Genomic DNA, 55,300 nt, shown 5'->3' with positions numbered 1-55,300 from the left:
GCCTGCCAGAGATCCGCCAGGGGCACCCAAGCCGACGGGTAGCGGTAGCGGGCCACATCCAGGACCAGCACCCGATCCGTGGCGGCGTTGTAGGCGGCCAGCGGGGAGATGTGGCCGCCGCCGGCCTGGCCCAGGGCCTTGCGGTCGTAGTTCACCAGTAGGCGATCACTGCTCTGGCTGAGGTTGCTGCGCACGAGCAGGCGGAACTGGGGCAGGCTCAGCCGATCACCGTGGATGGCCCGGGCCTGCACCCCGTGGCTGGCCAGCAGGGCCCCCAGCTCCTGCAGGGTCATGCCCTGGCGGGCCACCACCTCCGGGCTGAGCACCGCCCGGGTGGTGGCGGCCTCGAAGACGTTCTCCTGGGTCCAGAAGCGGTAGCTGCCGTAACCCGTCGCCGCCGGGGCCGGCACCGCCAGGCTGTTGAGCACCATCACCATGCTGGCCACGCCGCAGTAGGCGAGGTTGGCCTGGGTGAGGAACTGCTCCGCCAGGGGTCCGTAGTCGGCGCGATCGGCGCTCTGTAGCAGCAGGGTCTGGCCCTGGGGCTCCGGCAGGGGAATGGTGACCCCGCTCTGGGCCAGGGCACGGGGCAGCAGCGGCGGCAGGGCCACCAGCGCCAGACCCAGAACGGCCGGCAGGGCAAGGTAGCGGCGGGTGGCAGGCAGGGTCAGGGCGATCCATCTAGGGTTCGCGCCAGTGTGGCCCCGCCTGATGGCCTTTGAGGTGTCTGAGGCACGGATGCATGGCATCCGCTGGATTCTCACCAGTGCCTGGCTGCTGATCATCGCCTCGCTCTTCTACGACCCCTGGACGCCGCGCTTCACCGAGGCGGATCACCCCTGGAGCCCCCTGCGCCTGCCCGACGGCTGCGTGACGGTGCAGGGCGTCTGCCTCAGTGAGACCCCCTATCCCCTGGGCACCACCGCCTTCTGGGGGGTGGTGGTGCCGGCGGCGGTGCTGATCCTGCTGCTCTTCGGCCATGAGCTCTGGCGGCGCATCTGCCCCCTCTCCTTTCTCTCGCAGATCCCCCGGGCCCTGGGCTTGCAGCGTCAGCGCACCAAGGTCAACCCGCGCACCGGTGAGCGCCGCCAGCAGCTGGCCAAGGTGGCCGACGACTCCTGGCTGGCTCGTCACTACCCCCAACTCCAGTTCGGCTGGCTGTTCGTGGGTCTCTGCGGGCGCATCCTCTTCTTCAATGCCGATCGGCTGGTGCTGGCCGGCTGGCTGCTGTTCACAATCGCCGCCGCCATCAGCGTGGGCTGGCTCTATGGCGGCAAGGCCTGGTGCCAGTACTTCTGCCCGATGGCGCCGGTGCAGAGCGTCTACTCCACTCCGGCGGGCCTGCTCGGCAGCAAAGCCCACCTGAGCGAGAAACCGATCACCCAGTCGATGTGCCGCACCGTGCTAGCCGACGGCAGTGAACAGAGCGCCTGCGTGGCCTGCCAGCAACCCTGCATCGACATCGACGCCGAGAGGATGTACTGGACTCGGCTTGGCACCCGAGAGTTCAGCTTCGAGCGCTATGCCTACGTGGGCCTGGTGGTGGGCTATTTCCTCTATTACTACCTCTACGCCGGCACCTGGGACTACTACTTCTCGGGGGCCTGGCTGCGCCAGAGCGATCAGTTGTCGAGGCTGCTGCGGCCCGGACTGTTCCTCTTCGGCCAGAGCCTGAATGTGCCCCGGCTGGTGGCGGTTCCGCTGGTGCTCGGTTTGTTCACCTGGCTTGGTGTGCGAGTGGGCCGCTGGATTGAGCGCAGCGGCCGCTTCGGGCGGCATCAGATCTTCGTGCTGTCCACCTTTCTGGTGTTCAACTTCTTCTTTCTTTTCTCTGGCCGGCCCCTGCTGTTGTTGCTGCCTGCCTGGGTGCAGACCCTCTTCGATGCCGTAGTGGTGGCGGTGAGCAGCCTCTGGCTCTACCGCTCCTGGGAGCGCAGCGCCGATCTGCACCAGCGCGAGAACCTGGCCAGCCGCTTCCGCCGCCAGCTGGAGAAGCTCGATCTCGATGTGGGGCGCTACCTCGATGGCCGCCAGCTGGCCGACCTCAGCCCCCATGAGGTCTACGTGCTCGCCAAGGTGCTGCCGGCCTTCACCCGCGAGAAACGCCAGCAGGTGTACAAGGAGGTAGTGAGGGAGGCGCTCCAGGAGGGCTACGCCAACGCCTCCAGCAGTCTGGAGGTGCTGAGCCAGATGCGCCGGGAGATCGGCATCAGCGACGAGGAACACAGCCTGCTGCTCGAGTCGGTGGGTGTGGAGAACCCCGACCTGCTCGATCCCGACGGTCGCCGCAGCCTCGAGGATCAGGTGCGCCTCAGCGGCTACAGCAAATCCCTGGAACGGCTGATGCTGCTCAAGAGCCGTCAGGCCGATCCCGAGGTGATCCGAAGCCTGCGCAATCAGTATTCGATCAGCCCGGATGAAGCGGCCAGCGTGCTCGAGGGTCTGGACCCCAGCATCTCGGCCCTGCAGAAGCTGGAGGCGATGCTGTCGCGCTTCTCCGAGCTGAGACAGGTCCGCCTGAGCCTCTTGCAGCCGGTGCTGGCGGATCAGCCGCTGGTGCGTGATCTGCTCGCTGATTCCCTGTTGCAGCGAAAGGATCTGAGCGTGCGCGCCATGCTCAGCGTTCTGGCTGAGCTGAAGGAGCAGCCGGAAGCGCTGGAGTGGGCCTCCAGGCTTCACGCCCTGAGGCCGGTGAACCTGCCCGTGGTGCTGGCCGAGGGCGGCTGGGAGCGACAACTCTCAGCGCCCGTGCTGGCGCTCCTGCAACAGGAGCCGCCAGCTGCCGCGGAGGAGCCGCCGGCCTGTCCCCTCGCCGCCACCCTCTCCAGCCTGGAAGATCTGCTGCAGGAGCGCACACCGCTTCTGCGGGCCGCTGCACTATTCCTGTTGGCACGGCTTGATCCCAACCATGCCCGCCTGCTGGCCAGTGGCCTCGATCCCGCCACCGCGCCCGTGCCCCTGGCGGAGGTGCTCAAGGTTGTGGGCCCGCCCGAAGCGCCGCTGCCCGAGCTCGAGGATCTGCCGGAGCTGGAAATGCGGGCTCACCTGGCCGCCAGCGATTTCTTCAGCGGCACCAGCCACGCCAGCCTGGAGCAGCTGGCGGCGGTCTCGCAGCTGCGCCGCTTCGGCGCCGGGGAGCTGATCACTGAAACCGGTGACACCTGCCGCGAACTGCTGCTGCTGATCGCGGGGCGGGCGGCGGTTCGCTACCAGGAGGCCGATGGCCTTCGCCTGGAGCCGTTGCTCCCCGGCATGGTGCTCGATGAGCTGGAGGTGCTCAGCCACAGCGCCTCGGAGAACACGATCGTGGCCCAAGAGGAGGGGACACGGCTGCTGGCGGTGCCCGTGGATGGCTTCGATGCGGTGCTGGAGCGTGACCCCGATTTTGCCCGGCGGGTGCTGCAACTGGAGAGCCGCCACCTCCAGAGCCTGATGCGCTCGCTGCAGAGCTGAGGGATCAGCCCCGTCTGGCGTCCATGCCGGGCACCACATCCCAGTGATGGTCGGCCATCAGCGCCTTGGTCTGCTCCGGGTCGAGCAGCCTGGCGTTGTGGTACCCCCCGGTGACACGGCCCTGGCGGTTGCGCAGGACCAGGGCCCGGTCATGGCCGGGCGGGCGGCTCACGAGCCTGACCAACAAGGTTGGGAACTCCATCGAGGGGTGCGGTGCAGGGGACCTGCAGAGCTCAATCAACCGCAGATCCCCGCATCCGCCAGCCCCTCAGGCGCTGATGTGACGGATGAGGTCGAGGCACTTGCAGGAATAGCCCCACTCATTGTCATACCAGGCCACCACCTTGACGAAGGTCTCGGTGAGGGCGATGCCGGCGCCGGCATCGAACACCGAGGTGCAGGTTTCACCAAGGAAATCCGACGACACCACATCAGCTTCGGTGTAGCCCAGCACCCCGGCCATCGGCCCCGCGGCGGCCGCTTTCATCGCGTCCTTGATCGCTTCGTAGCTGGCGGGGCGCTCCAGATTCACGGTGAGATCCACCACTGACACATCGGGCGTGGGCACACGGAAGGCCATGCCGGTGAGCTTGCCGTTGAGGGAGGGGATCACCTTGCCCACGGCTTTGGCGGCGCCGGTGGAGGAGGGAATGATGTTCTGGCCGGCCCCGCGGCCACCGCGCCAGTCCTTGGCAGAGGGGCCATCCACCGTTTTCTGGGTGGCGGTCATGGCATGGACGGTGGTCATCAACCCGTCGCGGATGCCGAAGTTGTCGTGCAGCACCTTGGCGATCGGGGCCAGGCAGTTGGTGGTGCAGGAGGCATTCGAGACGATGTCCTGGCCGGCGTAGGTGTGGTGGTTCACCCCCATCACGAACATCGGCGTGTCGTCCTTGGAGGGGGCCGAGAGCACCACCTTGCTGGCGCCCGCCTGGATGTGGGCCCGCGCTGAGGCATCGGTGAGGAACAGACCGGTGGATTCGAGCACCACTTCGGCGCCCACGGCCCCCCAGTTCAGGTCCGCCGGATTCCGCTCGGCGCTGACGCGGATGGCCTTGCCATTGACGATCAGCTGACCATCGCGTGTGTCCACTTCGCCGCGGAAACGTCCGTGGGTGGAATCGTGGCGGAGCATGTAGGCGATGTAATCAAGCTCGATCAGATCGTTGATCGCCACCACATCGATCCCCTCGATCTCGAAGCTGCGGCGAAACACCAGCCGTCCGATCCGCCCGAACCCGTTGATTCCCAGTGCAATCGCCATCTCGGCTCCCCTGATCGGTTGTGCTGCAGCCGCTCACCCTACCGGCTGCCCCCAGATCCGTTACAGCCTCAGCCGAGCCAGTTGAGAAAGCGCTGGATCACCACCGCGTTGCTGATGTCCACGAAGAACCCTGATACCAGCGGCACGATGATGAACGCCTGGGGAGAGGGACCGTAGCGGTGGCTCACCGCCGCCATGTTGGCCATGGCCGTGGGGGTGGCCCCCAGGGAAATCCCACCGAAGCCGGAGCAGATCACCGCGGCGTCGTAGCTGCTGCCCATCGCCGGAAACACCACCACCACGGCGAAGACCAGAGCCACCAGGAACTGGGCCGCCAGGATGATCAGAATCGGACCCGCCAGGCCCGCGATCGTCCAGAGCTGAAGGCTCATCAGCGACATCGTCAGGAAGATGCCCAGGGAGATCTCCGACATCAGCGCCAGAGGACGGGATCCAGCCGGCCAGCGCATCCGGGGCAGCAGGCGCGGCACGAGGTTGGTGAGCAGGATCGCGCCGAACAGGGCACAGACGAACGGTGGCAGGTTGCTGCCGATGGTCTGCAGGCCGCTGTGCAGCACTTCACCCACCGCCAGGCTCATGTTCAGCCAGAAGAGCGTGCTCAGCAGACTGAAATAGGTCACCGGCCGCAGATCCGAGGGGGTGTCGGCCCGCTCTCCGGCGCCAGTGCTGGGGCCAGTGCTGGGGCCATCGGTGGGGCCGGAGCGCAGCCCATGGCGACGGATCAGAAAGCGGGCCACCGGCCCCCCCATCAGCGAGGCCAGCACCAGACCCAGGGTGGCGCAGGCGATGCCGATCTCAAGAGCGTTGTCGATGCCGTGGTCGCGCACGAAGCGGGGTGCCCAGGCGATTGCCGTGCCGTGCCCCCCCAGCAGCGACACCGAACCCCCCAGCAGCCCCTTGAGGGGATCAAGCCCCATCAGGCTGGCGACGCCGACACCGGTGAGGTTCTGCAGCACCATGTAGCCCAGGGTTAACCCCACCAGCACCAGCAGCGGCCGGCCGCCGGCGATCAGGGTGCGTACGTCGGCGCTGAGGCCGATCGCCGCGAAGAAATAGAGCAGCAGAAAGTCGCGGGTGGCCAGGTTGAAGCCCACCTCCAGCCCGCTGATGGCATGCACCAGCGCCAGCAGCACGCAGACCAGCAGACCACTGCTCACCGGCTCGGGAATGTTGAACTGGCGCAGCACGGCCACGCGCTGGTTGAGCCAACGCCCGATCGCCAGCACCACGATGGCGATATTGAATGTGGCGAAACTACCCACCTCCAAGCTATTCAGTCCTCTGTTGGCCGGCAGAGCCTACTGGCCTGGTTCGGCACAGAATGCCCCCAGCCAGATCGCTGCCGATGTTCACCCGACGGACCTTGCCACGGCTGGGCTGGTGTTGGTACCGCTCTCATGGGCGGCTGAGCGATTGCACTGGGGAGAAAGCGTGGTCTTCGCCTGCTCTGGGCTGGCGATCCTGATTCCCAGCATTGCCATGTTCTCCACAGGGGTGGCGCTGGAGCGCACCCAGGCCTTCTCGGGATTCGTGGCCTGGGTGCTGCTGCTGGTCTATGGACTGACCCTGATCTATTCGCTGCGCATCCACCGGGCCCTCTATGAGGTGGCGGAGGCGGAGTGCCGCGATGGGGAAGCAGCCGTCAGTCCGCTGCCCTTGCTGCTGGTGCTGATCGGGGCTACCACCGCCCTGGCGCTGGTGTCGGAGATCTTCGTTGGCGTGGTGGAATCCGTGACCAGCCAGCTCGTGCCCACGGCTCTGTTCACGGGGGTGGTGCTGTTGCCGCTGCTGGGCGGAGCGGCGGAATTCCTCACCGCGATCACCATGGCCCGCCGCAATCAGATGGACCTGGCGGTGTCTGTGGCGATGGGCTCCACCCTGCTAGTGGCCCTGCTGGCGGTGCCAGTGCTGGTGCTAGCGAGTCCCCTGCTGGGGCATCCCCTCGACCTCAGCTTCGAGATCTTTGAGCTGGTGGCGGTGATCACGGCGGTGCTGGTGAGCAATCTGGTGAGCCTCGATGGCCGCTCCGACTGGCTGGAGGGGGGGTGCTGCTGGCCGCCTACGTGATTATGGCGGCTAGTCTTTACTTTCAGGCCCTCTGATTTGGGGCCTTTGGACTATGTTGATTCCAGTTCAATTCAGTTGGTGAGTCGAGTCTTGCTGGTGAAACGTCTGCTCCCTCTGCTGCAACTCCTCGCCGCTCTGGCCCTGGCGGCACCGGCTTCCGCCACCTCCCTGCTGGAGTCGGTGGCGGCCTCGGGTGTCCTGGTGGGAGGCACCAGCCGGGATGCCTTCCCCTTCGCCTACCAGAACGAGCAGGGGCAGCTGGTGGGCTACTCGATCGACATGATGAACCTGATCCGGGAGGAGATCGAGCGTCAGACCGGCCGCCCGATCCAGCTGAAGTTGGTGCCCCTCGACACCGACCAGCGCCTCTCCAGCCTGGAATCGGGGGCGGTGAACCTGGTCTGCGATGCAAGCAGCTTCACCTGGAGCCGCGATGAGAAGGTGGATTTCTCAGTGAGTTACGGCATCACCGGCACCCAGTTGCTGGTGCCCAAGGGCTCTGGCCTCTCCTCTCCCGAATCGCTGGCGGGCAAGCGAGTGGGTGCCATGCCACGCACCACCAGTGCCCTGGCGGTGGCCAGCCGCCAGCCGGCCGCCTCGGTGGTGCTGCTCAAGAACAGGCAGGCGGGCTATGAGGCGCTTCAGCAGGGCCGCATCGATGCCTTCGCCGACGACGGCATGCTGCTCTACGCCTGGTTGCAGCGTCAGGGCGGCCAGTCTCCCTTCCAGGTGTCAGCGGACACCTACTCCCGGGAGGGCATCGCCTGCATGGTGCCCCAGAACAACTCCTCCTTCCAGCGGGTGGTAGACCTGGCCCTGATCCGTTATATGCAGGGGTTTTTACGTCAGCAGCCCAGGGAGCGGGGCATCTTCGACCGCTGGTTCGGCCCCCAGGGCAAAACTCCCCTCACCCAGGACGTCACTGGGCTGTTCACCGAAACCATGCAGTTGATGGTTGACTTCAAGGAAGAGGTGCCGACCAAACCCTGAGGCGGTCCCGATTCCACCCTCCTCATATCACATGACGGCAACCATGCTTCGGTCCCTCGGCGGCCTCGCGGCCGTCCTGCTGCTGGGAGCGCTTCCCGCCAGCGCCGGCTCCGTCACGGCCGATTCGATCATCGACCAGGACAGTGCCCTTCAAGCGGCCACCAGCCAGGTCCCCCAGGGCGCCACGGTGACCGGCAGCCGCTGCCAGCAGATCGTCACCCCCGGCGACAGCTTCCGCTACCGCTGCAGCGTTGAGTACACCACCAGCCCGCCTGCCGCCAAACCCACCCCTTAGGCCCCGCCGATCCACTGAATGCCCCAGAACCTCGACGATCTCGACGACCTCGAACTGGCCCATGCCCCCTCCCGCCCCCTGGGGCTGCGGGTTCTGGCTGGGGTGGGGGCCCTGGCCTTCGCCCTGATTGCCGTCAATCTGGCGGTAGTGATCGTGCGCATGCTGCTGGCGCCAGCAGCCCCTGATCCAAGACTCCGCCCGCAACCCCCGGCCGGCCCCACGGCCTCTGGGCTCCTGCCGGGGTGGATGCTGTCTCTGGTCCTGCCGGCCCAGCCGGCGATGGCGGCCGATTGGCGCGCCTATGGCCCGCTCTCGATCGACTCGTCCAGCTGGCAGCTGATGGACGGCAGCCTGGTGACCCGCAGCCGCAATGCCAAGGGCCAGATGATGTATCTCTCGGTCCATTGCAAGGCCGGCCAGATCAACGTCACCGGCGCAGCGATGGCCTGGAAGGGCTGGGAGAAGCCCCAGGCCGCCTTTGAGACCCAGTTGCTGAAGGAGGCCTGTCAAGGTCGTTCCTCCCCCTAGGGTCAACCCAGCTGTAGGAGATCCTCGTTGATCACTCCGCTGATCCGGCCGGCCAGGACCCCAGGATCCAGGCTGCTGCCCATTAGGAGAGCCTCAAGGCTGCCGCGGGCGTAGATCCCCAGGCCCTCGAGGCCGCGGCCTCCGGAGTCGGTGATGCGGGTGGGTGCCAGGGAAAGATCGGCTGAGTCCACCCCCAGGATCACGATCTGGTCAAGGTCGTCGATTGCTTCGATCACATCCACCTTCACTCCCAGCAGGTTGGTAGCTGCACCGCCATCGAACGGATTGGCGAAGAATCGATCACTGCTGATCACCAGGGTGTCAGCGTAGCCATCAACCGACGAGAGAACGATATTGGCCCCGAAGCCTCCGAAGAGGATGTCGGATCCGAGCCCGCCGCTGATCAGATCGCGCCCCCGGCCACCGCGGATCAGGTCATCGCCCTGGCCGCCCACCAGGTAGTCGTGGCCCTGATTGCCCAGGATCAGGTCATCGCCCTGGTTGCCGAAGAGGCGATCGTCCCCAGCCAGGCCCCGCATGCTGTCATTGCCGCCCAGACCCCTGAGTTGATCCAGGTCCGCGCTGCCCAGCAGCAGATCGTCGGCGACAGCATCGCCGTTGAGCTCGATACCGCTGATGGCTGCATCGCCAGGCACCACCGCCAGCTGCCCCGCCTCATTCACCTGGAGGCCATGAACCAACGGCATCAATATCGGGGTAGGGACTCGCTCTGCCGCGACCTGCTCAATGGCCATCGCCCAGGTGGCGGCCATGCGTTCAAAGGCCTGGCTCGACGGATGGAGGCCATCAATCAGATCGTTGCCGACGGTCTTGAACTGATCCACCACCCGCAGCCGCAGCTGGGAGAAACGCAGATCCGGCAGGGTGTCGCGGATGAAGTCGTTGTACTCGCGGAGTTCCTGGAGAATCACGGAACTGATGGGGTCCCTGAGTCGATCCTGGTTCCAGTCCTGGGTGATGGTGGGAATGGTGGCCACGATCAACTCCAGCTGGAGCGCATCCCTGGCTGCCAGGCGGTTCACCTCATCTAGGAAAGCCTTGAGGCGGTTGATAGTGGCTTCGGCAATCCTGTTCTGCTGCTCACCCTGGCCATCGTTGTTGCGGTCGCCGGCCGCGACAGCTCCATCCTGCCTTTCCACCACCTGGTGGACGATGTCGTTGCTGCCGACCATCAGCAACAGGATGTTGATCGACTCTTGCTCTCTGGAGAAGTAGCTGGTGCTGATGGCCTGATCCAGGTCCTGGAACAGCCCGTCACGAATCGCGCCCTGGGGTCCTTCATTGGCCTGCAGCGACACGTAACTCCTGCCGCCGATCGTGGCATCGGTACGGGAGATCCCCCATCCGGGCCGTCCCCAGTGATCGCGGTCGGATGCCGTATCGCCTGACTGGGAATAGCGACCGACGAAATTGGGGCTGAGGCCCAAGGAGATCAGGAGCTCGTCGAGCGGTTTGCGGTAGCCGCCTGGAACATTGAAACCATGGGTGATCGAATCACCCATGGGCATGATCGTCAGCATGGTGAGTGCATCGACAGCTCCCCTTGATCCTCTTCCAGATCCTCAGTGGCTGGGCTGCCAGTCGTCGGGAGGTTCGGGTTTGCTGGTTTCGGCCAGGGAGGGGAAGGTGCTGCGGGTAAGCGCCAGTACCTCCTGGCGCACCGTGGCGCGGAAGCTGGCGGCAGCTTCGGCATCGAGCACCGGATAACTCAGAGGATTCTCAGCGGCTTCGGAGCGCAGGGATTTCCAGCTGGGCGTGCCGCTCTGGCGGATGGCCTCAAGGGCGGCGGGGAAATCAAAGGACAGGGTTTCGCCGCTGACGGCGGCGGCTTCGATCCAGCGCTCCCGGGCGGGGATCAGGGCCTTGGCCTTGAGCGTGTCTGGCAGGCCCAGCACCGGTTGGTAGTAGGCCAGGGCACGCAGTTCTTCCTCCAGCACGATCGGCCAGGCACCGATGCGGCCGTTTTCCAGGCCCGTCTCGACGGGGCTGCTGCGCATGGCCTCCAGCTGGGCACTGAGCCAGCGGTAGTGGGATTTCTCCTGGATCGTCTTGCGCCCTCCACCCTTGCCATGGGCGGACCGTTTGGGCAGGGCCGCCTCGGCCTGACGCAGGAAGACGCGTTCCGCCAGCTCCAGGTTGATCGCACCCCAGCGCTGGCGGTACTCCCAGAGTTCCTCGTACTTGCTGAGGTCCTCGGCTGACCAGCCCAGAGCCTTCAGTTCCTCGACCCGGTTGTCACTGCCCTTCAGCACCCGCTGATCTGTCGCACTGGGGGAAGAGTACGTGCCGTGGGCTCAAGGCCTGAGCAGATCCAGGCTCTCCAGCAGCGCCCTGTGCCGGGAAACGGGAACAAAGCCATGGGCGGCCATCGCTCCGCTGACCGCCACCGGCGGCACGCCGATGCCGGGGAACACCCCCGCCCCACAGAGACTGAGCCCCTCAATCGGCGTGGATCCGGAGGGGAAGGTCCCCTGCCCTGCCCCCAGGGCCGGGCCGTAGCTGCCCTGATGCACCCGCAGGAAGCGTTGGTGGCTGCGGGGGGTGCCGTGGAGTTCGATCACCACGCGCTCCTCCAGATCGGGAATGATGTCGCCGAGCACCTGGCGGAAGAGTGCACAGCGTTCGCGCTTGAGCTGCTCGTAGGCCTCCGTTCCAGGCTCCAGGTCTTGCCACAGCTCCCAGGGTTCGTTGGCCGGGGTGTAGCCATGCAGCACGTGCTGACCCTGGGGGGCCAGGGAGGGATCCAGCAGCGATGGCATCGAGAGCACCAGCATGTTGCGCTCGGCGCCGATCCCCCGCTCCCAGTCGCCCACCCAGACGTGGTGGACCGGCAGATCCTGCAGTCCCTCGCCACGCAGGCCCATGTGCAGGTGCAGGAAGCTGGCGCAGGCCGGAGTGGCGGCTCGCTGCTGGCGCCAGCGGCTGTGGCCAGATCCAGGGGGCAGCAGGGCGAGGGTGTCCCAGGGGCTGGCGTTGCTCACCACCCCGCGCCGGGCGCGGATCAGCTGGCCATCACCCAGGCGCACCCCCCGGGCAGCACCCCCCTCCAGGATGACCTCGGCCACGGGGCAGCTGGTGTGCAGGGCTCCGCCGTGGCGCTCCAGGCCCCGCACCAGGGCGGCCACCACAGCGGGGCTGCCGCCGAAGGGGTACTCCAGGCAGGCGCCGGGGTCGAACCAGTCGGCGAACAGGGTCGCCATGGCGGCGGCGCTGGTCTGATCCATCGGCAAGCCCGAGATCAGGAAACAGAGCAGGTCCACCCAATGCAGCAGGAAGGGATCACGCAGGTGGCGGCGTGCCATCGGCCCGAAGGCGCCCCCCAGGGCGGCCAGCTGCGGGGCTAGCCGGGCCAGCCGGGCGGAGCGGCGCACTCCCAGCACGGCGGCCATGCCCAGACCCGGGCGCAGGGCCAGCAGTGGCAAGGCCAGGGCGGCTTGGCTGTAGGGCTGGAGCCAGGTCATGAAGGCGCTCCATTCCTCGGCTGCTGCCATCCCCCTCAGCTCACGGACCGCGGCGATGAAGGGCTCGGGCCCCACACCGATTCGCAGGGAACCCTCCGGCAGCAGCAGCCCCCAGTCGTGATACGTGGCGACGGGCACGCTCTCGCCGAGGGCGCGCAGCACCTGGGAGAGGGGGTTGCTGCTGGGCCAGCGGCCCAGACCGCTCCAGAGCGAAGGCCCCGATTCGAACTGGAAGCCGCGCCTCTCGAAACCATGGGCGGCCCCGCCGGCGCGGTCATGGGCTTCGAGCACCACCACATCGAGTCCGTGCAGGGCGGCCAGGCCGGCACAGCTGAGCCCGCCAAGGCCGCTGCCGATCACGACCAGATCACAGCTGGAGGAGGGGGCGGACACGTAAGAGCTGATGGGATCTGCTCTTGATGATGGCGAGCCCGCAGGCCCGGGGAGGCTTGCAATGATCCGCAACAATGTGTTACATTAGTTTCATCGAAACGGAGACCCCCATGGCTCAAGCCACCGCCACCGCTCCCAGCGCGGCTCCTGTGACCTCCAGCGAGCGCGCCACAATCCGCGGTGCCACCGTCACCACAGAAGATGGCGGCCGCCTCAATGCCTTCGCCACCGAGCCCCGCATGGAAGTGGTGAGCCCCGAGAGTGGCTGGGGTTTCCATGACCGCGCCGAGAAGCTGAACGGCCGCATGGCCATGCTTGGCTTCATTGCCCTCCTGGCCACTGAATTTGCCCTGGGCGGCGAGGCCTTCACCCGCGGCCTACTCGGCATCGGTTGATCTACGCCTGGCTCAGCGAATGCTGAGCCCCTCCGTTGCTATGCGCTTGTTTGCTGTTCTGCTGGCCGCCCTGCTTCTGGGCGGTTTTTTGGTGTCTCCCGCCTGGGCCGCTCCGCCGGAGCGTTACCTCTGCGCCGGAGATCCCATGCTGGCCGAAGTTCATGCCGGTGCCGTTGATGCGCCGGGCATCCCCAACACCAGTGCCGGCACTGCTCCGGGTGCTTTCTTAGTGCTGCGTTGGCGCGATCTGAGCTTGCAGCTGCCGCGCACCAACACCAATGGCGCTCCCAGCTACTCCGACGGCAAGTGGTACTGGTCTGCCGCCGATCCCGAGCGACCCCAGTTCAGCTTGCTGGTGGGCTCCCGGGATGAGTTTCCCTGCAGTCGCTGAGGTCCGTTGTTCAGCCCAGCCGCCAGTCCCCTAACTGGGACAGGGCAGCTTCTGCCGCATTGAGCTCCCGCTCCGTGTCGAGCCAGTCCTCGTTGCCCAGCGGCAGGTTCTGAATCTGGCCTTGCAGCCGCATTTGGAGGTCCAGAAGGCGGCTGCGCAGCGCCTGGATTCTGGAGCGCTTCAGCCAGATCGCCTGGCCAGTGAAGGAACAGTGCTCCATCGGTGCTGAGCGGTGGGTGAGTGGGAAACGGGGACCGCGGCCACGAGGGGCTTTGCCCCAGCCGGTCCAACGGGCCCTGTGACGGCACCAAGGTTGGCACAAGCACCACAGTCTGATCGAAGCTCCTTAAGATTTTCTTCACAGGAGAATCCCATGCCGATCGCCAACACCGATCTGCTCGACTCGTTGACGTGGCGCTATGCCACCAAGCAGTTCGACATTGAGCGCAAGATCCCCACCGAAACATGGGAGGCCCTTGAGCAGGCCCTGGTGCTGACCCCCTCGTCCTATGGCCTGCAGCCCTGGACATTCCTGGTCATCGACGATCCGGCACTGCGCAAGGAGTTGCGGCCGTTCTCCTGGAACCAGGCCCAGATCACTGAGGCTTCCCAACTGGTGGTGTTCCTGACACGGCGCCAGATCGAGGACAGTGATCTCGACCGCCTGATCACCGCCACCGCCGCCGCCCGCGCTCTTGAACCGGAGTCGTTGGCCGGCTACCGCGAGCTGATGCACAAGGACCTGGTGGTGGGTCACCGCAGCGCCCAGATCGATGCCTGGTCGAGCAATCAGACGTACATTGCCCTGGGCAATTTCATGACGACAGCGGCCCTGCTCGGGGTCGACACCTGCCCGATTGAAGGCTTTTCACCGCCCGATTACGACCGCCTGCTCGCCCTCGACGGCACCCCCTACCGCAGTTGTGTGGTCTGCGCCGCCGGCTATCGCAGCGCCAAAGACAAGTACGCCAGTCTCGAGAAGGTGCGATACCCCCTGAAGGAACTGATCGAGCACCGCTGACTTTCAAGGCGGAGCTTGCGTTAGGGGCGTCAGCCGAAGCGGTCGCTGAAGCGGTTCACCAGGGCGTTCATCGCCAGCAGCAGCAGCCCCACCCCCACGAACACCACCCCCTTCAGGCCCATGTCGGCCCGGGCCAGGTCGATCACCAGCAGCCGCAGCAGGCAGAGCCCCAGTCCTGCCAGAGCCAAATGGCGCAGGGGGTTGTTGCGCAACCAGGCCCCCAGGCAGAACACCAGGAACGCTTGGGCTGACCAGAGCAGCGTCAGCAGGCCGGCATCGAAGCGCCAGTAGATCGCCAGGGCCAGCCCCACCAGCATCGGCAGATCAATGGCCGCGAGTCGCTGACCCTCCAGCCGCTGCAGCAGGGCCGTGGGACCAGCCAGAACTCCTGGGGCATCGATGGCCTCCCGGGGCGTCTGCCGGTGTTGCCACACCACGAAAGCGATCTGCAGCAGCACTCCCAGCCCGATCAGCAGCTGATCGCCTGTGCCCCACTCGCCGCCGTTGAGGCGCAGGCCGCGCAGGGCGAGTACCTGCTGCAGCAGGCCGAGCCAGCTGATCGGCAGTGCATAGAGCCTTCCCCGTGGCTGGAAGAAGCGGCTGCCGTAGCGGCTGATCAGCAGCAGGGCCAGAGCGGCCCAGGCCAGGGTCCGCGCGGCAGGGGAGAACTCCCAGAGCAGGATCAAGTTGAGATTCAGCAGAACCGCTTCCAGCAAGTAGGGGCGAAGGCGCCTCCAGCCGGGGTCGTTGCTCAGTGGCTGTTGGTGGCTGATTCGCCACCAGCGCAGCAGCACCGCCAGGCCCAGCCCTTCCAGTGGCCATCTCCAGAGCATCAGCCCGAGCTGCGCCGTGGAGGGCAGCACCCAGACGGGCCAGACCACCAGCACCGCCAGCAGATACCCCGCTCCCACCAGCAGCAGGGTCCGTGCCGTTCGTGCCGAGGTCCGTGCTGCCAGATCCGCCAGGGGCAGCGCCAGCAGCAACCAGGCCGTGGCAGGCAGCAGCGACGAGAGCGGAGCAAGCAGCAGCTGGGCGGCCAGCCCCAGATCCATCGCCAGCAGCACGATGGCGGCCTGGCGCTCCCGCCCCCCGGCCCCGGCCTGCAGCAACAGCCCCGCCAGCAGCAGCAGCGGCAACAAACGCAAGCTCACGGGTCCGGCCGGCCAGGGGGCTGCCAGCAGCAGGTTCAGCCAGGCCAGCCCATGCACCACCAGGCCAGCGGCCTGGGCGCCCACCAGCACTCCCGGTGCCCGTACCCGCTTCGCCACCACCACCATCGTGCCCAGCGCCGCCAGCGCCAGCCACTCCATCCAACCGCCCGCCAGGGCCTGCACCGCCGCACTGACCACCAGCCCAGCGCTGAGCCAGCCCAGGCTGGGCCTGGCTCGGGCCTGGGGCTTTTCTGGAGCAGCCCTGGCCAGATCCACGCCGCTGGCTGCCGCTGCCCCCGCCCCCAGCAGCAGGGTGATGGCGTTCTGGCTGCTGCTGGGTCCGATCGCTGGGATCAGGCCCACCAGCGCCAGCAGCACTCCGAAGCCCAGGCTCAGTCCCCAGCTGATCCGTGGCCACCAGCTCTCGCCACCGGCAGAGGAGATGCGGAGGAACACCAGGCAGGCCAGCAGCACCGCCAGCAGCAGCACCAGCCCGTTGGCCATCAGCGGTCCGAGGCTGAAGAGCGCGCTGATCACCAGCAACTGGGCGATCAACTGCTCGGCCCGCTGCAACCAGGCCTCGCCGCGGCGGCCCGCGCGCCGGGCCAGACCAAGGGCCAGAAGGGCCGCCAGGCCGCAGCCCAGGGCCCGGCCCAGCGGGTTGGCGGGATAGGCCAGCAGGGCCAGCGCCAGGGCCAGCCAGTTTGTGAGCAGGGCCAGCAGCGGCAGCACCTTCAAGGCGGGCCTGGCCCGCTGCCCGTGCACCACCAGCACACCGGCGCCGAACACCACCACGGCAGCGGCCAGCCCAACGGGGCGCAGGCCCTCGTTGCGGAAGGGCAGATCGGTCTGCAGAAACCAGAACCAGTGCTGCAGCGCCGCAGCTCCACTCACGAGCAGGAGTTCCCCATCCCAACGACGGCGCTGGGCCAGGCCGAGGCCGATCAGGACGATGGCGCTGGCGATTGCCAGGGCCATCGCCGAGGGGGGCACAATCGCCAGGGGCACCAGCGAGACCACCAGGTGTGCGGCTGCCAGGGCCTGACGCCGTGATCGCCAGGCCAGCAGAAGGTTCAGGCCGATGCCCAGCAGCAGAATCGCCAGGGCGGGCAGAGGTTGATCAATCCACTGCAACCCCAGTCCGGGCAATCCCCCTGCAGCGGCGCAGGCCAGCAGGACGATGGCCCCGGCGGCGCTGCGGATCCACTCGGAGAGTTCCTGCCAGCTGGGCCGGCGGGCCAGCCAGAGGGAGAGCCCCGCCAGGGCCGCCGCCGCCAGCAGGGTGAGCAGGAACCGCTGGGCGGGCTCCAGCCGATAGGCGCTGTGCAGCAGCAGAAAGGTGACCCCGGCCACCACCGCCGCGGCCCCTAGCCGTCCGGTCCAGTTCTCGATGCCCTGCTCCAGCCTCTTGGCCAAAGAGCGTCCCTGAGGGGCCGGCTCCGAAGATGGGGGCGGAGCGGAGGCTGCTGGTGAAGCCAGCGGCGGCAGCCTCGGCGGCCTCACGCCGGCTGAGCCGACACCAGTCTCAGCTCGCTGCCGCGCCTCCAATTCCCGAAGCTGCGCCGGCTCGGTCTGATCCAGCCGCTCCAACCGCTCGGTCTGACCAAGACCCTCGAGCCCCTCCAGTCTCTCCAGCCGCGCCTCGACCCTCTCCAGCCGCTGCAGCAGCGCCTCCGCCATGGCCCCGCTGGAGCTCCCCCGCCGGCTTCGGTTCAGTAGCCAGCCCAGGCCCAGCACCGCCAACACCAGCAGCAGGACGGTGAACCCGATCAGGGCGAGCAGCGCCAGCACTAACTCCATCACGGCCCTTCGGGCGGGATTCCAGCTCTGAACCTGAGGGATGAAAGGGGCGCCGGACCGCCAGGGTCACAAGGGTTCACAGCCCCCGGTTCCGCCTTTGCCTGGCAGGCCTACCGGCTCGGCCAGCTGGAGCGCCGCTCCGACCGCACCGCCCTGCCCTGCCCTACGGCATCAACACCGTAAGCCTGTTCGCCGATGTGTTCCTGGTGATGGCGGCGGTGTTCGCTGCGGCGGCCTGGGCGCAACGGTGCTCCCTCCCTGGCGTCCGCTCAGTCGGTGACGCTCCACCACGCTGATGCTCCAGAGAGCCCGGGGCGGATCTACAGCGGAGATAGATCCCCTGGAGGGCCCCATGTTCCTGAAGTACCGTCCTGACGGCAGCTTGGTGGAGGTGCTCGACGTCAAGCAATTGATGGACCCCTTCGCCGCTTGCCTGAGCGGGCGCTTCCACGCTGGCGAGGAGATGCAGGATCCACAGTCGTTCACCAAGACTGACCTGGTGTTCCCCTCGGATGAAGCGATGCCCCGCTGCTGGCTCGACCCGGCCTACCACCAGGGCTGAATGCCTCGCACGCTGTTGATCAGTGGCGCCAGCCGCGGCATCGGCCGGGCGATCGCCACGCGCCTTGCGGCTGAGGGCCACCGCCTGAGCCTGGGGGTGCGCTCCCCCCAGGAGGTGGCGGGCACGCCATTGGAGGCCTCGGCGCCTTTGCTTCTGCACCCCTATGAGGCCACCGAGCCGGCCAGCGCCGAGGCCTGGGTTGCGGCCACGGCCGAGCGTTTTGGCGCGATCGATGGTCTGATCCACTGCGCTGGAGTGTTCTCCCGCGCCGGGCTGCTGTTCAGCGCGACAGAAGCAGCGGAGCCGGAGCGGCTCTGGACCGTGAACCTGATGGGTCCCTGGTGGCTGACGCGGGCGGCCTGGCCCTGGCTGGTCCGCAGCGGCCAGGGCCGGATCATCACACTCGTCTCGATGAGCGGAAAGCGCGTGAGAGGGGGGCTGGCGGCCTATGCCACCAGCAAATTCGCCCTGATGGCCCTCTGCGACTGCATGCGCCAGGAGGGCTGGGAGGCGGGCATCCGGGTCACGGCCATCTGCCCGAGCTGGGTGAACACCGAGATGGCGGCGGCAGTTGAGGCCATCCCGCCCCAGGAGATGACCCAGCCGGAGGATCTGGCCGCCCAGGTGAGCCTGCTGCTGGACCTGCCGACCACTGCGGTGCCCTTCGAGCTGGCCATCAGTTGTCAGCGAGAGCGTTGAGGACCCCTATGGGAACGACGCTGCGCAAGGATGCGGTCCTCGAACGCAGCGGCGGAGATGGCTCGTCTGATCATCGTGCTCAAACCCCGGGGGCCGGCGGCGGGCCATGAGTTGATCCCCAAGCTGATGCCTGCACTGCAGCGCCTGAATGCCGAATTGGAGCACCAGGGCCCGGCCCACCTCAGCGGCGTGATGCGCCTCCCCCCCCAGGGCTTGGTGGTTCAGATCTTTGCCGATGTGCAGCCCCAGGCCGATGGCCCCGAGCTGGATGTGGTGCTCATGAGCTCCGAGACGATGATCAAAGGGGCACCCCAGACCCAGACGGCCTTTGCCGAGCTGATTTCCCTGCTGCCCGACCACGCCGGCGACCTGGAGCTGATCTTCCGCTCCGACCGCGACGGCCCCGTGCCCAGGCAGGGACCGCGCCCGCTGGCCACCCAGGCCTGAGTTTCCATGGCCAGGCCCGTGCTGGTGATCGCCAGCGGCAACCACCACAAGATCCAGGAGATGGAGGCGATGCTGGCCTCACTGGATCTGCTGGTGATCCCTCAGCCCGAGGGACTGGAGGTGGAGGAAACCGGCAGCACCTTCGCTGAGAACGCCCGCTTGAAAGCCGAAACCGTGGCCCGCATTACCGGTCGCTGGGCCCTGGCCGATGATTCGGGCCTGGCGGTTGATGCCCTCGGAGGTGCTCCGGGGGTGTATTCAGCCCGCTACGCCAAGGGTGATGAGCAGCGCATGGCACGTCTGCTGCGGGAGCTGGGGGACACCCCCTACCGCAGCGCAGCCCTGATCAGCGCCGTGGCCCTGGCTGACCCCAGCGGCAGCACCGTCCTGGAGGCGGAGGGAATCTGCCGGGGGGAGATCCTGCGTCAGCCCGTGAAGGCCCCCGGCTACGGCTACAACCGTCTGCTGCACGTGCGCGAGGCCGGCTGCACCCTCGCCGAGATGCCCCCCCATCAGCTGGAGAAGCTCGGCAGCCGCGCCAAGGCCCTGCGCACCCTGGCGTCTGATCTGCCCAGGGCCCTGGGTCTGAACGGCAACAGCCGGCCCTTCAGCGGTTGATGATCTCGATCGCGCGCATGGCGGCGGCGGCGGCCTCGTCGATGTCGCCCTCCCGGCCCGCCAGGGTCAGGCGCCCGTAGGCGCCCACGGCTTTGACATCCACCACAGTGATGTTCGACGACTTCTCGGCCTCGTTGGCGGCGATCAGCACGTAGCCGGCGGGTTCGGTCTCAAGGATGAACATGCTCATGCCGGCCTGGATCATCGAGCCGCGCCGGTTCTGGCGGTTGATCAGCACCGCATGGTCGGGGGTGATCGCCCGGATGATCTCGTCCCAGGTCACCTCGCAACGACCGCGCTGCTCCACCGTGGTGCCCATCGCGTCCACCACCGCCTGGCCGGAGAGCAGCACGCTGCTCTGATCCCGGTGATAGAGGGCCAGTGACCCGAAGGCCCGCTCCACCACCTTCTGGCCAAGGCGCACGGTGCTGGCCTTGAGGGCGATGTCGGTGAGGCGGTGCACGGCCATGCCGGGAGCCACCTCCAGCCAGAGGCAGGCATCACCTGGAATGGGCAGGAAGCCCTGGGACACCGTGCCCATATAGGCCGCCAACTGGGGCTGCAGCGAGTCGAGAAAGACGAAGGCGCGCAGCTCAATGCCCTGGCGCGGTTGTACTGCCGGGCTATGACTGCCGGTGAGACGAACTTGACGACCTCGGCCTGAATCGTTCGGCGGGCGGGAATCCATCCGTGACGAACGGGGCATCAACGAGACCTGAGGGATGGGTGCTGCAACGGCCTAAATGAGTGGGCCGAATCCCCAGGGGACTGGGTTCTCAAGGAAGCAAGTGGATCCTACCCTTCGGGCCCTTTCCATTTCCTGCTCCTGAACCGCTGCCCCCTTGCGCGCCCGGGATCAGCCGATACCTTCACTTCAAGACCCCTGAGAATCAGCGCCGTGGCTTCGAAATCCAGCAGCACGGTGAACTCCGCCAGCACCACCACCAACACGGTGAACCCCGCCTCCAGTGTCAAGTCAGCCGGCAGCGTTCGCAGCGAGGCGCAGAGCTCTTTCTCCGAGTGGATCAGCGGCGCGATCGAGCAGGGCGTCAAGCCTGAGCAGGCTCTGGCCGTGGTGGGGCTGGGCCTGATGCGCGGCATGGCCAGCACGGGCGTTGAACTGCCTCTGCTCGACCTCGAGGCCGAAGCGGAAGGCTCCGCCACGGTGTTGACCCTGAAGGGTCGCCTGGAGGTGATCTCCCTGGCGGTCGAGACAGGGGCACCCCTCTCTACCCAGGAGGTGACCCTGCTGCTGGGGGCCCGCCCCGGCACCGCCGTGGTGCGCCGGGCCGGCATCACCGCCCAGCGCCTCAGCCGCAATGTCTGGCAGCTCAGCCGCGCCAGTGACGAGCGCTCCGCCCCCTCGGTGGGCTTCAGCGACGGCTTCCGTCGCCGCCTTTGAGGGCGACTCCGGAAAGCCCCCGCGTGTCCACCGGGGGCTTTCCTGTGGCTATCAGAATGCAGGGGCTGAGCTCCGCCGCGATGTCGACCGCGCCCCTGTTTCATCTGGCCTTTCCCGTCGTCGACCTGGAGGCCACCGAGCACTGGTACGTGCAGGGGCTGGGCTGCCGGCGCGGTCGTCGCAGTGCCGAGGCCCTGGTGCTGGAGCTGGGCGGCCATCAGCTGGTGGCCCATCTCGAGCCCGGCGGGCCCCAGCACCAGACGGGCATCTACCCCCGTCATTTCGGCCTGGTGTTCGCCAGCGCCGAGGAGCTCATGGCCCTCGAGCAGAGGGCCCGCGCCCGGGGCCTGAGACTGGGGGGGGCGCCGCGCCTGCGTTTTGCCGGCACTGCCCTGGAGCACCGCAGTCTGTTTCTGATCGATCCCTCGGGCAACTGGCTGGAGTTCAAGCACTACAGCACCCCCGAGGCGATCACCGGTCTGGAGGATCACCAAGTGGTGGGCGAACGCCGGGGAGATCGCCCCTCAGGCGGTGATTAGAAATCCACCAGCGCGTAGATCGACATCCTGGCAATGCCTACCTGTTGGGCCACGGGATTGGGACCGGCCGGGAAGGCCACCACGGAAAATTGATAGACATCGGCGCTGGAGGGGTTGCTCCAAGGCCGCAGCGCCACCGTCACGGTCTGCCCCGGAGCGGGCGGCAAGGGGAAGGTGATGCGAAATAGCCGGCTGGCGTCGTCGAAGCTGGCCTGGACTGGTACCGGCGGGCCTTCCCGCCTGGGCTGGCCCAGGAAAGAGCGGGTGCGGGAGTCGTCGAAGGAGAAGCGCCAGTCTGCTCCCGAGATCTGACGGATCTCCAGTGCCCCCAGCCCCGCACCGGCCTCCTCGGGCATCTCGATCGTGACGTAATACTCGCCGCCGCGATCAAAGACAGTGGAGGAATAGGTGCGCCAGTGGAGCTTCCAGGGGGCACGCAGGAACTGGGTCTGGCCGGCCAGGTCATCCCCCCTGGCCGCAGCAGGTGCCGCAAGGCCCATACCTGTGACCATCAGGCTCAGGCCAATGGCCAGGGGCGCGAGGAGTCGTGCGCTCTTGAGGCGACTGTGAGTCATGGCGGGTCGACGGCGGAAGGCGGCTCGATCCAGCGCTTCTCCCAGCGTGATAGCAGCTTCGGCAGCACCAGGATCACCACCACCAGCACCAACGCCCCCAGGCCGAACTCGACCACACCCCGCAGCATCCGCTCCAGAGGGATCCAGCGACCCCCCAGCCAGGCCAGGGTGACCATGGAGCTGGCCCAGAGCATCGCCCCCAGCAGGTTGCACACGACGAAGCGGCGGTAAGGCATCGCCACGGCGCCTGCCATGGGTCCTGCCAACACCCTCAGCACCGCCACGAAGCGTCCGAGCAGCACCGAGAGCTCCGCATGGCGCAGGAACCGTTGACGGAGCTTCTCGAGTTGCTCAGGTTTCTGGCCCAGCATGGCGCCAGCGCGCTGCACCAGGCCCCAGCCGGCCCGACGCCCCACCAGATAGCCCAGGTTGTCGCCCAGGACGGCTCCCCCAGTGGCGGCTGCGATCACGCCCAGCAGGTTGAGCTGACCGCTGCCGGCGGCGTAGCCCCCCAGCAGGGTGAGCGTTTCCCCCGGCAGGGGCAGCCCGGCATTCTCCAGCAGCATCCCGAGGAACACCACCAGGTATCCCCACTGGGCCAAGAGATTCTGCAGCTGCTCCAGGCTGATCAGGTCGATCCATGGTGCACTCATGGGGTGATCGCTGCCGGGGCGCGATCGTGCCCAAGGAATGGCCTGGGGTCCTGGTCGCGGCGATGCTGCCGAGGCAGAACCGACAACGCATCCTTCGGTCCCTCTGCCGCCGCGATTGTGGCCCCCAGGGCCTGGCGCAGCCGCCGGGCAGCATGCAGCGGCATGTCCCGGGGCACGCTGATGCGATCGCGCAGGTAGCGCAGGCCCGCCGCGGAGCCCGCCGGCGGCATGGGCAGGGACAAGCCCACCAGGGCGGTGAGGGCGCAGCGCAGGGCCCGATCAAAGCGCTCCGGGACATCGGGGTTGACCGCCGCGATCGCCTGGCGATGCTTCAGCACCCGCTCCAGGGCCACCAGGGCCGAGCCCTCCGGCTCCGGCTGGGAGGTTTCCGGATCAGGGCTGGCCATGGGCCAGGGCCCTTCATCCACGCGCCGCAGGGCGGCCTGTTGCTCCGGCGTGATCCAGGCGTGGCAGCCACCCATCTGGGGCGGGAGGTCGTGGGAGTGGGTGTGGAAGTCGCTCTGGGTGGCCAGGTAGGTGGTGCGGGTTTCCATCGCCGCGAACCAGGCCGCGATGGCGGGGTGCCGGCAGCGCAGGTTATAGCCCTTGTAATAGAAGAGGCTGGCGTTCATGCGCTCGATGTAGGGGGTGATCACCACATCGGCGCTGCTGAAGCTCTCCAGCAGGTAAGGGCCCGGAGTGGAGCGCAGGGCCTCCTCCACCGAAGCGGCCACCCGATCGAACTGGGCGGCAGCCCGCTCCTCCTGGGCAGGGCTCAGCCCTGGGCTGCACAGCCATTGACACCAGGCGCGGAACAGAACCCGCTCCAGCTGGCGCAGGGGCAGCACCGCCGCATCGGTCATGCCCGAGGCCAGGGGGCCGAAGGCTCTCTCCAGGGCCAGCAGGATGTCGTCGCTCTCCGTGATCAGGCGGCCATCGAGCTGCAGGGCCGGCAGCATGCCGGAGGGCACCAGCTGGCGGAACCAGCGCTCCTTCTCGCCGTAGCAGAACATCGTGATCTTGCGGATCCGGTAGGGGATCCGCTTCTCCTCCAGCCACAGCCACACCTTCTGGCAGTAGGGGCACCAGGCGTGGTGGTCGCGGAAGAGGGTGACCCTCACCTGCGCTTCGGTGGCCCCGAAGAGGCGCAACAGGGCCTGGGCGCTGGCCGGCCCGTTGACCCGCTCGGGTTCAGCCGGCGCCAGGGCGGCCAGTTTTTCCCAGCTCAGCGGTTCAGTCGCCTCAGGTGCTGGGGCGTTCCCCATCTGCTCAGTCACACCAGCCAACGCGCATCAACCCGATCCTGAAAGGCTAGGAGCCCAGAGAGGATCCTTCGCGCTGCAGTGGCTCTGATCCCTAGCGTCTACCTTGAGCGCATCATCTTCATGTTCGACGCCTTCACCAAGGTTGTGGCTCAGGCTGATGCCCGCGGCGAATTCCTCAGCTCTGCCCAGATCGATGCCCTGGCGTCGGTCGTCGCAGACAGCAACAAGCGGATGGACTCCGTCAACCGCATCACCTCCAACGCCTCCAAGATCGTCACCAACGCTGCCCGTGATCTGTTCGATCAGCAGCCGGCCCTGATCGCCCCCGGCGGCAACGCCTACACCCATCGCCGCATGGCTGCCTGCCTGCGCGACATGGAGATCATCCTCCGCTACGTCACCTACGCCGTCTTCACCGGCGATGCTTCCGTCCTGGAAGATCGCTGCCTCAACGGCCTGCGTGAAACCTATCTCGCCCTCGGCGTCCCAGGCGCTTCCGTGGCTGAAGGGGTCCGCAAGATGAAGGACGCCGCCATGGCCCTCGTCAACGATCTCAACGGCATCACCCCCGGTGACTGCTCCGCCCTCGCTTCCGAGATCGGCACCTACTTCGACCGCGCTGCCGCCGCTGTCGGCTGAGCCCATACCCACAATCCTGCGCGAAAAGCGCGAAACTCAAATGGCACCGGCGGGCGAAGGGCTGTCGCAACAGCCCCAGCAGCACGGGAACGGTGCAGTAAAAAGCCCCGGACAACCGGGGCCTTTCCACGGCCTGGCTCATAACTGGGCCGTCCAATGGCCTGAGCTCGGTCACATCCGGCCACAGCTGTGGCCACCGGGAACACACCACAGCCACAGGTGGGCGGCATCGTTGGTCCGTGCTTGATCTCCATCGCCGCCACCGATCCCCCCGTCCGCCCTGGTGGCTGATCGCCGGGGTTCTCATGACCCTCTGCCTGAGCGGATCGGGCTGGCTCAGCTGGCAGCATCCCCAGCGCCCCTCGCACCAGGCCGCCCATGCCGATGACGCCGTTCTCCACCAGCCAACCGCCTTAGGTTGATCCCCTGCCGCACCTCCCCCCTTGAGCGTTCTGCGTACCCTGATCACGGCCAGCGCGGCGGTATTGCTGGCCGCCAGCGCGGCCTTCGCCGCTCCAGCCGCTTCCCTGCTCAAGGGACTGAAGTTGCCTGTCCCCAGCGGCCTGCCCAGCCTGTTCGCCGCCAACGCCTTGGGCCAGATCAGCCTCAACGGCCAGCTGGGCGGCACGCCCGAGGGCCTGCTTGCCAAGCTGCGCGCTTCGCTCAGCAGCCAGGGCTACAGGGAGCGTACGGTCAACACGGTTTCAGGTCCGTGGGGCTTGAATCTGGTCTTCGACCCTCCGACTGGCACCAGCGTCGATGGCACCCCGGCCGGCAAAACCTCTGTGCTGGTGCTGCAGGCCACGGCGCTGGGACCGGGCACGCTCAACCTCAACGTGCGCTACGAAGCTCTCTGATGGGTCCCTTAGGCTGAAAGTCCTCTGCTGGAACGGGTTTGCAGGACGCCCCCTCGATGGAGATGCTGAGCCTGTTCCCCCGCTACGTGCTCAAGGGGCACCTGCCGGACGCTCTGCTCAGCCAGCTCATCACCCTGGCGGGCCAGGTGCTGGCCGATCCGGACACCTCTCCTGATGCGTCGGTGAAGCTGGCCGGTCAGCTGGATCAGCAGCGGGAGCTGGCTCCCCAGCACCCGGCCGTGACCAGCCTGGCCAGCACGGTGATCCTGCCGGGCTGTGACCACTGGATTCGCCATGTGATCGAGCGGCAGCCCCCCCAGGGCCGTGGTCCCTGGATTCCCGGGCGCTACGGCCTGCAGCTGGTGGATGTCTGGCTCAATGCTCAGCGCGCCGGTGACTACAACCCGGTCCACACCCATGGAGGTAGCTTCTCCGGGGTGGTGTTCCTGAAGGTGCCCCCCCAGATCCGTCCTGACAGCTTCGATGGCCAGCTCTGCTTCCACGGACCGGAGGAGTGGCACATCCAGAGCTTCCACACCGGCATGGTGCACTACGCCCATCCGGTGCCTGGTGACTTCTATGTGTTCCCCGCCTGGCAACCCCATTCGGTGCCACCGTTCCGAGGCGAGGGGGAGCGCTGGTCGCTGGCCTTCAACGTGATCGCCGTGCCGCAGCCGGCTGGGCTGCGCCCCCCCGGTGCCCCGGTCAACGTCATTCCCAACGTCACTCCCAGCGCCAGCGTGAACCTCTCCCTCTCCAGCCGTCGCCCCAAGCCCGGGGGCTTTTCCTGAGGGCGATTGGCACGCTGGTCAGGTCTTGCAGCGACCACAACGACTTGCATGGGGCATCGGACTCCTCGCAGCGGACGGTGGCCGCTGGCCCTGTCACTGGATTTTGTGCTGGCGTAATTGGTGCCTCTGGGTATCACCTCCAGAGAGATGGAGCTGAAGTGCCAACCATTCCATCAGCCAACTCGGCCTGTTCTTGTTGATCGAGACCCTGCAGCGGGCCTCGTATAGCTTCCCAGAAATCTGTCAGCAAAGCCTCTGGAGCTATTCCAGGGTTCGTGTCGGTCACCGCGGTTGAGTTGAATAACTTGAACTGATCGATCAGCTGGACCTCAATTTGATCCTGCGGATCTACCGCCAGAAGGATGCCCTGCACACGCAGCGCCCGTTTTTCAACAGCTCCAGGAGCAGGGGGCCGACTTCCTCCTGACCGTCAACGGGAACCAGAAGACCCTGCATCGCCAGATCCGATGCCAGGTCCAGGGGAAACGCCACATCCCTGTTGAGGCAGGTGTTTTCGAGGAAGGTCATCGTCGTGTCATCACCTGGACGCTCCGCGCCAAACAGGCACCGGAGCACATCCGCGAGGCCTGGAGCGGCACCAGCTGGATCGTGAAAGTGATCGCCGTCGGCACCCGCGGCGGCAAGACCTTCCGGCAGTCCCATTTCGTCCTCACCAGCTTCCGCACCACCCCAGAAGCCCTGCTGCGACAGGTGCGCGACCGCTGGAGCATTGAGGGCTGGCACTGGATCCGTGACACCCCGCTGCATGAGGACACCCATCGCTACCGGGGTAATGGTGCTGGCGCAGCGACAGCCGGAGCCAAGCTCGAGCTAAGACTTTGAATCAGTCCTGGATCTGCCCCCCGCACCTGCCTGCTGGAGAGCATCGCCCTGAAGCTGACCCTAGGGGACACGCTGCATTGCCGCGTGGATCTGATACGCCGCCGCAATCTCAAACCAACCGCTCTGGCCTCTACTGAGCGGGATGCGATTCCCCTGTGATGGAGCTAAGGGACCATCATTCCTTGAGCGACATCCTGACCGCAATCCGACGGTTTCAAGGCTTTCCCATCCCCGATCGCGAAGCGTTTCTGGCAAGCGACGTTCTCCAGGACGCTGTGGTACGCAATCTCGAGATCATTGGAGAAGCCACCAAGCGGCTGAGCGACACCTGCCGCCAGCAACATCCGCTGATCCCTGTCGGGAGATGGCAGGGATGCGGGATGTGTTGATTCAAGCCTATGACCGAGTGCGCCTGGAGGAGGGATGGATCACCTTGAGTGAGCAACTGCCTGCGCTTCTGGCACAGGTCGAGCCGGTGCTCAACGAGTGATCAGGCTCTCCCTGATTGTGGCATTTCCGTCATGGACCTGACATATTTTCCTCTTCCCAGTTCGGCTGTGGGGAATGGGGACCATCACCTAGTGTCTGTTCAGTTTCCTTGGCTAACTTCAAAACGCCCATGGCCAATGGAGTTGCCATACGTTTCATCTGGCTTTGGGCCCTGCGAAGTAGTATTGACTTGCTGGCTTGATTTCTCTTGGAGTAGTGAGGCCTCATGGATAGCGCGACGTCGGATCTCAAGAATATGACCTATTTCACGGGCAAAGCTGGGCTGGCGATCGATCATCTGGTTGACCACTTGAGCAGATATTTTCATCACTTCAAGGTCATAAAGTGCCGTTATCGTGACGGAGCTAGGATCGCCCGAGAACAAGGCCATCTCACCGAAGAACTCACCAGATCGCAATGAGAGTACCTCCCGATCCAGGTTATGGGTATCGGAGGTGGACATCACTGCTTGGCCTGAAACAATGATGTAAAGTGCATTCCCAGAATGGCCTTGACGCACCACTTTCTCCCCAGCGGCAAAATGCTGAAGGGAGATACCCATGGAAGGAGCCTGCATCATTTCCTGCTCCTTGTTGAGCGGCACGTAGGACGGTAGAGCCTGCAAGCTTTCTGCGAACTTCTTGGAAATCCCCTTCTGCTGAGACGATGGGCCATTGAAGTGGTAGAGAGTACGAATCGGAAAAGGGATTGAAAGATTACTCCGCTTGGCGGCATACCATACTCTGGTCATAAATCGCTCACGGATATTTTCAATGTCGGCATAGTCTCGGATGAAAAACTTAACCTCGTATGTAACCGCTGAATCGGAGTAATCGAGTGTAAAGACACTGGGCTCCGGATCGGTCAGGACTCCCTTAGTTTCCAAGGCGGTGCTCTTAAGCACTTGTCGAGCGAGATTTGGGGGATCATTATAGGAGAAACCAAGCTTGATACGCTCAGCATGTATTGGAGTTGGCTGCGTGAAGTTACGGATAATTTCACTACTGATCAGCTTGTGGGGGATCACAACCATCTCTTGTTCAAGGGTCAGCAGGCGCACGGCACGCCAGTTGATATCGATCACCTGACCCACCACCCCATTCACCTCAAGCCAGTCACCTACGAAAAATGGCCTCTCGAACAGAAGCGCTATACCCGACATCACACTTCCCAGTGTGTCTTGAAGCGCCAAACCGATAACGATCGAGCTCACACCTAACGCCGTCACCAGCCCGGCTAAATCAGCATCCCAGACAGTGGCCAGAACGAAGGCTGTGCCGAGAAGAATCAAAAACAGACGGGCAAGATCTACTAACAACTTGGGGACTCTAGATCTCCATGTATCAGCTTCTGCTTTCTCAAAGAGAGTCAAGTTGAGCAGAGAGAGTGCTGCGTGAATAATGCAGATCCAGAGGACTGTCTCTCCGCCCTTGAAGATGCGGGTGCTGGTACTGAGACCGAGAACATGCTGCAGAAACAACAACCCAATGAAAATGGGAATAATCAAGTTGCGCAGCAGCCTCAATATTTCAGCCAAGCCTTCTCCATGCCGACGTAGTCGGTGAATCGCTTCGCCGAGCAGAACAGATACCAGCGGGAAGCCCACTGCCAGTATAGACGCCCAAAGAATGAAGTTGTTCGTGTTCATCAGGAGCGCTCGCCAGGCTCGGTTGCCACAGGCATCACGGTGCCATTCAGCCACCAGGCACTGAGTGTGATTGGCTCATGATCAGGAACCTTGTCGAGTTTTTCGAAGGGATAAAGATCTTCGAGGCGATGATGCACAGTCTGCGAAACAAGAATTGAACCTGGTGGACATGCATCCTTTAGCGCGACAGCGAGATTCATGGTTTTCCCCCAGACGTCATAAACCACCTTGCTCTTGCCAACGATGCCAACTGCGATGTCGCCGGAGTCGATGCCAATTTTTAAATCAAGGTGAAAACTACGCTCTAGATTAAAGCGGCGGATCACACCAAACATCTCGACACCACAGTCTACAGCTCGCCTGTCATGATCGAGATACGGGGTGGATAAGCCACAAACTGCCAGGTAACGATCGCCAATCGTCTTGATCTTTTCGATACCATGACTGAGTGCAATATCATCGAATGATGAAACTAGATCATTGAGGATTGCAACTGATTCGAAAGCACTTAGGGATGCGGCCAGCTCTGAAAATCCTGTGACTTGCATATACAACACTGCTACATTAGAAATATCTTCGGCGATTTGCTTCTCGCCGAGCTGTAGGCGACGGGATATGGCTGCCGGAAATACGCTCAGGAGAAGGCGCTCATTTTCCTGGCTCTTTTGTTCGACCAGTACTCGCTGGGATCGCAAGCTGTGCAGCATCGAATTGAACGAACGACCGAGTTCACCAAACTCATCTCCGGTTTCCAGGGTGGGGATCGACTCCAGCTCGCCAGTTGATACCTTGCGGGCACTACTGATCAGAGCATTGATCGGTTTCACGAAGAAGTGTGCGAGACACATCGCCACCAACGTAGTGAGCAGGATCAAGAGTGTTGCCGAAATCAGTATCTGGCGCTGAAAAGAGTGGATTGGTGCATAGGCCTCGTCCAGGTCCATCTCGGCAAGAATTACCCAATCCAGATCCTTAATCTTGAGTGGAGCGAATGAGCTAAGAACGGGTATATTTCGATAGTCCTTAATTACTTCTGTACCCTTTCGTCGAGACAGAGCCTGGTTGACTCCCTGTGTATTAACCCGCAACTGAAGGATTGTGGTATCAAATCGCTGAATTCTTTTTATTATATCTTCATTGATGTTCAGCGAACGAAGATTAGCAAAAAAAGCCTTAGGATCTTCGATCAAGAACCTTGAAATTGACCGCATCAGCTGGTCATTCCCGACCAAGTAGGTTTCACCAGAGTTGCCGAGACCATCTTCCTTCCAGTTACGATTACCTGTCATCACATTGTTGATTTCGTTCACCGGCATCTGAAACGCCAGGATTCCTATCAGCTCAGATCCTCTATAGATAGGCGCAGCGATGAATGCAGCGGGGGCATCATAGGATGGTGCATAGGGCGCAAAGTCTACGAGCCTGGTGTACTTCTGCTCCTTTGAATCCATCACTGTTCGCACAAGATTCGCGAGGTTTGTGGCTTTATAGGGTCCGCTTAAAAGATTGCTAGCAAAGTCAGTTTCTTTGAAGACAGTGTAGACGATTGTTCCTTCTGGATTGATCAGAAACATGTCATAATATCCGAATCGCTCGATTATGTTACGGAAGATTGGATGGTAAGTAGCATGTACCTTCGAATAGGCGCTGCTGTCAGAAGCTTTGTAGAGAAGTTGCTTCTTGCCAACTGGATTGGAATTGGCAGCAATGTATTGAAACTGAAGATATTGGGAAGCTGGCGGCTTAAGTAGATAAGACTGCAGAATCGGTGTTCCCGAGCGGCCCTGCATGAGACGCGGCAGGAAGTTCTGAGCGTAGTAGTCTGATAGCTTCCGGTCTGCTTCCTTTGATAATGAGGTTTCGTCCAACTGCTTGTATGCCGCAGAAAACTCTTGAACTGCAGATATTATCGACGGATCTTCACTGAGGGTCTGAGTATGATTTCGAATGGTGTTAAAATAGGACTCAATCTGGTGCGCCTTAGAGGCCCTAACACTGGTCAGTTGATTGGATACACGGCTAGTGAGATTGTCTTTGCCGCTCCGATAGCCAAGTGCGGCGGTTACAAAGATTGAAAATCCGCTGACAGCGAGCAACATCAAGATTAGCTTTGACTTGATGCTCAAATGGCTCAGTAAGTACATTGATCAGCGGGCTTAATGCAAGGAAGAATGTTAAAACTTTATCGAGGCAGTGCGATGGCCTCAGGGGAACATCATAGAAGTCCGAGAGACACAAAACTGTAGTAATAGCGTCACCTCCCTGGCTTGGCAGTCTGAGTTGTTGGCATAGCTGCGATCACAAGGCAGTGACAGGGCAGCCTTTAAGTCAGACCTCGCAGGAGCGCCCTGGAGTCATTATTGAGAGAAATGAACAGAAAATGGAGGCGCAGCTTGCGTGAAAAAGCTCCGGCTGGATCCCCCCGGGTTCAGGAAAGATGTCACCCCTCTCATCAGTACACCCGAGGGCTTGAGGACATGACTAATGCGTCGTCACAGCGAGGCCGTCAAGGCTGATGTGAGGAGGCGGATGAGCCCGCCGCAGAGGCGATGAAAGTAGCCTTGTTGGATGTCAACCCAATGCCGCTTAGCGATGAACCATGTGTGCCTTGCCGAGATGGTGCCCTAGGCTTGAAGCAGAGGAACTGGCCTCCTTGCAGGCTGAGCTGCCGGGTTGGGAGGTGATTGAAGGCCACCACCTCCACAAGCACCTCAGCTTCCCCGACTTCTGTGCGGCATTGGCTTGGCTGAATCATGCCGGCGCCATCTGTGAAGACCAGGGCCACCACGGCGACTTTCGGGTGGGTTGGGGCTACGTGGAGATTGACATCCATACCCACAAAGCCGATGGCCTGACGCGAGCCGATGCCGTCATGTTCGAACGTGTTGGCGTTGACCAGAGCGGCTGGGATCAAAGTGAGTCCTGCCTTGTAGCCCGCCTTGGACCGCCCACTGCTCCTACGCGCCACGGAGCTCAAGCGTCAGTTGGGGGATCGACTCCTCTGGAGCCAGCTCGATCTGGAGCTGGCCGCCGGTGAGCGCCTGGGGCTGGTGGCGCCCTCGGGGGCGGGCAAGACCTTGTTACTGCGCGCCCTGGCCATGCTCGATCCTCTTCAGGACGGGACGATCAGCCTGCAGGGGCGCACGCCAACATCCTGGGGTTTACCCCGCTGGCGCTCGATGGTGCTTTATCTCAGCCAGGGGCCCGTCGCCCATGGGGGCACGGTGGAGGCGAACCTGCGCTCGCCTTGGACATTCCAGGAGTTGCGCGGGCGTGGGGGCTGGCGGCGCGAGCGGATCAAGGAATGGTTGGCAGCCCTGGGGCGCGATCCATCGTTCCTGGCCTACGACGCCGAGCGGCTCTCTGGCGGCGAGCTGCAGCTGATGGCGCTGCTGCGGGCCCTGCAATTCGATCCCACCGTGCTGCTGCTGGATGAACCCACCGCCTCCCTCGATGGGGCCACCTCTGCCGCGCTCGAGACCCTGCTGATCGAGTGGCTCGCTGCAGGCCAGCGCGCCGCGATGTTCACCAGCCACGACAGCGAGCAGATTCAACGCTTCGCCACCCGCACCCTGGAGCTCCGCCCATGACCCCCTTAAGTTCCGGAGCCCTGACGATCAGCGATGGCCGCCTGGCGCTTTCCGCCCTGCTGATCCTGGTGAACGTCGGGCTTTCGGTGGCGCTGCGCCTGGGCCTGGCCCGCAGCCTGCTGGTGGCCTCCCTGCGCATGGTGGTGCAGCTGCTGCTGGTGGGCTACGTGCTCGAGTGGCTGTTCCGCCAAGACAATGCGCCGCTGATCGTGCTGGTGGGGGCGGCGATGGCCATGATTGCAGGGGTTTCGGCCGTTCAGCGCACCCGGCGCCGCTTCGTTGGCATCTACCTCAATAGCCTGCTGGCGGTGATGGCCTCCTCCGCGCTGGTGACTGGCCTGGCGGTGACAGGGCTGATCCAGCCCCAGCCCTGGTATGACCCCCAATATCTGATCCCCCTGCTCGGGATGGTGCTGGGCAACACGCTCAACGGCATCTCCCTGGGGCTCGATCGCTTCATGGAGGGGTTGCGCACCGGGCGCGATCGGGTGGAAACAGCCCTGGCCCTGGGAGCGACCCGCTGGGAGGCCTGCCAGGAGGTGGTGCGTGACGCCATCCGCGTGGCGATGATCCCGACGATCAACTCGATGATGGTGATGGGACTGGTGAGCCTGCCGGGGATGATGACCGGCCAGATCCTCCAGGGGGCGGCGCCGGAGGCGGCCGTTCGCTACCAGATCGTGATCCTGTTCATGATCGCTTCGGCGACGGCGCTGGGGGTGTTCGGAGTCGTTGGCCTGGCCTACAGGCGGCTCACCAGCGCCGACCATCAACTACGGCTCGATCGTTTGCTTAACGTCGGCGGGTAGGGCCTTACGGCCTTGGCGGCGGGGTGGACGGGGTGGGGTTCGTCATCGGTGGGGCGTCTGATGGCCCTGGGGAGAGCCGGTGAGCACTTATCGACGGAGCCTCGACTGCCCCGGCTCGTGATCCATGTCACCCTGCAGTATCAGCCGGTAGGGGTATCGATTTGCAGCATCCCCATCATCTCCAGATTCTCGTGATCGAGGTTGTGGAAGTGATAAAAAGTACGCCCCAGAAAATCCCGGAACGTCACCCGGATTCGCACCTCCTCGCCCGCCTTCATCAGCACCATGTCCTTCCAGCGGCGCTGGGCTTCGGGGCGGCCATCACGGCTGATCACCTGGAAGGGATTGATGTGCAGATGGACGGGGTGATCCATCACGTCGTCGTTGACGATCAGCCAGTCTTCCGTGCTTCCGAGGGCAACTCAGGTGTCGATGCGATCGGGATCGAAGGGCTGGCCATTGATAACGAGGCCCATGCCGGCTTCAGCTGTGACGGCGGCGCTTGCGCTGGCGAAATCCTTGAGCACCAGCACGGCTTCACTGGCAGCCGCTACTTCAGAAATTCGGTTGAGATCACCGCGCACCAGCAGGGTGCCGCCGAGAACTGTGAACACCTGATCGGCCATGTGGCCGTGGTGATGGGGGTGCGCGAAAAAGAGGCCGGCCGGATGGTCGGCAGTGAGCTTGAAGGCGTAGGTGGTGGACCCGCCGGGCGGGACGCACAGGAACACATTGTCGCCTGATCCGGTGGGGGAGATGCGCAGCCCGTGGAAGTGCAGGTTGGTGGGCTCCTTGAGGTCGTTGCGCAGGAGGAGCCGCATCTGATCGCCGGCATTCACCTCCAGCAGAGGGCCGGGCGAGCGGCCGTTGTAGGTGAGCATCGTGGCGGGGCCACCGGGAAGCAGGCCCCGCGTGGCACGGGCCACCAGCTCCAGATCAGCCGCGCCGCCGCGGGAGGCCAGCCGCGCCGCACCCAAGCCGGCGAGCCCCAGGCCCAGCACCTGCCGGAGCTTGAGGGGAGAGGTCACGGGAAGATCTCAAGGGAAGTGGCTTGAAAAAGCATTGGTGCGTCCGGTGGGTGAGAAGGCGAGAACGCTGAAAGCCTCTGTTGCTTTGGCCGATTCCATCCCAGGAGAACCCAACACCATTCCCGGTACGGCAAGGCCCACCACCGGGAGGCGACTGCGAAGCAGCCTCTTGACATCAGCGGCAGGAACATGTCCCTCGAGGACATAACTAGCCACCTGGGCGGAATGACAGGAAGCCAGGCGACTGGGGACTCCCAGTCGACGCTTGACACTGTCGGAATCGGTGATGACGAGATCACGCACCTGGAAGCCTTTGTCGCGCATGTGCTGGATCCAGCCCTTGCAGCTCCCACAACTGGCTGATCGATACGAGGTGATCGGCACCGGGGCGGTGGCCGCCGCCACTGGCAGGGGTGAGCCGACTCCTGTGGTGACAGCCGTGAGCGCGCTGATTCCGGCAAGCCAGCCAAAGAGGGGGGAAGACCGAAAGAAGTGATCGGTATCCATGGAATGACGACAGGGCTTGCTCTTAACCTAAGGTCTCCAGTCAGAAGGAGAGTCAAGCCCTGGAGGACCGGCATCGACCGCCGCAGATTTGCTGCGGCCCTGGCCCTTGACTCTCCAGCCAAGGGGAGGCCATACGGTGAGGTGTCCTGACACTGTCGCCATGCGCCCGTCCCGCTTCGCCGCCACCTTGATCGGGCTCGCCTCTGCTCTCAGCGTGGTGGCTCCTGCCCTGGCCCAGATGCCAGGAGGCATGAATCACGAAGGGCACCAAGGCATGCCAGGGATGATGGATATGCCTGGGATGTCTGCCCCTGCCGGATCCGCCCCGGCCCATGCCGGCCATGCCCATGACGTGGGCCCCGCCGGCTCCACCTACGACCTGCGCTTCATCGACGGCATGGTGCAGCACCACACCGGGGCCCTGCGCATGAGCGAGTTCGTCTTTGGCATCGGCCAGCCCGGTGTGGGAGCGCTCGGCAAAACCATCTGGCGCGATCAGGCCAACGAGATCCGGGCGATGGGGCTCTGGCGCAAGGCCTGGTATCCCCAGGCGCCTGTTTATCCAGTGGCCCTGGCCACGGGAGGCGATCCCAACCGCCTGGCGGGCCTAACCCGCATGAGCCAAGCCCAGATCGATGGCATGCGGATGATGAGTGAGCTCCCCACGAGGGACAACCGGGTGGTGTGGTTCCTCGAAGGGATGCTCCACCACCACGGCGGGGCGCTGATCATGGCCCACGACGCCCTTGCCAAGAGCACCAATCCCACGATCCGCCGTTTCGCGCGAGGCGTGATCGTGGCCCAGCGGGCCGAGATCATCGAACTGCGGCGGATGCTGGCGGTGGATGGATTACGCAAGAGCGAGTTTCACAACTACGACGCCCTTTTTGCGCTCTGATTGTTGGCGTTCTCATCCACCACCTCCAGCACACCTCGCACCATGTTCATGCCGCAGTGGAAGGGATAGACGCCAGCCTCCGTGGGCGGCAACTCCAGGCTGGTGGTGGCCTCAAGGGGTAGATCAAGGGTCTTGTGGAAATCGGGGAAGATCACCTGGGCCACGCAGCCACTCGGATCGATGCGGTGAAACGACAGCCTCAGCGGCCTGCCTGCCTTCACCTGAAATCTCGAGGGCGCATAGCCGCCATCGACGGTGATGGTGATCTCCTGTACTCCGGCCTCGCCGTCGCGAGCGGTGACGCCACCGCCATGGCGACCGAGGAACCACCAGAGTTCCCAGACGATTAGCAGCAAGCCAACCATGGCCACCAGCCCTTTGAGAGCCACGGGTTGATCGATGGTGCGCCAGAGGGGCGCTGTGGCAGCAAGGATCAGCATCAGGTGGTTGGAAGAGGTAGGCGTGTGGGGCGGAAGTTCCGCAGCCTCAGGGCATTGCTCACCACCGACACTGAGCTGAAGGCCATGGCGGCGCCGGCGATCATCGGGCTCAGCAACCAGCCGGTGAGAGGGAACAGCAGGCCGGCGGCGATCGGGATGCCGGCCACGTTGTAGGCGAAGGCGAAGAACAGGTTCTGGCGGATGTTGGCCATTGCGGCGCGGCTGAGCTCAATCGCCGCTGGCACCCCGGCCAGGTTGCCGGAGATCAGGGTGATGTCGCTGGCCGCAATCGCCACATCGGTGCCGGTGCCCATCGCCAGGCCCACATCGGCCTGGGCCAGGGCCGGAGCGTCGTTGATGCCGTCGCCCACCATCGCCACCGGGCCATCCCCCTGCTCCTGCAGCTTGCGAATCATCGAGGACTTGTCGGCGGGACGCACTTCGGCGATCACCCGCTCGATCCCCACCTGCGCGGCCACCACCTCGGCGGTACGGCGGGCGTCGCCGCTGAGCATCACAACCTGCAGGCCCAGGCGCCGTAGGGCCGCCACTGCGGCCGCTGAACTGGTTTTGAGGGGATCGGCCACGCCGAAGCAGGCCTCGATCCGCCCGTCCACCACCACGGCCGCCACACTGCAGGCGGCAGCCTCGAGACGGTCCACCAGGGGCTTGAGGGTGGTGGTGTCGATGCCGAGCTCCTCGAACCAGCGAGGGGTACCAACCCGCACGAGTTGACCGGCGATTGATCCCTGCACGCCGCGGCCGGCCACCGCCTCGAAGCCCTCCACCGCAGTCAGTGCGCCGTCCTTCATCTGGCTGCGGGCATAGGTCACGAGCGCTTCGGCCAGGGGATGTTCCGAGCGAGACTCCAGCGCGGCAGTGATAGCCAGCAGGGTGCTGGCCGGAAGTCCACCACCGTTCAGCCGCTCGAAATCGGTCACCTCCGGCTGGCCGCGGGTGAGGGTGCCGGTTTTGTCGAGCACGATGGTGCGCAGCTTGCCGGCCGTCTCCAGGGCCTCGGCGCTGCGGAAGATCAGCCCGTTCTCGGCCCCCTTGCCTGAGGCCACCATGATTGAGGTGGGCGTGGCCAGACCCAGGGCGCAGGGGCAGGCGATCACCAGCACGCTCACCAGAAACAGCATCGCCAGCACGGCGTTGCCGCTGATCAGGAACCAGACCACGAAGGCCGTAATCGCCAGGGCGATCACCACAGGCACGAACCAGCCCACCACCTGATCGGCCAGGCGCTGCACCTGGGTGCGGGAACTCTGGGCCTGGCGCACCAGCTCCACGATCTGGGCCAACACCGTGTCGGCCCCCACCCGGCTGACGCGGAAGGTGAAGCTGCCGCTGCGGTTCATCGAGGCGCCGATCACGGCATCACCGGCCGCTTTGGCGACGGGGGTCGGCTCACCGGTGAGCATCGATTCCTCCACCCAGGAACTGCCTTCGCTCACCTCCCCATCTACCGGGATCTTTTCGCCGGGACGCACCTGCACCAGGTCCCCCACCACAACCATCGACACCGGAACGTCAACCGGTTGCCCATTCCGCAGGACCCGTGCGGTGGGGGGTTGGAGCTGCAGCAGCCGCCGGATGGCTTCTGAGGTCTGCCCGCGGGCCCGGGCCTCCAGCAGGCGGCCCAGCAGCACCAGGGTGAGGATCACCGCGGCGGTTTCGAAGTAGATGTCGGTCGGTAGACCTTCGGCGATCAGCACCTGCGGGAACAGGGTGGTGAACAGCGAGGTGAGGTAGGCGATGCCGGTGCCGGCCGCCACCAGGGTGTTCATGTCGGCGGAATGCTGCCGGAAAGCCGAGACGGCGCCGGTGAAGAAGTCACGCCCGCACCAGAACAGCACCAGTGTGGTGAGGATCAGCTGGGTCCAGGGACTGGTGAACCAGAGCGGCAGGAAGGAATGATGCCCACCTCCGAGCATGTGGGGCAGGCTGGAGACCACCACCAGGACCGTGAGCACAGCCGCCACGCTGACCTTGCGGCGAAGCAGGGTGCGCTCACGCGCCAGCTCCCGCTCCATGCCGTCCGCCGATGCGGCTGGGACCTCGGCATGACAACAAGACGAGCTCGGGGAAGGGGTCATCCCTTCAAGCTAGTGGTGTCTAGTTATGAGGTGGTCTGACTTTTCTGGACAGGGCCCATCGTTAACCTGTGAGGCGGGGCACCGCTCCTGAGAAGGGGCTCCCACCGTTGGCGACGCCTTCTCCGAAGGAGTTGAGCAAACGCCGCACGCACAGCCCCGAGTTCAAGGCCAAGGTCGCCATGGAGGCGATTTCAGGTCGCAGGACGCTCCAGGAGATCGCTGCCGACCATGCGGTGCACCCGATCCAAGTGAGCCAGTGGACGAAGCAGTTGCTGGAAGGCGCCAGCGAGCTGTTCACGCGGGGGAAGACGACGCAGGCCAAGGACGAAAGCCAGGCCAAGGAGGCTGAGCTGTTCCAGCAGTACTGCTGCGCAGAAACCTGACGGCTACGGCAAGCTTCAGATGGAGCTGGAGTGGCTTAAAAAAGTCTCAACTGCTCTGATGCCCGTGAACTGCGCAAACTGGTCGACCATCACCACCCTGAGCTCACGGTCAGCCGTCAATGTGAGCTGCTGGGACTGCCTCGATCCACGCTCTACTACCGACCTGCACCGGTGCGCGAATCGACGCTGCAGCTCATGGCCAGGATCGACGCTTTCTACCTGGAGGATCCCTGCAGCGGCAGTCGCCGAATGGTGGGCTACCTGGCCAGAGAAGGAATCCCGATCAGCCGCGACCGCGTGCGAAACCTCATGTGCCGCATGGGTTTACGGGCGATCTACCAGAAGCCTCGCACCACGGTGCCAGGCGAGCCAGCGGAGAGATTTCCATGCCTGGTGGACCTCAATCAGGTCACGACAGTCGATCAGGTATGGGCAACCGACATCACGTACATCCCGCTGCAGAAGGGCTTTTTGTACCTGGTGGCGGTGGTTGATCTCTTCTCCAGGCATGGGCTCAGCTGGAAGCTCTCCAACAGCCTTGACACGGAGTTCTGCCTGGATGCCTTGGGCATGGCGCTGGGCAATGGCCGCAAGCCAGAGATCTTCCACTCCGATCAGGGCTGTCAGTTCACCTCTACGGCCTTCGTGGGCAGGCTCAAGGCAGAAGAGATTGAGATCAGCTGGTCGGGCCATAGACGCTGCTACGACAACATTTTGGTGGAGAGGCTGTGGCGCACCGTCAAGTATGAGGAGGTGTAGCTGCGTACCTACAGCGATGGCTGGGAGGCGGAAGTCAGCCTGGCCCGCTTCCTGTGGAGGGATTGCCATGTAAGACCCCACAGTGCACTGGGAGGCAGAACTCCCCAAGAGGTCTACATTGAGAGCGAACCCTTTTCCTCCCGCCCTGGGCTAACGATGTCAGGGGCTAAATCTGTCCAATAAAAGCCATCCACCTCACTATCCCTTCACAAAAAGTGCGCCGCCGCAGCCAGCCTTGACGGACGTTGACCCCGCCCGGACTTCCGGATCAGCAGCTTGTGCAAGGTGTCCGCGAGCAGAACCACCACCGGTGCCAGCGCGATCGGACCGAGGTAGTCGAGCGGGAAGCGGGCCATTTCAAACGTGGCGGCGATCGGGGCCACCAGCACCAGGGTGCCGGCCACCACGGGCTCGCTGAGAAAGCCCACCCACAGCAACGGATTGGGGATGGACAGCAGCTCCCAGAAGGGGCGCCGGTCGCTGCGGCAGGCCAGCAGCGCTCCCATCTGGCCGGCCACGATCAGGCAGAAGGCCACCGTGGAGGCCTGGTGCTGAATTGCCTGCACCGCAGGCGCGGCGCGGTGGTGCAGCAGATCGGGTGCCAGCTGCTGCAGGGCGGCCAGGTCGACGCCGTTGTTGTGCCACACCAGCAGATATCCCGCCATCGAGGTCAGTCCCTCCACAAGCCCCAAAACCAGATAGGCCCGCACCATCAGGGGCCTGTTGAGCAGGGGCAGTTCGCGTGGGCGTGGTGGTTCGTGCATCACCCCCGCCTCTGGGGCCTCGGAGCCTAGGCCCAGGGCCGGCAGCAGATCGGTGCCGAGATCCACCGCCAGGATCTGCAGCACCGTGAGGGCGGCCGGAATCCGCAGCAGCACCATCGCAAGGAACGGCACGACCTCCGGCACGTTCGAAGCCAGGATGTAGGTGATGAACTTGCCGATGTTCGCCACCACCGAGCGGCCGAAACGCACGGCCTCCACGATCGTGGCAAAGTTGTCGTCGAGCAGCACGATGTCGGCAGCTTCGCGGGCCACGTCGGTGCCTGTGATGCCCATGGCCAGGCCCACATCGGCGGCCCGCAGGGCCGGTGCGTCGTTGACGCCATCGCCGGTGACAGCCACCACTTCGCCCAGGGCCTGATAGGCCTGCACGAGCCGCAGTTTCTGTTCCGGGGCCATGCGGGCGAACACCAGACGGTGGCGATATTTAATAAGTTGCCGCAGATGAACGTCGCTGATCTGGGCCAGGGTGGAGCCCTCGATCACCCTTACGGGATCGGCACCGGCACTGCCGAGATGCGCGTTGGGTCCGCGCCCCTCGGCGGATGGCGGCTCCAGCAGACCGATCTGGAGGGCGATCGCCTGGGCCGTGAGTCCGTAGTCACCCGTCACCATCGTCACCCTGATGCCGGCGTCGCGGCAGCGGCGGATGGCGTCTGGCACTTCGGGTCGGGGCGGGTCGTAGAGGCCCAGCAGGCCGAGCAGGGTCTGGCCAGATTCCAGGACCTCCGCCGGCGCCGAATCAAGCTCAACCGCCCCGGGTCGCAGGGCCACGGCGATCACCCGGAAGCCCCGGGCGGCCAGGTCGTCGTTAGCGGCCACCACCCGCTGGCGTCGGATTCCATCGAGCGGTTCGCTGCCAGCAGGTGTGAGCCAGTCGTCGCAGCGCTCCAGCACCTCCAGCGGCGCGCCCTTCGTGATCACCAGGCTGCCGCCGGCGGCGATCGGCAGCGACGGGTCGTTCCAGGTCACCAGCACCGTCATGCGGCGACGATGCGAATCGAAGGGAATCTCGCGTAGGCGCGGGTGGAGGCGCTGCCGCTCCGCCACATCCAGGCCGGCGGCCTGCGCAGCTTGCAGCATTGCCGTTTCGGTGGGATCACCTACGGCACCACCGGCATCAAGGCGGGCGTTGCTGCACAGGGCAGCCCCCTCCAGCAGCAGCCGATGCAGCTCCTCGCCGGGAACCGGCAGCCAGGTTTCCTCCACCGCCATGCGGTTGCAGGTGAGGGTGCCGGTCTTATCGCTGCAGATCACGCTCACCGAACCCAGCGTTTCCACTGCCGAAAGACGCCGCACCAGCGCCTTCCGCCGCGCCATCCGCTGCACATTCAAGGCCAGCGCCAGGGTGACGGTGGGCAGGAGACCCTCGGGCACGTTGGCCACGATGATCCCGATCGCGAAGACAAGGCTCTCCAGGGGTGTCATGCCCACGAACACCAGGCTCAAGGAGAAGGAGAGCAGGCCCATGGTGATCGCGATCGTGCTGATCGTGTGCACGATGCGGGCCACCTGCTGCTCGAGGGTGCTGGCGCTGCGCGGAGTGCCTGCTGTGAGATGGGCCACCTGGCCGAATTCGGTTTCGGAGCCGGTGGAATACACGATCGCCTCGCCCCGGCCGGAGGCAATCGTGCTGCCCGCCAGCAACAGGTTGGGCCGCTCGCCGGTGGGCAGGCGCAGCTCGGCCTGATCGGCAGGCAGGTCGATGGCCTCACGCGCCACCGGCACCGATTCACCGGTGAGCACCGAAAGGTCGACGCGGAGCTCATGGCTCACGCTGACGCGGCAGTCGGCCGGCACCCGATCACCCTCCTCCAGCAGCAGCCGGTCGCCGGCCACCAGTTCCTCAGCGGAGCGGAAGCCCAGCGTTCCGTCGCGCCACACCTGCACCTGGCGGGGCAGGGAGCGGGTGAGGGCGGCCAGGGTTCGCTCCGCCTGGAACTCCTGCCAGAACGAGAAGAGGCCATTGATCAGCACCACTGCCCAGATCGCCCAACCCAGCTGCGGCGTTCCGGCCACGAAGGCCAGCACCCCTGCGATCCACAGCAGCAGGGCCATGAAGTGCACCATCTGGTCGAGGAATCGCAGGGCCAGGGGCCGGCGTTTCAGGGGCGGCAGCCGGTTGGCGCCAAAGTCCTCCAAGCGCTGCTCCGCCTCCGGTTGGCTGAGGCCCTCGGGAGTGGTGTGCAGGCTCGGATACACCTGCTCCAGCGGCAGTGACCAGATCGGCTGGGCGGCAGAAAGCAGCACCGGGTTCAACAGGCTGGGTTGCCTTCAGGATGACCCGGCTGGATCCGATGGAGTGTCGACCATCGACAAGGCGTTGATGCCGTTTAGATCCCGGGGCTGGCCAAAAAGCGGCGTCTGAGCCACAACGACACGTACACCAGCGCTACCAGCACCGGCACCTCGATCAGGGGGCCGATCACACCGGCCAGGGCCTGGCGGGAGCTGACGCCCCAAACGCTGATGCTCACGGCAATGGCCAGCTCGAAGTTGTTGCCGGCGGCGGTGAACGCCAGGGTGGCGGTTTTCGCATAACTGAGTCCGCTGCGGCGACCCAACGCGAAGGCCACGGTCCACATGATCGCGAAGTAGAGCAGCAAAGGCACGGCCACGCTGGCCACCGTGAGCGGATCGGAGGTGATCGCCTGCCCCTGCAGAACGAACATCACCACGATCGTGAACAGCAGGCCGTAAAGCGCGAACGGGCTGATGAACGGGATGAAGCGCTGCTCGTACCAGCGGGGCCCTTTGAGGCGCAGGCCGATCCGGCGGGTGAGGAAGCCCGCGGCCAGCGGCAGCCCCAGGAACACCAGCACCGCCTTGGCGATCTCCTCCATAGAGAAGGTCACGTCTTCGGTGGCCAGGCCCAGCCAGCCGGGCAGGATCTTCAGGTAGAACCCGCCCAGCAGGGCATAGGCCAGCACCTGCACGATCGAGTTGATCGCCACCAGCAGGGCGGCCGCCTCCCGATCCCCCTGGGCCAGATCGATCCAGATCAGCACCATGGCGATGCAGGGGGGCCAGGCCGATCAGGATCAGCCCGGTGCGGAACTCCGGTTGGGTGGGCAGGAACAGCCAGGCCAGGGCGAACATCAGCGCTGGTCCCAGACCCCAGACCAGCAGCAACGACAACCGCAGCAGCCCCCGATCCCGCGCCGCCCGGCCAAGCTCCTCGTAGTGCACCTTCGCCAGCACGGGGTACATCATCAAGAGCAGCCCCAGGGCGATCGGCAGGGAGGTGTTACCGATCCTCACGGCATCGAGCCACCCCTGGATGGCGGGGAAGAAGCGGCCAAGCAGCAGCCCGCCGGCCATGGCCAGCAGGATCCAGAGCGGCAGGTACCGATCCAGCAGCGACAGCCTGGCCAGCACGGCACGTTCTTTGGGGGTTGGGCCGCTCATTCGCAGGGGCTCGCCGGCTTGCCGCACTGGGCGCCCAGCTCCGCCAGCCAACTGCGCAGTTGTTCGATCACTTCTGGGCGCAGTCTGTAGTAGATCCAGCGACCCTCCTGCCGATCGGCCAGCAGCCCCGCCTCCTTGAGCACCTTGAGGTGGAAGGAGAGCTTCGACTGGGCCAGGCCCAGATCGGCGGTGAGATCGCAGACGCAGCGCTCGCCGCCGCCGAGTGCCTCGATCACCCGCAGGCGTAGCGGCTCGGCGAGGGCCTTGAGCAGGGCTCGGGCCTGATCGGATTGGATGGGCGGACTGGCAACAGCCCCTGGATCGGCCATGTGATCAGCAACACGCCTTGAATCAACTCTAGTTGATCTATGGTCGTAGCACCGCGGGCTTTCCGAATGAAGATCGGCATCAATGGCTTCGGACGCATCGGCCGCCTGCTGTTCCGCGCCCTCTGGGGCCGCCCCGGCATTCAGCTGGTGCACGTCAACGACCCGGCCGGTGATGCCGCCGCCGCCGCTCATTTGCTGGAGTTCGACTCGGTGCATGGCCGTTGGCCCCAAGCCGTGGAAGCGAACGGGACGGGCTTCCTAGTGGAGGGCCAGCCCGTGGGCTACAGCCAGCAGAAGGATCCCACCGCCGTGGCCTGGGCCGGCGCCGGTGTGAATCTGGTGCTCGAATGCAGCGGCAAGATCAAAACCCCCGAAACTCTCGAGCCCTACTTCACCGCGGCGGGCCTCAAGAGGGTGATCGTGGCCTGCCCGGTGAAAGGGGTGATCGCCGGTGAGGAAGCCCTGAATGTGGTGTACGGAGTCAATCACCACCTCTACGAACCCAGCCGCCACCGACTGCTCACCGCCGCCTCCTGCACCACCAACTGCCTGGCCCCGGTGGTGCAGGTGGTGCAGGAAAGCTTCGGCATCCGCCACGGTTCGATTACCACCCTTCACGATGTGACCAACACCCAAGTGGTGGTGGATGCCTTCAAAAGCGACCTGCGCCGGGCCCGCTCCTGCCTGCAATCGTTGATCCCCACCACCACCGGCTCGGCCCGGGCGATCGGGATGATCTTCCCCGAGTTGCAGGGCAAGCTCAACGGCCACGCCGTGCGGGTGCCGTTGCTCAATGCCGCCCTCACCGATGCGGTGTTCGAGTTGGAGCGTGCCGTGACTGCGGACGAGGTCAACGCCGCCTTTGAGGCCGCCGCCAACGGGCCGTTGCAGGGAATACTCGGCTACGAAACCCGGCCGCTGGTGTCGATCGACTACGTCAACGACTCCCGCAGCGCCATCGTCGATGGCCTCTCCACGATGGTGACGGGCGGCACCCAGCTCAAGGTCTACGCCTGGTACGACAACGAGTGGGGCTACAGCTGCCGGATGGCTGACCTGGCCTGCCACGTGGCTGCGTTGGAAAGTGCCGCCCTGGAAGATCCCGCCCGATGAAACACCTCACGGGATTGCAGCAGTACGCGGTTGTGACGGCCAATTACTGGGCCTTCACCCTCACCGATGGGGCCCTGCGCATGTTGGTGGTGTTCCACTTCCACCAGCTCGGCTACTCCACCCTGGAGATCGCCTTTCTGTTCCTCTTCTATGAGTTCTTCGGCATCGTCACCAACCTCTACGGCGGCTGGCTGGGGGCCCGCTTTGGGCTGCGGCTTACCCTCTGGGCCGGAACGCTGCTGCAGGTGGCGGCCCTGCTGATGCTGATTCCGGTGGCCGACGACTGGCCGCGCTGGTGGAGTGTGGCCTACGTGATGGTGGCCCAGGCGATCAGCGGCATCGCCAAGGACCTCAACAAGATGAGCGCCAAGAGCGCCATCAAGACCGTGGTGCCGGAAACCCCGGAAGACCACAGCCGGGGCGAGACCCAGCTGTTCAAATGGGTGGCGATCCTCACCGGCTCCAAGAACGCCCTCAAGGGGGTGGGGTTCTTCCTGGGGGGATTGCTGCTCACCACGATTGGCTTCAGCGCAGCCGTTGGGGCCATGGCCGCCGGCCTGTTTCTCTCCTTCCTGATCACCCTGGTGCTGCCTGGCGAGATCGGACGCATGAAGGAGAAGCCCGCCATCACGGCCCTGTTCTCCAAATCGAAGGGCATCAACGTTCTTTCTCTGGCCCGCTTCTTCCTGTTCGGTGCCCGTGATGTCTGGTTCGTGGTGGCCCTGCCGGTGTTCCTGCAGGCGGCCCTGGGTTGGAAGTACTGGGAGGTGGGCGGTTTCATGGGCCTCTGGGTGATCGGCTACGGGATCATCCAGGCCTCGGCCCCGGCCCTGCGGCGCAGCTGGGGGGAAAGTGCACCCCCGGGGGTGTCCGCCGTGCAGTTCTGGAGCGCTGTGCTGACGGCCATCCCCGGCCTGATCGCTATCAGCCTATGGCGTGACGTGGGCAGCCCCGGCATCGCCGTGGTGGTGGGCCTGGCCGCCTTCGGGGCCGTGTTCGCGATGAATTCCTCCATCCACAGCTACATGGTGCTGGCCTACACCGATGCCGAATCGGTGAGCCTCAACGTGGGCTTTTATTACATGGCCAATGCGGCCGGCCGGCTGCTGGGCACCTTGCTCTCCGGTGCCCTATTCCTGGTGGGCGGCCTGCAGGCCTGCCTGTGGGCCTCGTGCCTGCTCATGGCCCTGGCCTTCCTTTCGGGGATTCGTTTGCCACCGCCCCTACGACAGCAGCTCAAGGCCGCGTGATGCCTCCTGGAAACTGCCACACTCCAAAGCAATGGCGGAAGACCCGGTACTCGGCATCCAGATACTCCCTGGCATCGCACTCACCCAGGTCCTTACGGTAGGCAAACGCCTGGCCGTCATCCACCATCGCCAGGTTCAGATTCACCTCCCCGATCACCTCCGCCGCGGTGCAGCCGTAGCGGTCGACCGTCTGGGGAAGGAGCGTCACCGGCGCAGCCCACCACCGGCCGAGGGCTCCCCGGCAGCAACAACAGCCCAAGAGGCGATCACCATCTCCCGGCTGCCGCACGTTTGAGCAGCTGCTGCAGCGGGAGCAGGCGGGATCGCTGGAGCATTGTGGGCTGGCACTGGATTCGTGACACCCAGCTGCACGAGGACACCCATCGCTACCGGGATAATGGTGCTGGCGCAATGACGACACTGCGGACAGCGGCTTTGAACCTGCTGCGGCTGGCTGAATTTCAGTCGATCCGAGCCGGCATGCAGGCCGTAACCCACGACATCACGGCGCTACTGGTGATGGCGCGGCGACAGCCGGAGCCAAGCCCTTGCTGAAATTTTGAATCAGCCCTGCTCGCGCAGCGGCTGAGCCGAATGGTGGTGAATAGCTGGCAGCGTGCGGTAGCGGTAGAGCAGTGAGCGGTGGAACTGATCGCATCGCTCAGCAGCACCATCACTGCAAAAGCCCAGGCAGCGGTAAACACGGTTTTGGGGAGCTTTGCGGATTACGAGCAGCCGTGGGGCGCTGGCGAGAAAATCGACCCGATGCGCTGCTTCTGATACCTTTTGTCTTACGCTATAACCAGAATCTCGTATCGCGAGGGCTGACATGAACGCCGCCAGGATGTCCATTGCACTTGCCCTGATCCTTGGCTTGAGTAGCTGCTCACAGGAAGCATCATCCCAAACAAGTCCACCAGAAATCCATACCGCAACTCAGCTGTTCCAGTCTGGGAAGTTTGCCGAAGCTAGCAAGCTTTACGCGCTCAAGGCATCTGAAAACTCGCAGGACTATTACGCAACGCTCCAGTTGGCACGTATCGCAATTCTTTCCAACCGGCTTGACGATGCACAGAAGTGGTTGACGAAAGCAATTGCACTTAGGCCAGATGACGACGAGGCCAAGGTCATGCTGGCCGCAGTCTTCTATCGCGGCGGCGAATTCCAAGAGGCGGCAGCTTCCTTGAACGGCGTCGACGTCAGCACCAACAAGCTGCTGACGTCGCAGTATCCAACACTGAACATTGCGTTGCTGGAGAGTTTCAAGGATCAAAAGCCCTATGAACTACATGGCTCTGGCCAAAGCACGCGACTACCGTTCGTGAAAACCGATCCACTGCCGGTAGTCAGCGTGCGCGTCAACGGCGGTGACGCCGTCACCTTCTTCGTTGATACCGGTGCTTCGGAGGTCACGCTCGACAGGGACTTTGCCAGGGAGCTGGGCATGAAGCCGTTCGGGGTCGTGCAAGGAACCTTCTCGGGCGGACAGCATGGAGAGGTTCAGCTGGGGCGGATCGAGTCACTCAGCCTCGGGAATTGGACCATCAAGAACCTGCCAGTTTCAACACTTGCCCTGCGTCAACTCTCCCAGGACTTAGGCGTGAAGCGGATTGATGGAATCATCGGCACCACCCTCTTCTATCACTTCCTGGCGACCCTGGACTATCCGAAAGGTGAGCTTGTACTGCGCCGTAAAAGTGAAGAAAGTCGTGACCAGTTGGCGGCTTCCTCATCCGGCAAGATGGTCGCCATCCCGTTCTGGATAGCCGGTGATCACTTCATGGTGGCCTGGGGCCGTGTGGATAGCCTTCCACCCACGCTCCTCTTCATTGATACCGGACTGACGGGAGCAGGGGTCAAACTGGCAGAGTCAGTGATCAAGGAAGCGGGAATCAAACTGGAGGAGACCAAGGCCTACCAAGGGGCTGGCGGTGGTGGATCACTGAGAATCGTGCCGTATACGGTGCGGCAAGTCTCCCTCGGCAAAATACAGCAAAAAAACGTTGCCGGTCTCTACGATGGTCCGTTTCCTTGGCAAAACACATTTGACTTCCAGCTTGCTGGCATGGTTGGCCATGATTTCTTCAAGCCCTATGCGGTGACATTTGATTTTCAGGCGATGCAGCTTCTCCTGCAGCAGAAGCTGCCATCCAATGTCGTGCGAGCTTGGCCGTGAACCCGTTGCCTGTTCTTCTCGTCGCCGCTAGCGCCGGCACCCTGGCTATGGCGAACGCCGACATTGCCGGCCTGGTCACCATCGGTGGCGGCCGCAAGATGTATATGGAGTGCCGGGGCACGGGTTCCCCGGTTGTCGTGCTGGTGGCCGGCCTCAAGGGTTCCACCGAGGATTGGAAAAGCACGAAGCGATCAGAACCGACAGTCTTCTCAGGGGTCTCGAAAGTCACCCGGGTGTGTGCTTATGACCGCCCCGGAACGCCGGTCGGTGAGAAGCCGAGCCGCAGCGATCCGGTTCCGCAACCCACCACAGCGGCTGATGCGGTGGCGGATTTGCATGCACTGCTGAACGTCAGTGGTGAGGCCGGACCGTACGTGCTAGTCGGGCACTCGTATGGAGGTCTGGTCGTCAGGCTTTATGCGAGCACCTATCCCAAAGAAGTCTCTGGTCTCGTTCTCGTCGACGCTCTCGCTGAAGGGCTTCGGGATGCGGAAACGCCTGAGCAGTGGTCGATCCAGCGAAGACTGATGGAAGGCGAGATTCGGGAAAGCCTGCTCCTGTACCCAGCCTTGGAACGAATCGATCCAGACCACAGCTTCGACCAGATCCGCGCAGCCTCAGGGCTACGTTCACTCCCGCTGATCGTCCTGTCCGCCGACCGTGCCTGGGGCCCGCAATTGCCGTCCATGATTGCTGCGGGCCTGCTCCCGGCTGATGTACCGCCGGACTTCGGCTACGTGACCGATGCCGCACAAAAAAAGGCTCAGAAGCGGCTCGCCGAACTCGTGCCTCAGGCGAAACACATCAGCAACACCAACAGCGGCCACGACATTCACAAGGAGCAGCCTCAACTGGTAATCAACGCGATCCGTGAGGTCATGAAGGCAGTTCGTCGTGGGAGCAGGGCGCCATAGGGAGCCTGGACCATCTCCGGGGCGGCGATGCAGGCTAGGAGGATCGTCACTTTCTGGACGCCATCAAGCACCCGCAGCGTGTCGCCATCACCGACTGAGATGAGTGTGGCCGCCACGGCTGGGCCGACAGCGAACAGGACCCAAATGGACAGTGCAAGCGCACCCCTAAGGCTTGATCGCATTGGCACCGTCACACTTGGCATTCTTCTGGATCGCAGCTTCCTTGTTGAGAGCACTGGCCACGAAGCCGATTCAAGATCAAACAGCCTCAGTCGCTTTGCGTTCACTCGTGAGCTGAATCTGGACCTGCCAACACCGAGACACCTAAATCGGCATAGAACGTTTTCATCCTGGCCAAGTCAGCCTGGAACCATTGTGCGACCCAGTCGTGATAAGCCCGAGCCGCTTCACTCTCAGGAGCCGTGCCTGCCAAAACAGCTCCAATGAGGTGACCCGCCATCATGCCGGACATGATTGATCGCAGCACCCCGTGGGAGGACGCCGGATCCAGCGTGGCCGCCGCATCACCAACCAGAAACCAACCGTCGTGAGCCACTCTGGACGGCATCCTCCAGCTCACATCGACTCCACGAGTTCTCCTGAGGATAGGTAGTCCCTGAAACTCCTCCGGCATCCAGTATGGATCAATAGGCCCGCTGAAGGACAGTCGCGTCCATTGATACAGGCCCGGGCGGACCATCGCCGTCCACGTCCAGCCAAAGGCATCGCCCACAAGCGCCGGTGCGTCGTCGCGGACCGGACAGGAACCACCTACGTACCCATAGTTGGCAACGAGCCGTGATGAATACGCGGGGCACGCCAGGCCACGCATGCGGCACAGAGCGCGCGCACGTCCGGTCGCATCGACCAGCATCCTTGCCGTCAGAGGCCCAGCGCTGGTCAGGACCCCGTGTCTGCGCCCATCCGACGGACACACACCCGTGACCGCGCAGGGCCGCTTGATCACGACACCCACCTCAGCGGCACGGGCCAGTAACAACGCGTCGAATTCGGCACGCCTGACCTGATAGCCGCTCCAAGGACCAACGGCATCGCCGCCAAAGGCCACGAAGCGACGCTGTTTGCCCCAATCTACCCAAATCCCCGGATGACGCGCACCAACCACCGACTCCAAGCGGTCGCCCACGCCCAGCTGGGACAGCAATGGCTCCACTCCAGGGTGCAATGTTTCCCCTGGCCGTTCTTCCGCCTTGCGACTGCGCTCGAGCAGGCAAACCTTTAGCCCACGGGTGGCGCAGGCGATGGCCGCCGAGGCGCCCCCAGGCCCGCCTCCAACCACAATCACATCGGCATCGAGGTGTCGAGCTTCCATGGCTGGCCTTCACGCTTGATCAGAATGTCAGTGCCTGAAACGTAAGCGGTGGCCTCTTCGACAACCTTGACGAGGACCTTGCGCATATCACTAGGATCAGTGAATTCCTTTCCTTCCCAGCGATAAACATGGAAGAAATACAATTTAGGACCATTGACCTGCCAACTGGCTGCGGAACTAGCTGCGGCTGCAACTATCGCGTCCTTGTCACTTTCAACTGCGTTGCGGAACGAAAGTACAGCCCATTTCGCCTTTACCGACAAAATTTTCTCTGTTGCGGTTAGATCAACTCCATCTTTGAATTCAGTGTCGTGAATGCCAAGGCCCCAGTACACGGCCTCCATTGCCAAGATACGGGCTTTGTACTCCGCAAGATCAATCTGCGACGTCAATGCGGCGGTCATGGTACCGGCCAAGTCGATGTAGTCCGTCCGCCACGCATCGGTATAAACGGCATGGCGCTGGCCTGAAATGACGCGGAACTTCAGATCGGGACCGCGCACGCCATCCCAGGGCATGAACTGACCATTTGGCAAAGGGGCGCTGCCGATCTCCTGATCGGTGAGCGGGGCAATGGTGGGGTATGGATAGACATTTCCAGAAATCTGCTTGTCTGGTTGGAACACGCGTGTGGAGTCCGGCGCCACACCTGGCCAATAGGCACCCAGGGCGGCGCAAAGTTTGGCATCTTCAATAAACGGCGAACCTAGAGCATAACCTGCAAGGAATTTCTGTAGCGGCGTCTGCTCAGACGGAGAAGAAAAGTAGATGCCTTGGCTTGTCTCCCAACCGGGATCAAAGACCCCTGCCGCGCCATCAGGCATCCCTGTCTTTCCCCGTCTCAATGGACCGTTCGGCGTCTGCACGGCACCCGCTCTGGCCTTGATCGCACTGCCGGGTGAGGTGGTCCTATCCGGCTGGGTAATCATTGCTGTCACGGTCACATCATTGATGCTGAATCCAATGGGAAGCGTAATGTTGGCAGCAATTCGCGTCTGCGATAACGCCAGCGGGGGGATCGCCCAGAGTGCGTCACGAATCGGCTTCGGCACGTCTTGATTCCACCACAGCATAAGATCTCTTTGTTTCACCTTGGGGAAAAAGTCTGGCAGTCCAACCATGCAATAGGCAGGAATATTCGCATCAACAAGACCCGTCAACTGGGAGCACTTTGCCTCAATCCAACCATCGCCAGCTCCATCTGTATAATGCAGCGTATTGTAGCCTCCCTCTTTAATAATCTCTTTCAATTTGGGCTGGTCATTGAGGTTTTGGACATGCCCTCCCGGCAGCACACGATGGCGAATATTGGTAAAGCCTGGAGCGGGCCGCTGCGAATCCTGCGCTGCGTCCTTAATGCCATACCTTGGCAGGCCAGATGGGGGAGCTGGTAGCACCTGCAGTGATGATAGTTGTATATTTTCGGAGTCCTCAGTGTAACTACCATCCACTGGGAAGGTCAGCAACTGACCTTTGTAGCGGGCCTCGCTGGTCAAGGGTTGCGGTCGCGGTATCAGTAGCCCTGCACCATAATCAGACTTTTGTGACAACGAGCCGATGGACTCGTCCTTGATTAGGAACGGATAGTTCTCCAGGTCATCGCCCGACCAATTGTTCATTAAGCCCTGCACCATCAGCCACTTGTGGAACATGGCCAATGCGTCGTTGCGCAGTCCCCGCTCGAGTGTGACGTCCAAGTCGAGACCTGCTAGGCATTCGCGACCATCGAACAGCTTGTGAATCGGCACCCAAAACTTAAGATCACCGTCCACACTTTTCAACGCATCCTGGGGCCCAAACTGCTCTCGTTCCACGTCCGAACCACTCATCTGAATGGCCAGGTAGGGCGCGAACTGTCGCGGCATGACCCGGAAATCAAAGGGCCTCGCGGGATCGAGTGATAAAAAGCTCCTGCTGCGTGAGTCGTAGAACGGTTCAATGTTGCCCAGCCTTGCGATACCAGCACGGGCAAAGCAAAGTTCCGCATGGGTACCATGAACGGAATCAGGTCCGTCCTCATACTGCAGGGCAAAAGCCACGATGCCCAGCGGCCGTCCGGCGGCGCGCCGACGCAGGATATCCATCGTTGGAGGATTCACGCCATACACATAATTCAAAACTGCCTCGATCTCGGCCAGTGTCGGAAAGCTCTTTAGTTGGAGTCCGTTGCGACCAGCCACCACAGCTGGCGACGCGAAGGCGTGGTACAGCAGACTGCGATCGGGGAACCCAGGTTCAATCGCTCGCTTGGCAGAGAGATTGAAATCGCCAAAGCCCGGTACTGTCCGGTCAATCTGTAACGGCTTGGTTAGCTCATCCTTTAGGTTCGTGGAACCAATGTTCAGTTGACCATCAGTTGCCTCCAGCAGCAACTGTTGCCATCCTTGGGGTGCGAGTCGCTGGCAAGCAGCGCTGACGCGAGTGATCAAAGATTGGGTGCCCGCTGCACGGGCCAATTGACCCGAGCCTGTGATCATCACCCCCACTCCAGCTGTGCCGATTTTCAGAAACGTTCTGCGGGAGACCAGCATGGTGTTCCATTTCTTTTCTAATGTTTCAAGTCTCTAGCATTGTCCTCCAAAAGTAAGACGTTCAATTTGATCAATTCTCCCTACCATCGTCACATTACTTGATAGTCTGCCGTCTGGGTCGCTATACGCCCCTGCCCACATTTAAGCGAGTGGAGTGCAGATACTTATGCCTCCCACTCAACCCTGAATTCAGAGCAGCAACGAGCTTCCCCAATGTCTGATTCCCCATGCAAAATATGGAGGAGGCCAGCCGACAAATTGGCCAAACAATTCTTCATCAAGCATGCGAACATCAGGGCAAACTATGCTGGACTTGTATTTCTACACAGCCCCTATCGTTAACCTCTCAGGCGGGGCACCGCCCCTGAGAAGGGGCTCCCATCGATGAGCATGCGCCGCACACACAGCCCTAGTTCAGGGCCAGTGGCGCCATAGATTCGATCACTGACCGCAAGACGATCCAAGAGATTGCCGTCGATCACGCGGTCCATTCGGCTCTCGCACCAATGGATGGATGGATGGCTGCAGGAGCTCAATGGCCGCAATGTCCTCCGCTTCCACCGTGACCACACTGCCCGCTACGAGGCCTACGTCCTCATCGACCGTGGGGAGCCGATCCCGGGTCAGACAGCCCTGCTGAAGCGGCGGGAGAGGCTTTCCCGCAAGCGAGCGATCGGAGCAGTGGCAGAAGCTTCTCCAGGCGGGCTGGAGGCGGGTGGAGGCCCAGTGGTAGCTCAGATCACCCCATCGGGGCTGGTGCGGTCAAGCACCGCAAGCAGCTCCTTCAGCACCCGCCTCACGGCTGGCCCCTGCAGGCCTGACTGTGATCGAGGCCTCCGTCCTGGCGCAGCCCCTGGCCCTCTGGCGGGGCTCCGCCGACGCTCAGCAGCCAGCAGCCATCGCTGACTCCCTGGTGCTGAACGGCGGCCGAGCGGGGAACACTCTCAGCTGTCGCCACTGATGACCATGAGCCGCCTTCGCCTGAAGCAACGCCTAAGTCCAGGTGATCTGGCCTTCCTGGAGTGGCTCAGGCCGATCCTGTTGGAGACTAAGAGAGATGAGCTGGAGCACCTAATGGGCCTGCCCGACCCGGCACTCCGATGCACCACCTGAGCCCCTGCTCCCAGGACAGGTATTCAGCCCCCTGGAGCCCCGCTACGGTGCACCGCCTAGGAGGTGGCCGCATGACCCAACCTCAACCCGGAGCCCCAGCCATCCCCACCGCCACCGCCCGCCGCAGGACTCGCCCAACCGCCGACCCGTACGTAACTGAGATGCTGAACCCGACCCATTGGCGGTGGAAGCTGGCCATACCCCAGGCCCTGCTGGCCCAGCACGGAACCTCCGGCATCGCTCAGGCCCTGGCGGCCTACAGCCCGCACCCAACGGCGCTGGGGCTCCTGGAGGCGGGCTGCTGCTGCACCTTCGTCGTCTTCAGCAACCTTGAGCAAGCCAGCGCGGCGGCTGCCGCTATCAGGAGCCTGTGACCATGGCCAAGACCCCCGAGCCCAACCCCGCCGCCGACGACCTTCTCACCTGACTGCCCGACACAAGTCTGAGAACCCTTGCAACAGCATGCGTCTCAGTCAATGGGGTGGGCAGGGAGCCATGGGAGCTTGGGGCTGCGAAACCAATCCAATCCCCAGTGGATCCCCAGACCCGGCTCCATCGTG

At 64.0% G+C, this 55,300-nt stretch carries 56 protein-coding genes and 4 pseudogenes (1 of these 60 cut by a window edge); 34 read left to right on the top strand and 26 right to left on the bottom strand.

Annotated features, from left to right (window positions below):
• On the bottom strand, positions 1–749 hold the 5' portion of the coding sequence (locus tag KBY67_RS08450; protein WP_255110590.1) for a phytochelatin synthase family protein. The gene continues 64 nt to the left of window position 1, outside the view; only the first 749 of its 813 coding nucleotides appear in the window; it begins with the start codon at positions 747–749; its stop codon lies beyond the left edge, outside the window.
• On the opposite strand from KBY67_RS08450, the gene KBY67_RS08445 reads away from it, so the two are divergent.
• Positions 739–3,453: a cyclic nucleotide-binding domain-containing protein gene (locus KBY67_RS08445; RefSeq protein WP_255110589.1), complete on the top strand. Its 2,715-nt coding sequence runs from the start codon at positions 739–741 to the stop codon at positions 3,451–3,453. The two genes, KBY67_RS08450 and KBY67_RS08445, sit on opposite strands and share 11 nt — an antisense overlap.
• A gap of 4 nt (positions 3,454–3,457) precedes the next feature.
• Here KBY67_RS08445 and KBY67_RS08440 read toward each other — a convergent pair whose 3' ends face one another.
• The 3 genes from KBY67_RS08440 to gltS form a co-directional block, all read right to left on the bottom strand.
• The gene (locus tag KBY67_RS08440) at positions 3,458–3,640 is read right to left on the bottom strand and encodes a hypothetical protein (RefSeq protein ID WP_255110588.1); all 183 of its coding nucleotides are present in this window, start codon (positions 3,638–3,640) and stop codon (positions 3,458–3,460) included.
• Positions 3,641–3,721: 81 nt separating this feature from the next.
• The gene (gene gap / locus KBY67_RS08435; protein ID WP_255110587.1) at positions 3,722–4,717 is read right to left on the bottom strand and encodes a type I glyceraldehyde-3-phosphate dehydrogenase; all 996 of its coding nucleotides are present in this window, start codon (positions 4,715–4,717) and stop codon (positions 3,722–3,724) included.
• Between the two features lie 68 nt (positions 4,718–4,785).
• The gene (gene gltS / locus KBY67_RS08430; RefSeq protein WP_255110607.1) at positions 4,786–6,000 is read right to left on the bottom strand and encodes a sodium/glutamate symporter; all 1,215 of its coding nucleotides are present in this window, start codon (positions 5,998–6,000) and stop codon (positions 4,786–4,788) included.
• Positions 6,001–6,118: 118 nt separating this feature from the next.
• Between gltS and KBY67_RS08425 the strand changes: the two genes are divergently transcribed.
• From KBY67_RS08425 to KBY67_RS08410, 4 genes are all read left to right on the top strand, one after another.
• Positions 6,119–6,805 (top strand): hypothetical protein, encoded by a 687-nt coding sequence (locus KBY67_RS08425; protein ID WP_255110586.1) that lies wholly within the window; start codon positions 6,119–6,121, stop codon positions 6,803–6,805.
• A 96-nt stretch (positions 6,806–6,901) separates the two neighbouring features.
• A complete protein-coding gene (locus KBY67_RS08420) occupies positions 6,902–7,795 on the top strand; it encodes an amino acid ABC transporter substrate-binding protein (protein WP_255110585.1) in 894 nt (297 codons plus the stop codon).
• A 31-nt stretch (positions 7,796–7,826) separates the two neighbouring features.
• The gene (locus KBY67_RS08415; protein ID WP_255110584.1) at positions 7,827–8,090 is read left to right on the top strand and encodes a hypothetical protein; all 264 of its coding nucleotides are present in this window, start codon (positions 7,827–7,829) and stop codon (positions 8,088–8,090) included.
• An 18-nt stretch (positions 8,091–8,108) separates the two neighbouring features.
• On the top strand, positions 8,109–8,618 hold the full coding sequence (locus KBY67_RS08410; RefSeq protein ID WP_255110583.1) for a hypothetical protein: 510 nt from the start codon (positions 8,109–8,111) through the stop codon (positions 8,616–8,618).
• A 2-nt stretch (positions 8,619–8,620) separates the two neighbouring features.
• On the opposite strand, the gene KBY67_RS08405 is transcribed toward KBY67_RS08410, so the two are convergent.
• The 3 genes from KBY67_RS08405 to KBY67_RS08395 are packed head-to-tail and all read right to left on the bottom strand — an operon-like array spanning position 8,621 to position 12,493.
• Entirely contained in the window at positions 8,621–10,159 is a 1,539-nt protein-coding gene (locus KBY67_RS08405) for an SGNH/GDSL hydrolase family protein (RefSeq protein WP_255110582.1), read from the bottom strand.
• Positions 10,160–10,201: 42 nt separating this feature from the next.
• A complete protein-coding gene (locus tag KBY67_RS08400) occupies positions 10,202–10,891 on the bottom strand; it encodes a hypothetical protein (RefSeq protein ID WP_255110581.1) in 690 nt (229 codons plus the stop codon).
• Positions 10,892–10,933: 42 nt separating this feature from the next.
• Entirely contained in the window at positions 10,934–12,493 is a 1,560-nt protein-coding gene (locus tag KBY67_RS08395; RefSeq protein WP_255110580.1) for an NAD(P)/FAD-dependent oxidoreductase, read from the bottom strand.
• Between the two features lie 110 nt (positions 12,494–12,603).
• On the opposite strand from KBY67_RS08395, the gene KBY67_RS08390 reads away from it, so the two are divergent.
• The gene (locus KBY67_RS08390) at positions 12,604–12,888 is read left to right on the top strand and encodes a high light inducible protein (RefSeq protein ID WP_255110579.1); all 285 of its coding nucleotides are present in this window, start codon (positions 12,604–12,606) and stop codon (positions 12,886–12,888) included.
• A 40-nt stretch (positions 12,889–12,928) separates the two neighbouring features.
• Complete coding sequence (locus tag KBY67_RS08385) at positions 12,929–13,279, top strand: hypothetical protein (protein WP_255110578.1); 351 nt, start codon at positions 12,929–12,931, stop codon at positions 13,277–13,279.
• Between the two features lie 10 nt (positions 13,280–13,289).
• Here the strand turns inward: KBY67_RS08385 and KBY67_RS08380 are convergent, their stop codons facing one another.
• Entirely contained in the window at positions 13,290–13,499 is a 210-nt protein-coding gene (locus tag KBY67_RS08380) for a hypothetical protein (protein ID WP_255110577.1), read from the bottom strand.
• 153 nt (positions 13,500–13,652) lie between these two features.
• On the opposite strand from KBY67_RS08380, the gene KBY67_RS08375 reads away from it, so the two are divergent.
• Positions 13,653–14,300 (top strand): NAD(P)H-dependent oxidoreductase, encoded by a 648-nt coding sequence (locus KBY67_RS08375; protein ID WP_255110576.1) that lies wholly within the window; start codon positions 13,653–13,655, stop codon positions 14,298–14,300.
• Positions 14,301–14,329: 29 nt separating this feature from the next.
• Here the strand turns inward: KBY67_RS08375 and KBY67_RS08370 are convergent, their stop codons facing one another.
• Positions 14,330–17,251 carry a hypothetical protein gene (locus KBY67_RS08370; protein ID WP_255110575.1) on the bottom strand — a complete coding sequence of 974 codons (2,922 nt, stop codon included), beginning with the start codon at positions 17,249–17,251 and terminating at the stop codon, positions 14,330–14,332.
• A 352-nt stretch (positions 17,252–17,603) separates the two neighbouring features.
• Between KBY67_RS08370 and KBY67_RS08365 the strand changes: the two genes are divergently transcribed.
• The 4 genes from KBY67_RS08365 to rdgB are packed head-to-tail and all read left to right on the top strand — an operon-like array spanning position 17,604 to position 19,577.
• A complete protein-coding gene (locus KBY67_RS08365; protein WP_255110574.1) occupies positions 17,604–17,813 on the top strand; it encodes an acetyltransferase in 210 nt (69 codons plus the stop codon).
• Positions 17,814–18,512, top strand: coding sequence for an SDR family NAD(P)-dependent oxidoreductase (locus tag KBY67_RS08360; protein ID WP_255110573.1), 699 nt, complete (start codon positions 17,814–17,816; stop codon positions 18,510–18,512).
• 57 nt (positions 18,513–18,569) lie between these two features.
• On the top strand, positions 18,570–18,959 hold the full coding sequence (locus KBY67_RS08355) for a hypothetical protein (protein ID WP_255110572.1): 390 nt from the start codon (positions 18,570–18,572) through the stop codon (positions 18,957–18,959).
• 6 nt (positions 18,960–18,965) lie between these two features.
• Positions 18,966–19,577, top strand: a complete 612-nt coding sequence (rdgB, locus tag KBY67_RS08350; protein ID WP_255110571.1) for an RdgB/HAM1 family non-canonical purine NTP pyrophosphatase — start codon at positions 18,966–18,968, stop codon at positions 19,575–19,577.
• On the opposite strand, the gene KBY67_RS08345 is transcribed toward rdgB, so the two are convergent.
• Positions 19,567–20,265 (bottom strand): BMC domain-containing protein, encoded by a 699-nt coding sequence (locus tag KBY67_RS08345; RefSeq protein ID WP_255110570.1) that lies wholly within the window; start codon positions 20,263–20,265, stop codon positions 19,567–19,569. The two genes, rdgB and KBY67_RS08345, sit on opposite strands and share 11 nt — an antisense overlap.
• A gap of 210 nt (positions 20,266–20,475) precedes the next feature.
• Between KBY67_RS08345 and KBY67_RS08340 the strand changes: the two genes are divergently transcribed.
• On the top strand, positions 20,476–20,979 hold the full coding sequence (locus KBY67_RS08340; protein ID WP_255110569.1) for a hypothetical protein: 504 nt from the start codon (positions 20,476–20,478) through the stop codon (positions 20,977–20,979).
• Positions 20,980–21,059: 80 nt separating this feature from the next.
• Positions 21,060–21,518, top strand: a complete 459-nt coding sequence (locus tag KBY67_RS08335; RefSeq protein ID WP_255110568.1) for a VOC family protein — start codon at positions 21,060–21,062, stop codon at positions 21,516–21,518.
• Here KBY67_RS08335 and KBY67_RS08330 read toward each other — a convergent pair.
• From KBY67_RS08330 to KBY67_RS08320, 3 genes are read right to left on the bottom strand one after another with little or no spacing between them, the layout of a single operon-like run.
• Complete coding sequence (locus KBY67_RS08330; RefSeq protein ID WP_255110567.1) at positions 21,515–22,093, bottom strand: DUF2808 domain-containing protein; 579 nt, start codon at positions 22,091–22,093, stop codon at positions 21,515–21,517. The genes KBY67_RS08335 and KBY67_RS08330 overlap by 4 nt on opposite strands.
• The gene (locus KBY67_RS08325; RefSeq protein WP_255110566.1) at positions 22,090–22,746 is read right to left on the bottom strand and encodes a DedA family protein; all 657 of its coding nucleotides are present in this window, start codon (positions 22,744–22,746) and stop codon (positions 22,090–22,092) included. The genes KBY67_RS08330 and KBY67_RS08325 overlap by 4 nt, the downstream gene beginning before the upstream one ends.
• On the bottom strand, positions 22,743–24,011 hold the full coding sequence (locus KBY67_RS08320; protein WP_255110565.1) for a glutathione S-transferase family protein: 1,269 nt from the start codon (positions 24,009–24,011) through the stop codon (positions 22,743–22,745). The genes KBY67_RS08325 and KBY67_RS08320 overlap by 4 nt, the downstream gene beginning before the upstream one ends.
• 120 nt (positions 24,012–24,131) lie before the next feature.
• Here KBY67_RS08320 and KBY67_RS08315 point away from each other — a divergent pair, with 120 nt between their 5' ends.
• The 5 genes and pseudogenes from KBY67_RS08315 to KBY67_RS14945 all read left to right on the top strand — a co-directional run bounded on the left by KBY67_RS08315 (position 24,132) and on the right by KBY67_RS14945 (position 27,631).
• Entirely contained in the window at positions 24,132–24,650 is a 519-nt protein-coding gene (locus tag KBY67_RS08315; protein WP_255110606.1) for a phycocyanin subunit beta, read from the top strand.
• Positions 24,651–25,093: 443 nt separating this feature from the next.
• On the top strand, positions 25,094–25,507 hold the full coding sequence (locus KBY67_RS08310) for a hypothetical protein (RefSeq protein WP_255110564.1): 414 nt from the start codon (positions 25,094–25,096) through the stop codon (positions 25,505–25,507).
• A 56-nt stretch (positions 25,508–25,563) separates the two neighbouring features.
• The gene (locus tag KBY67_RS08305) at positions 25,564–26,298 is read left to right on the top strand and encodes a putative 2OG-Fe(II) oxygenase (protein WP_255110605.1); all 735 of its coding nucleotides are present in this window, start codon (positions 25,564–25,566) and stop codon (positions 26,296–26,298) included.
• Positions 26,299–26,721: 423 nt separating this feature from the next.
• A complete protein-coding gene (locus tag KBY67_RS08300) occupies positions 26,722–27,141 on the top strand; it encodes a transposase (protein WP_255110604.1) in 420 nt (139 codons plus the stop codon).
• A gap of 158 nt (positions 27,142–27,299) precedes the next feature.
• Positions 27,300–27,631: pseudogene (locus tag KBY67_RS14945) on the top strand (DUF86 domain-containing protein).
• Between the two features lie 99 nt (positions 27,632–27,730).
• Here the strand turns inward: KBY67_RS14945 and KBY67_RS08290 are convergent.
• Positions 27,731–29,278 (bottom strand): mechanosensitive ion channel family protein, encoded by a 1,548-nt coding sequence (locus KBY67_RS08290; RefSeq protein ID WP_255110562.1) that lies wholly within the window; start codon positions 29,276–29,278, stop codon positions 27,731–27,733.
• Entirely contained in the window at positions 29,278–31,377 is a 2,100-nt protein-coding gene (locus KBY67_RS08285; protein ID WP_255110561.1) for an adenylate/guanylate cyclase domain-containing protein, read from the bottom strand. The genes KBY67_RS08290 and KBY67_RS08285 overlap by 1 nt, the downstream gene beginning before the upstream one ends.
• 500 nt (positions 31,378–31,877) lie before the next feature.
• On the opposite strand from KBY67_RS08285, the gene KBY67_RS08280 reads away from it, so the two are divergent.
• The 3 genes from KBY67_RS08280 to KBY67_RS08270 are packed head-to-tail and all read left to right on the top strand — an operon-like array spanning position 31,878 to position 33,677.
• Complete coding sequence (locus KBY67_RS08280) at positions 31,878–32,315, top strand: 4a-hydroxytetrahydrobiopterin dehydratase (protein WP_255110560.1); 438 nt, start codon at positions 31,878–31,880, stop codon at positions 32,313–32,315.
• Positions 32,218–32,868, top strand: a complete 651-nt coding sequence (locus KBY67_RS08275; RefSeq protein WP_255110559.1) for an ATP-binding cassette domain-containing protein — start codon at positions 32,218–32,220, stop codon at positions 32,866–32,868. The genes KBY67_RS08280 and KBY67_RS08275 overlap by 98 nt, the downstream gene beginning before the upstream one ends.
• The gene (locus KBY67_RS08270; protein WP_255110558.1) at positions 32,865–33,677 is read left to right on the top strand and encodes an ABC transporter permease; all 813 of its coding nucleotides are present in this window, start codon (positions 32,865–32,867) and stop codon (positions 33,675–33,677) included. Before KBY67_RS08275 ends, KBY67_RS08270 begins: the two co-directional genes overlap by 4 nt.
• A gap of 140 nt (positions 33,678–33,817) precedes the next feature.
• On the opposite strand, the pseudogene KBY67_RS08265 reads toward KBY67_RS08270, so the two are convergent.
• The 3 genes and pseudogenes from KBY67_RS08265 to KBY67_RS08255 all read right to left on the bottom strand — a co-directional run.
• A pseudogene (locus KBY67_RS08265) lies at positions 33,818–34,084 on the bottom strand (multicopper oxidase domain-containing protein); the annotation flags it as partial.
• 15 nt (positions 34,085–34,099) lie between these two features.
• A complete protein-coding gene (locus KBY67_RS08260; RefSeq protein WP_255110557.1) occupies positions 34,100–34,705 on the bottom strand; it encodes a multicopper oxidase domain-containing protein in 606 nt (201 codons plus the stop codon).
• A gap of 9 nt (positions 34,706–34,714) precedes the next feature.
• Positions 34,715–35,212, bottom strand: a complete 498-nt coding sequence (locus tag KBY67_RS08255; protein WP_255110556.1) for a DUF411 domain-containing protein — start codon at positions 35,210–35,212, stop codon at positions 34,715–34,717.
• Between the two features lie 160 nt (positions 35,213–35,372).
• On the opposite strand from KBY67_RS08255, the gene KBY67_RS08250 reads away from it, so the two are divergent.
• Positions 35,373–36,110 (top strand): DUF305 domain-containing protein, encoded by a 738-nt coding sequence (locus tag KBY67_RS08250; protein ID WP_255110555.1) that lies wholly within the window; start codon positions 35,373–35,375, stop codon positions 36,108–36,110.
• Here KBY67_RS08250 and KBY67_RS08245 read toward each other — a convergent pair.
• Both KBY67_RS08245 and KBY67_RS08240 read right to left on the bottom strand, forming a co-directional pair.
• Positions 36,086–36,550 (bottom strand): cupredoxin domain-containing protein, encoded by a 465-nt coding sequence (locus KBY67_RS08245; protein WP_255110554.1) that lies wholly within the window; start codon positions 36,548–36,550, stop codon positions 36,086–36,088. The two genes, KBY67_RS08250 and KBY67_RS08245, sit on opposite strands and share 25 nt — an antisense overlap.
• The gene (locus KBY67_RS08240) at positions 36,550–38,649 is read right to left on the bottom strand and encodes a copper-translocating P-type ATPase (RefSeq protein WP_399214161.1); all 2,100 of its coding nucleotides are present in this window, start codon (positions 38,647–38,649) and stop codon (positions 36,550–36,552) included. Before KBY67_RS08240 ends, KBY67_RS08245 begins: the two co-directional genes overlap by 1 nt.
• Positions 38,650–38,780: 131 nt before the next feature.
• Between KBY67_RS08240 and KBY67_RS08235 the strand changes: the two genes are divergently transcribed.
• Together KBY67_RS08235 and KBY67_RS08230 are read left to right on the top strand one after the other, a co-directional pair.
• Entirely contained in the window at positions 38,781–39,032 is a 252-nt protein-coding gene (locus KBY67_RS08235; protein WP_255110553.1) for a transposase, read from the top strand.
• Between the two features lie 69 nt (positions 39,033–39,101).
• Positions 39,102–39,791, top strand: coding sequence for an IS3 family transposase (locus KBY67_RS08230; protein ID WP_315855570.1), 690 nt, complete (start codon positions 39,102–39,104; stop codon positions 39,789–39,791).
• Between the two features lie 206 nt (positions 39,792–39,997).
• Here the strand turns inward: KBY67_RS08230 and KBY67_RS08220 are convergent, their stop codons facing one another.
• The 3 genes and pseudogenes from KBY67_RS08220 to KBY67_RS08210 all read right to left on the bottom strand — a co-directional run bounded on the left by KBY67_RS08220 (position 39,998) and on the right by KBY67_RS08210 (position 44,310).
• Entirely contained in the window at positions 39,998–42,823 is a 2,826-nt protein-coding gene (locus KBY67_RS08220; RefSeq protein ID WP_255110552.1) for a cation-transporting P-type ATPase, read from the bottom strand.
• Positions 42,824–42,906: 83 nt separating this feature from the next.
• A pseudogene (gene arsB / locus KBY67_RS14940) lies at positions 42,907–43,981 on the bottom strand (ACR3 family arsenite efflux transporter).
• Complete coding sequence (locus KBY67_RS08210) at positions 43,978–44,310, bottom strand: helix-turn-helix transcriptional regulator (RefSeq protein WP_255110551.1); 333 nt, start codon at positions 44,308–44,310, stop codon at positions 43,978–43,980. The pseudogene arsB and the gene KBY67_RS08210 overlap by 4 nt, the downstream one beginning before the upstream one ends.
• Positions 44,311–44,376: 66 nt before the next feature.
• Between KBY67_RS08210 and KBY67_RS08205 the strand changes: the two genes are divergently transcribed.
• Positions 44,377–45,423: an ArsJ-associated glyceraldehyde-3-phosphate dehydrogenase gene (locus KBY67_RS08205; RefSeq protein ID WP_255110550.1), complete on the top strand. Its 1,047-nt coding sequence runs from the start codon at positions 44,377–44,379 to the stop codon at positions 45,421–45,423.
• A complete protein-coding gene (gene arsJ, locus KBY67_RS08200; RefSeq protein WP_255110549.1) occupies positions 45,420–46,673 on the top strand; it encodes an organoarsenical effux MFS transporter ArsJ in 1,254 nt (417 codons plus the stop codon). Before KBY67_RS08205 ends, arsJ begins: the two co-directional genes overlap by 4 nt.
• Here the strand turns inward: arsJ and KBY67_RS08195 are convergent.
• Positions 46,660–46,881: a thermonuclease family protein gene (locus tag KBY67_RS08195; protein ID WP_255110548.1), complete on the bottom strand. Its 222-nt coding sequence runs from the start codon at positions 46,879–46,881 to the stop codon at positions 46,660–46,662. The genes arsJ and KBY67_RS08195 overlap by 14 nt on opposite strands.
• A 434-nt stretch (positions 46,882–47,315) precedes the next feature.
• On the opposite strand from KBY67_RS08195, the gene KBY67_RS08190 reads away from it, so the two are divergent.
• The 3 genes from KBY67_RS08190 (at position 47,316) to KBY67_RS08180 (ending at position 49,763) form a co-directional block, all read left to right on the top strand.
• Positions 47,316–47,453, top strand: coding sequence for a hypothetical protein (locus KBY67_RS08190; RefSeq protein WP_255110547.1), 138 nt, complete (start codon positions 47,316–47,318; stop codon positions 47,451–47,453).
• A gap of 64 nt (positions 47,454–47,517) precedes the next feature.
• Positions 47,518–48,849 carry an aspartyl protease family protein gene (locus KBY67_RS08185; protein ID WP_255110546.1) on the top strand — a complete coding sequence of 444 codons (1,332 nt, stop codon included), beginning with the start codon at positions 47,518–47,520 and terminating at the stop codon, positions 48,847–48,849.
• Positions 48,850–48,896: 47 nt separating this feature from the next.
• The gene (locus KBY67_RS08180; protein WP_255110545.1) at positions 48,897–49,763 is read left to right on the top strand and encodes an alpha/beta fold hydrolase; all 867 of its coding nucleotides are present in this window, start codon (positions 48,897–48,899) and stop codon (positions 49,761–49,763) included.
• 283 nt (positions 49,764–50,046) lie between these two features.
• On the opposite strand, the gene KBY67_RS08175 is transcribed toward KBY67_RS08180, so the two are convergent.
• Positions 50,047–51,096 carry an NAD(P)/FAD-dependent oxidoreductase gene (locus KBY67_RS08175; RefSeq protein ID WP_255110544.1) on the bottom strand — a complete coding sequence of 350 codons (1,050 nt, stop codon included), beginning with the start codon at positions 51,094–51,096 and terminating at the stop codon, positions 50,047–50,049.
• Positions 51,066–53,627 carry a hypothetical protein gene (locus KBY67_RS08170; RefSeq protein WP_255110543.1) on the bottom strand — a complete coding sequence of 854 codons (2,562 nt, stop codon included), beginning with the start codon at positions 53,625–53,627 and terminating at the stop codon, positions 51,066–51,068. The genes KBY67_RS08175 and KBY67_RS08170 overlap by 31 nt, the downstream gene beginning before the upstream one ends.
• Before the next feature lie 510 nt (positions 53,628–54,137).
• Between KBY67_RS08170 and KBY67_RS14935 the strand changes: the two are divergent.
• The 4 genes and pseudogenes from KBY67_RS14935 to KBY67_RS08155 form a co-directional block, all read left to right on the top strand.
• Positions 54,138–54,290, top strand: a pseudogene (locus tag KBY67_RS14935) (DUF1651 domain-containing protein); the annotation flags it as partial.
• 160 nt (positions 54,291–54,450) lie between these two features.
• A complete protein-coding gene (locus KBY67_RS08165; RefSeq protein ID WP_255110542.1) occupies positions 54,451–54,588 on the top strand; it encodes a hypothetical protein in 138 nt (45 codons plus the stop codon).
• A 5-nt stretch (positions 54,589–54,593) separates the two neighbouring features.
• Positions 54,594–54,740: a hypothetical protein gene (locus tag KBY67_RS08160; protein ID WP_255110541.1), complete on the top strand. Its 147-nt coding sequence runs from the start codon at positions 54,594–54,596 to the stop codon at positions 54,738–54,740.
• A gap of 71 nt (positions 54,741–54,811) precedes the next feature.
• Complete coding sequence (locus tag KBY67_RS08155) at positions 54,812–55,114, top strand: hypothetical protein (protein WP_255110540.1); 303 nt, start codon at positions 54,812–54,814, stop codon at positions 55,112–55,114.
• Positions 55,115–55,300: the final 186 nt, after the last annotated feature.

The sequence above is a fragment of the Synechococcus sp. RedBA-s genome (genome assembly GCF_024345495.1).
GTDB lineage: Bacteria > Cyanobacteriota > Cyanobacteriia > PCC-6307 > Cyanobiaceae > Regnicoccus_A.
The sequence above is the reverse complement of the archived record's forward strand: the minus strand, read 5'-3'. Positions and strand labels throughout refer to the sequence as shown.

Coding starts and splice junctions, on each gene's coding strand:
- KBY67_RS08445 (WP_255110589.1), top strand. CDS start 739: ATGCATGGCATCCGCTGGATTCTCACCAGTGCCTGGCTGCTGATCATC.
- gap (WP_255110587.1), bottom strand. CDS start 4,717: ATGGCGATTGCACTGGGAATCAACGGGTTCGGGCGGATCGGACGGCTG.
- KBY67_RS08415 (WP_255110584.1), top strand. CDS start 7,827: ATGACGGCAACCATGCTTCGGTCCCTCGGCGGCCTCGCGGCCGTCCTG.
- KBY67_RS08410 (WP_255110583.1), top strand. CDS start 8,109: ATGCCCCAGAACCTCGACGATCTCGACGACCTCGAACTGGCCCATGCC.
- KBY67_RS08405 (WP_255110582.1), bottom strand. CDS start 10,159: ATGCTGACGATCATGCCCATGGGTGATTCGATCACCCATGGTTTCAAT.
- KBY67_RS08390 (WP_255110579.1), top strand. CDS start 12,604: ATGGCTCAAGCCACCGCCACCGCTCCCAGCGCGGCTCCTGTGACCTCC.
- KBY67_RS08385 (WP_255110578.1), top strand. CDS start 12,929: ATGCGCTTGTTTGCTGTTCTGCTGGCCGCCCTGCTTCTGGGCGGTTTT.
- KBY67_RS08380 (WP_255110577.1), bottom strand. CDS start 13,499: ATGGAGCACTGTTCCTTCACTGGCCAGGCGATCTGGCTGAAGCGCTCC.
- KBY67_RS08375 (WP_255110576.1), top strand. CDS start 13,653: ATGCCGATCGCCAACACCGATCTGCTCGACTCGTTGACGTGGCGCTAT.
- KBY67_RS08370 (WP_255110575.1), bottom strand. CDS start 17,251: ATGGAGTTAGTGCTGGCGCTGCTCGCCCTGATCGGGTTCACCGTCCTG.
- KBY67_RS08365 (WP_255110574.1), top strand. CDS start 17,604: ATGTTCCTGAAGTACCGTCCTGACGGCAGCTTGGTGGAGGTGCTCGAC.
- KBY67_RS08360 (WP_255110573.1), top strand. CDS start 17,814: ATGCCTCGCACGCTGTTGATCAGTGGCGCCAGCCGCGGCATCGGCCGG.
- KBY67_RS08355 (WP_255110572.1), top strand. CDS start 18,570: ATGGCTCGTCTGATCATCGTGCTCAAACCCCGGGGGCCGGCGGCGGGC.
- rdgB (WP_255110571.1), top strand. CDS start 18,966: ATGGCCAGGCCCGTGCTGGTGATCGCCAGCGGCAACCACCACAAGATC.
- KBY67_RS08345 (WP_255110570.1), bottom strand. CDS start 20,265: ATGGATTCCCGCCCGCCGAACGATTCAGGCCGAGGTCGTCAAGTTCGT.
- KBY67_RS08335 (WP_255110568.1), top strand. CDS start 21,060: ATGTCGACCGCGCCCCTGTTTCATCTGGCCTTTCCCGTCGTCGACCTG.
- KBY67_RS08330 (WP_255110567.1), bottom strand. CDS start 22,093: ATGACTCACAGTCGCCTCAAGAGCGCACGACTCCTCGCGCCCCTGGCC.
- KBY67_RS08325 (WP_255110566.1), bottom strand. CDS start 22,746: ATGAGTGCACCATGGATCGACCTGATCAGCCTGGAGCAGCTGCAGAAT.
- KBY67_RS08320 (WP_255110565.1), bottom strand. CDS start 24,011: ATGGGGAACGCCCCAGCACCTGAGGCGACTGAACCGCTGAGCTGGGAA.
- KBY67_RS08315 (WP_255110606.1), top strand. CDS start 24,132: ATGTTCGACGCCTTCACCAAGGTTGTGGCTCAGGCTGATGCCCGCGGC.
- KBY67_RS08305 (WP_255110605.1), top strand. CDS start 25,564: ATGGAGATGCTGAGCCTGTTCCCCCGCTACGTGCTCAAGGGGCACCTG.
- KBY67_RS08290 (WP_255110562.1), bottom strand. CDS start 29,278: ATGAACACGAACAACTTCATTCTTTGGGCGTCTATACTGGCAGTGGGC.
- KBY67_RS08285 (WP_255110561.1), bottom strand. CDS start 31,377: ATGTTGCTCGCTGTCAGCGGATTTTCAATCTTTGTAACCGCCGCACTT.
- KBY67_RS08280 (WP_255110560.1), top strand. CDS start 31,878: ATGTGTGCCTTGCCGAGATGGTGCCCTAGGCTTGAAGCAGAGGAACTG.
- KBY67_RS08270 (WP_255110558.1), top strand. CDS start 32,865: ATGACCCCCTTAAGTTCCGGAGCCCTGACGATCAGCGATGGCCGCCTG.
- KBY67_RS08255 (WP_255110556.1), bottom strand. CDS start 35,212: ATGGATACCGATCACTTCTTTCGGTCTTCCCCCCTCTTTGGCTGGCTT.
- KBY67_RS08250 (WP_255110555.1), top strand. CDS start 35,373: ATGCGCCCGTCCCGCTTCGCCGCCACCTTGATCGGGCTCGCCTCTGCT.
- KBY67_RS08245 (WP_255110554.1), bottom strand. CDS start 36,550: ATGCTGATCCTTGCTGCCACAGCGCCCCTCTGGCGCACCATCGATCAA.
- KBY67_RS08240 (WP_399214161.1), bottom strand. CDS start 38,649: ATGACCCCTTCCCCGAGCTCGTCTTGTTGTCATGCCGAGGTCCCAGCC.
- KBY67_RS08210 (WP_255110551.1), bottom strand. CDS start 44,310: ATGGCCGATCCAGGGGCTGTTGCCAGTCCGCCCATCCAATCCGATCAG.
- KBY67_RS08205 (WP_255110550.1), top strand. CDS start 44,377: ATGAAGATCGGCATCAATGGCTTCGGACGCATCGGCCGCCTGCTGTTC.
- arsJ (WP_255110549.1), top strand. CDS start 45,420: ATGAAACACCTCACGGGATTGCAGCAGTACGCGGTTGTGACGGCCAAT.
- KBY67_RS08185 (WP_255110546.1), top strand. CDS start 47,518: ATGTCCATTGCACTTGCCCTGATCCTTGGCTTGAGTAGCTGCTCACAG.
- KBY67_RS08180 (WP_255110545.1), top strand. CDS start 48,897: ATGGCGAACGCCGACATTGCCGGCCTGGTCACCATCGGTGGCGGCCGC.
- KBY67_RS08175 (WP_255110544.1), bottom strand. CDS start 51,096: ATGGAAGCTCGACACCTCGATGCCGATGTGATTGTGGTTGGAGGCGGG.
- KBY67_RS08170 (WP_255110543.1), bottom strand. CDS start 53,627: ATGCTGGTCTCCCGCAGAACGTTTCTGAAAATCGGCACAGCTGGAGTG.
- KBY67_RS08160 (WP_255110541.1), top strand. CDS start 54,594: ATGAGCCGCCTTCGCCTGAAGCAACGCCTAAGTCCAGGTGATCTGGCC.
- KBY67_RS08155 (WP_255110540.1), top strand. CDS start 54,812: ATGACCCAACCTCAACCCGGAGCCCCAGCCATCCCCACCGCCACCGCC.